The organism is Streptomyces sp. NPDC091416 (assembly GCF_044756845.1).
Lineage (GTDB): Bacteria > Actinomycetota > Actinomycetes > Streptomycetales > Streptomycetaceae > Streptomyces.
This window is the reverse complement of the sequence record NZ_JBIVTU010000009.1, coordinates 163,128-205,920: the sequence shown is the minus strand read 5'-3', so window position 1 is coordinate 205,920 and position 42,793 is coordinate 163,128. Positions and strand designations below refer to the sequence as shown.

At 70.6% G+C, this 42,793-nt stretch carries 33 protein-coding genes; 12 read left to right on the top strand and 21 right to left on the bottom strand.

Translation table 11 applies throughout. The annotated features are described in order from the left end of the window. Window positions 1-139: 139 nt before the first annotated feature. The 3 genes from ACIQMX_RS26395 to arc all read right to left on the bottom strand — a co-directional run bounded on the left by ACIQMX_RS26395 (window position 140) and on the right by arc (window position 3,994). Window positions 140-358 (bottom strand): ubiquitin-like protein Pup, encoded by a 219-nt coding sequence (locus ACIQMX_RS26395; protein WP_219568968.1) that lies wholly within the window; start codon window positions 356-358, stop codon window positions 140-142. 120 nt (window positions 359-478) lie between these two features. Then, window positions 479-1,990 carry a depupylase/deamidase Dop gene (gene dop / locus ACIQMX_RS26390; RefSeq protein WP_363077204.1) on the bottom strand — a complete coding sequence of 504 codons (1,512 nt, stop codon included), beginning with the start codon at window positions 1,988-1,990 and terminating at the stop codon, window positions 479-481. 237 nt (window positions 1,991-2,227) lie between these two features. Then, window positions 2,228-3,994 carry a proteasome ATPase gene (gene arc, locus ACIQMX_RS26385; RefSeq protein WP_363077206.1) on the bottom strand — a complete coding sequence of 589 codons (1,767 nt, stop codon included), beginning with the start codon at window positions 3,992-3,994 and terminating at the stop codon, window positions 2,228-2,230. Window positions 3,995-4,236: 242 nt separating this feature from the next. Here arc and ACIQMX_RS26380 point away from each other — a divergent pair, with 242 nt between their 5' ends. Further along, complete coding sequence (locus ACIQMX_RS26380) at window positions 4,237-4,548, top strand: ferredoxin (protein ID WP_363077208.1); 312 nt, start codon at window positions 4,237-4,239, stop codon at window positions 4,546-4,548. 27 nt (window positions 4,549-4,575) lie between these two features. Here ACIQMX_RS26380 and ACIQMX_RS26375 read toward each other — a convergent pair whose 3' ends face one another. From ACIQMX_RS26375 to ACIQMX_RS26365, 3 genes are all read right to left on the bottom strand, one after another. Further along, entirely contained in the window at window positions 4,576-5,166 is a 591-nt protein-coding gene (locus tag ACIQMX_RS26375; protein WP_363077210.1) for a hypothetical protein, read from the bottom strand. 299 nt (window positions 5,167-5,465) lie between these two features. Then, window positions 5,466-6,374 (bottom strand): tRNA (adenine-N1)-methyltransferase, encoded by a 909-nt coding sequence (locus tag ACIQMX_RS26370; RefSeq protein WP_363078276.1) that lies wholly within the window; start codon window positions 6,372-6,374, stop codon window positions 5,466-5,468. Between the two features lie 61 nt (window positions 6,375-6,435). Beyond that, window positions 6,436-7,686 carry a site-2 protease family protein gene (locus ACIQMX_RS26365; protein WP_363078278.1) on the bottom strand — a complete coding sequence of 417 codons (1,251 nt, stop codon included), beginning with the start codon at window positions 7,684-7,686 and terminating at the stop codon, window positions 6,436-6,438. 172 nt (window positions 7,687-7,858) lie between these two features. Between ACIQMX_RS26365 and ACIQMX_RS26360 the strand changes: the two genes are divergently transcribed. Next, complete coding sequence (locus ACIQMX_RS26360; RefSeq protein WP_363078324.1) at window positions 7,859-8,704, top strand: PD-(D/E)XK nuclease family protein; 846 nt, start codon at window positions 7,859-7,861, stop codon at window positions 8,702-8,704. Window positions 8,705-8,713: 9 nt separating this feature from the next. After that, window positions 8,714-9,385 carry a response regulator transcription factor gene (locus ACIQMX_RS26355; RefSeq protein WP_148016141.1) on the top strand — a complete coding sequence of 224 codons (672 nt, stop codon included), beginning with the start codon at window positions 8,714-8,716 and terminating at the stop codon, window positions 9,383-9,385. A gap of 37 nt (window positions 9,386-9,422) precedes the next feature. On the opposite strand, the gene ACIQMX_RS26350 is transcribed toward ACIQMX_RS26355, so the two are convergent. From ACIQMX_RS26350 to metH, 3 genes are all read right to left on the bottom strand, one after another. Beyond that, on the bottom strand, window positions 9,423-11,018 hold the full coding sequence (locus ACIQMX_RS26350; RefSeq protein WP_363078280.1) for an ABC transporter substrate-binding protein: 1,596 nt from the start codon (window positions 11,016-11,018) through the stop codon (window positions 9,423-9,425). A 374-nt stretch (window positions 11,019-11,392) separates the two neighbouring features. Beyond that, window positions 11,393-12,094: an HAD family phosphatase gene (locus ACIQMX_RS26345; RefSeq protein WP_363078282.1), complete on the bottom strand. Its 702-nt coding sequence runs from the start codon at window positions 12,092-12,094 to the stop codon at window positions 11,393-11,395. 118 nt (window positions 12,095-12,212) lie between these two features. After that, window positions 12,213-15,725 (bottom strand): methionine synthase, encoded by a 3,513-nt coding sequence (gene metH / locus ACIQMX_RS26340; RefSeq protein ID WP_363078284.1) that lies wholly within the window; start codon window positions 15,723-15,725, stop codon window positions 12,213-12,215. 238 nt (window positions 15,726-15,963) lie between these two features. Here metH and ACIQMX_RS26335 point away from each other — a divergent pair, with 238 nt between their 5' ends. The 5 genes from ACIQMX_RS26335 to ACIQMX_RS26315 all read left to right on the top strand — a co-directional run bounded on the left by ACIQMX_RS26335 (window position 15,964) and on the right by ACIQMX_RS26315 (window position 21,778). Then, on the top strand, window positions 15,964-16,728 hold the full coding sequence (locus ACIQMX_RS26335; RefSeq protein ID WP_402481926.1) for an IclR family transcriptional regulator: 765 nt from the start codon (window positions 15,964-15,966) through the stop codon (window positions 16,726-16,728). A 239-nt stretch (window positions 16,729-16,967) separates the two neighbouring features. Beyond that, window positions 16,968-17,759 carry an MIP/aquaporin family protein gene (locus tag ACIQMX_RS26330; RefSeq protein WP_363078286.1) on the top strand — a complete coding sequence of 264 codons (792 nt, stop codon included), beginning with the start codon at window positions 16,968-16,970 and terminating at the stop codon, window positions 17,757-17,759. A 56-nt stretch (window positions 17,760-17,815) separates the two neighbouring features. After that, complete coding sequence (gene glpK, locus ACIQMX_RS26325; RefSeq protein ID WP_363078288.1) at window positions 17,816-19,357, top strand: glycerol kinase GlpK; 1,542 nt, start codon at window positions 17,816-17,818, stop codon at window positions 19,355-19,357. A gap of 5 nt (window positions 19,358-19,362) precedes the next feature. Beyond that, window positions 19,363-20,976: an FAD-dependent oxidoreductase gene (locus ACIQMX_RS26320; RefSeq protein ID WP_402481648.1), complete on the top strand. Its 1,614-nt coding sequence runs from the start codon at window positions 19,363-19,365 to the stop codon at window positions 20,974-20,976. A 130-nt stretch (window positions 20,977-21,106) separates the two neighbouring features. Further along, on the top strand, window positions 21,107-21,778 hold the full coding sequence (locus tag ACIQMX_RS26315) for a FadR/GntR family transcriptional regulator (RefSeq protein ID WP_363078292.1): 672 nt from the start codon (window positions 21,107-21,109) through the stop codon (window positions 21,776-21,778). A 288-nt stretch (window positions 21,779-22,066) separates the two neighbouring features. Here the strand turns inward: ACIQMX_RS26315 and ACIQMX_RS26310 are convergent, their stop codons facing one another. The 5 genes from ACIQMX_RS26310 to ACIQMX_RS26290 form a co-directional block, all read right to left on the bottom strand. Further along, window positions 22,067-23,119: an ABC transporter permease gene (locus ACIQMX_RS26310; protein WP_363078294.1), complete on the bottom strand. Its 1,053-nt coding sequence runs from the start codon at window positions 23,117-23,119 to the stop codon at window positions 22,067-22,069. After that, on the bottom strand, window positions 23,116-24,633 hold the full coding sequence (locus ACIQMX_RS26305; RefSeq protein WP_363078296.1) for a sugar ABC transporter ATP-binding protein: 1,518 nt from the start codon (window positions 24,631-24,633) through the stop codon (window positions 23,116-23,118). The genes ACIQMX_RS26310 and ACIQMX_RS26305 overlap by 4 nt, the downstream gene beginning before the upstream one ends. 2 nt (window positions 24,634-24,635) lie before the next feature. Continuing rightward, window positions 24,636-25,676 (bottom strand): sugar ABC transporter substrate-binding protein, encoded by a 1,041-nt coding sequence (locus ACIQMX_RS26300; protein ID WP_402481644.1) that lies wholly within the window; start codon window positions 25,674-25,676, stop codon window positions 24,636-24,638. A gap of 130 nt (window positions 25,677-25,806) precedes the next feature. Next, the gene (locus tag ACIQMX_RS26295) at window positions 25,807-26,586 is read right to left on the bottom strand and encodes an SDR family oxidoreductase (protein ID WP_363078300.1); all 780 of its coding nucleotides are present in this window, start codon (window positions 26,584-26,586) and stop codon (window positions 25,807-25,809) included. Then, the gene (locus ACIQMX_RS26290; RefSeq protein WP_402481640.1) at window positions 26,583-27,917 is read right to left on the bottom strand and encodes an L-fuconate dehydratase; all 1,335 of its coding nucleotides are present in this window, start codon (window positions 27,915-27,917) and stop codon (window positions 26,583-26,585) included. Before ACIQMX_RS26290 ends, ACIQMX_RS26295 begins: the two co-directional genes overlap by 4 nt. A gap of 257 nt (window positions 27,918-28,174) precedes the next feature. Here ACIQMX_RS26290 and ACIQMX_RS26285 point away from each other — a divergent pair, with 257 nt between their 5' ends. Beyond that, window positions 28,175-29,224: a PAC2 family protein gene (locus tag ACIQMX_RS26285; RefSeq protein ID WP_363078304.1), complete on the top strand. Its 1,050-nt coding sequence runs from the start codon at window positions 28,175-28,177 to the stop codon at window positions 29,222-29,224. Between the two features lie 63 nt (window positions 29,225-29,287). Here the strand turns inward: ACIQMX_RS26285 and ACIQMX_RS26280 are convergent, their stop codons facing one another. From ACIQMX_RS26280 to ACIQMX_RS26260, 5 genes are all read right to left on the bottom strand, one after another. Then, on the bottom strand, window positions 29,288-32,338 hold the full coding sequence (locus tag ACIQMX_RS26280) for an NPCBM/NEW2 domain-containing protein (protein WP_402481637.1): 3,051 nt from the start codon (window positions 32,336-32,338) through the stop codon (window positions 29,288-29,290). Window positions 32,339-32,447: 109 nt separating this feature from the next. After that, on the bottom strand, window positions 32,448-33,677 hold the full coding sequence (gene mshC, locus ACIQMX_RS26275) for a cysteine--1-D-myo-inosityl 2-amino-2-deoxy-alpha-D-glucopyranoside ligase (RefSeq protein WP_363078308.1): 1,230 nt from the start codon (window positions 33,675-33,677) through the stop codon (window positions 32,448-32,450). 138 nt (window positions 33,678-33,815) lie between these two features. After that, the gene (locus ACIQMX_RS26270) at window positions 33,816-34,655 is read right to left on the bottom strand and encodes an SCO1664 family protein (protein ID WP_363078310.1); all 840 of its coding nucleotides are present in this window, start codon (window positions 34,653-34,655) and stop codon (window positions 33,816-33,818) included. Beyond that, a complete protein-coding gene (locus tag ACIQMX_RS26265; protein ID WP_020207450.1) occupies window positions 34,619-35,209 on the bottom strand; it encodes a DUF3090 domain-containing protein in 591 nt (196 codons plus the stop codon). Before ACIQMX_RS26265 ends, ACIQMX_RS26270 begins: the two co-directional genes overlap by 37 nt. Window positions 35,210-35,315: 106 nt before the next feature. Continuing rightward, the gene (locus tag ACIQMX_RS26260) at window positions 35,316-36,029 is read right to left on the bottom strand and encodes a histidine phosphatase family protein (RefSeq protein WP_402481633.1); all 714 of its coding nucleotides are present in this window, start codon (window positions 36,027-36,029) and stop codon (window positions 35,316-35,318) included. Between the two features lie 55 nt (window positions 36,030-36,084). Here ACIQMX_RS26260 and corA point away from each other — a divergent pair, with 55 nt between their 5' ends. Further along, window positions 36,085-37,071: a magnesium/cobalt transporter CorA gene (gene corA / locus ACIQMX_RS26255; RefSeq protein ID WP_363078314.1), complete on the top strand. Its 987-nt coding sequence runs from the start codon at window positions 36,085-36,087 to the stop codon at window positions 37,069-37,071. Between the two features lie 24 nt (window positions 37,072-37,095). On the opposite strand, the gene ACIQMX_RS26250 is transcribed toward corA, so the two are convergent. After that, window positions 37,096-37,884 carry a ferritin-like domain-containing protein gene (locus ACIQMX_RS26250; RefSeq protein WP_363078316.1) on the bottom strand — a complete coding sequence of 263 codons (789 nt, stop codon included), beginning with the start codon at window positions 37,882-37,884 and terminating at the stop codon, window positions 37,096-37,098. A 347-nt stretch (window positions 37,885-38,231) separates the two neighbouring features. After that, window positions 38,232-39,281 (bottom strand): LLM class F420-dependent oxidoreductase, encoded by a 1,050-nt coding sequence (locus ACIQMX_RS26245; RefSeq protein ID WP_363078318.1) that lies wholly within the window; start codon window positions 39,279-39,281, stop codon window positions 38,232-38,234. Window positions 39,282-39,420: 139 nt separating this feature from the next. Between ACIQMX_RS26245 and ACIQMX_RS26240 the strand changes: the two genes are divergently transcribed. Together ACIQMX_RS26240 and ACIQMX_RS26235 are read left to right on the top strand one after the other, a co-directional pair. Next, the gene (locus tag ACIQMX_RS26240; protein WP_363078320.1) at window positions 39,421-40,404 is read left to right on the top strand and encodes an aldo/keto reductase; all 984 of its coding nucleotides are present in this window, start codon (window positions 39,421-39,423) and stop codon (window positions 40,402-40,404) included. Next, window positions 40,401-42,635, top strand: coding sequence for a helix-hairpin-helix domain-containing protein (locus tag ACIQMX_RS26235; protein ID WP_402481628.1), 2,235 nt, complete (start codon window positions 40,401-40,403; stop codon window positions 42,633-42,635). The genes ACIQMX_RS26240 and ACIQMX_RS26235 overlap by 4 nt, the downstream gene beginning before the upstream one ends. Window positions 42,636-42,793 lie beyond the last annotated feature (158 nt).

Below are 42,793 nucleotides of genomic sequence, written 5' to 3'. Positions count from 1 at the left end.
CGGGGGGGCGACCCAGGCCGCGGGGGCCGGGTGCGCGCCCCGGGCGCGGCGGCCCGCGTCGGGCGGGGAGCCGGGGGGGGGGGGGGCGGGGGCGGGGCCCCGCCCCCCACGCCGGTCGCCGGTGAGGGCGCCGGGCCGGTTACTCCCCGCCCTTTTGGACGAACGACCGAACGAAATCCTCGGCATTGGCCTCGAGGACGTCATCGATCTCGTCGAGGACGTCGTCCACGTCGTCGCTGAGCTTCTCCTGTCGCTCCTTGAGGTCCTCGGAGCCCTGCGCCTCCTGGGCCTGCTCCTCGGCCTCCTCGGTGGAGCGCGTCGCCTTCTGCTGTCCGCCGCCGGTGTCCTTGGTCGCCATATAGCTCACCCCGCTCGGTTCGAAGCACTTGATCAGACCCTACCTACGAGGTCCGACATTGGCCCGGTACTTGTCTCAACGTCCGGAGGTCATCGGAATGATTCCCCACCGGCGGCCCTTTCAGCCGCCCTGCAGCACCCGGACCAGCTCTTCCGCCGTACGGCAGCGGTCCAGGAGTGCCTTGACGTGGTCGCGGGTGCCCCGCAGCGGCTCCATCGTGGGGACCCGCTGCAGCGAGTCATGGCCCGGCAGGTCGAAGATGACCGAGTCCCAGGAGGCCGCTGCCACGTCGTCCGCGTACTGCTCCAGGCAGCGACCGCGGAAATACGCCCTGGTGTCCTCCGGAGGCGCTGTACGGGCCTTCTCGACCTCGTTCTCGTCCAGCAGGCGCTTCATCCTGCCCCGGGCCACCAGGCGGTTGTAGAGGCCCTTCTCGGGCCGTACGTCGGCGTACTGCAGGTCCACCAGGTGCAGGCGGGGCGCGTCCCAGTCCAGGCTGTCGCGGCGGCGGTAGCCCTCCATGAGCTCCCGCTTGGCGATCCAGTCCAGCTCGCGGGACAGGCTCATCGGATCGTTCTCCAGCCGGTTGAGCGTGTCCTCCCAGCGGATCAGGATGTCCTTGGTCTGCTCGTCGGCATCCGCCCCGTACCGCTCCTCGACGTACTTGCGGCCCAGCTCGAAGTACTCCATCTGGAGCTGGACAGCGGTGAGTGTCCGGCCGCTGCGCAGAGTGATCAGCTGCTGGAGGTCCGGGTCGTGGGAGACCTGGTGGAGGGTGCGCACGGGCTGGTCGACGGCCAGGTCGACATTGATGAAGCCGTCCTCGATCATGGAGAGGACCAGCGAGGTGGTGCCCAGCTTGAGGTAGGTGGAGATCTCCGAGAGGTTCGCGTCCCCGATGATCACATGGAGCCGGCGGTACTTCTCGGCGTCGGAGTGGGGCTCGTCGCGCGTGTTGATGATGGGGCGCTTGAGGGTGGTCTCCAGGCCGACCTCGACCTCGAAGTAGTCGGCGCGCTGGCTGATCTGGAACCCGTGCTCGTGGCCGTCCTGGCCGATTCCGACCCGTCCCGCACCGGTGACGACCTGGCGCGAGACGAAGAACGGCGTCAGATGGCGCACGATGTCGGAGAACGGGGTCTCGCGCTTCATCAGGTAGTTCTCGTGCGTGCCGTACGAGGCGCCCTTGTTGTCGGTGTTGTTCTTGTACAGATGGATCGGCTGGGCGCCGGGCAGCTGGCCCGCGCGCTCGGCGGCCTCGGCCATGATCCGTTCGCCGGCCTTGTCCCAGAGGACCGCGTCCCTGGGACTGGTGATCTCCGGCGAGCTGTACTCGGGGTGCGCGTGGTCGACGTAGAGCCGCGCGCCGTTGGTGAGGATGACATTGGCCAGGCCGATGTCCTCATCGGTGAGCTGGCTGGAGTCGGCGGTCTCGCGGGCGAGGTCGAAGCCTCGCGCGTCGCGCAGCGGGTTCTCCTCCTCGAAGTCCCAGCGGGCGCGGCGCGCCCGGTGCATCGCCGCCGCGTAGGCGTTGACGATCTGGGACGAGGTGAGCATGGCATTGGCGTTGGGGTGACCTGGCACGGAGATCCCGTACTCGGTCTCGATGCCCATTACTCGCCGTACGGTCATGCGGCCCTCCTTGCCCGGCGGCGCTCCCTTCCGGGGCGACGCTCAAGTACCGCTGCTTTTCCGGTGCGTGCGCGGTTTGCCCGTTCCCGCACTGCGCGACCGGGCGGTACGCCAGAGCCTAGAGCGCCTCTGTGCCGGTGGGGAGATCAATTACGTCATTACTGCGGTGTCGTGAGAGCTGTCCGGAAAGCAACCGGCTGCGGATGCCCGGCCGGGCATCCGCAGCCGGTCTGCGTTCTAGAGGTACTGCCCGGTATTCGCCACCGTGTCGATGGAGCGACCGGTGTCGGCGCCCTGCTTTCCGGTGACGAGTGTGCGGATGAAGACGATCCGCTCACCCTTCTTGCCGGAGATCCTGGCCCAGTCGTCCGGGTTGGTGGTGTTCGGCAGGTCCTCGTTCTCCTTGAACTCGTCCACACAGGCCTGGAGGAGATGGGAGACGCGCAGGCCCTTCTGGCCCTGCTCGAGGAAGGCCTTGATGGCCATCTTCTTGGCCCGGTCGACGATGTTCTGGATCATCGCGCCGGAGTTGAAGTCCTTGAAGTACAGGACTTCCTTGTCGCCGTTGGCGTACGTGACTTCGAGGAAGCGGTTCTCCTCGGACTCGGTGTACATCCGCTCGACGACCGACTGGATCATCGCGTGGGCCGCGGCCTCCTTGGAGCCGGTGTGCTCGGCCAGATCGTCCGCGTGCAGGGGCAGCGAGGGCGTGAGGTACTTCGCGAAGATGTCCTTCGCGGCCTCGGCGTCGGGACGCTCGATCTTGATCTTCACATCGAGGCGGCCGGGGCGCAGGATCGCGGGGTCGATCATGTCCTCGCGGTTGGAGGCGCCGATGACGATGACGTTCTCCAGGCCCTCCACACCGTCGATCTCGGCGAGCAGCTGGGGGACGATGGTGTTCTCCACGTCCGAGCTGACACCGGATCCGCGGGTGCGGAAGAGGGACTCCATCTCGTCGAAGAAGACGATGACGGGGGTACCCTCACTCGCCTTCTCGCGGGCACGCTGGAAGACCAGGCGGATGTGGCGCTCGGTCTCACCGACGTACTTGTTGAGGAGCTCCGGACCCTTGATGTTGAGGAAGTAGCTCTTCCCGGCCGGCTGGCCGGTGACTTCGGCGACCTTCTTGGCAAGGGAGTTGGCCACGGCCTTGGCGATGAGCGTCTTGCCGCAGCCGGGCGGACCGTAGAGCAGGATGCCCTTCGGCGGCCGGAGCTCGTGTTCCTTGAAGAGGTCGGGGTGGAGGTAGGGGAGCTCGACCGCGTCGCGGATCAGCTCGATCTGGTCGCCCAGGCCACCGATCTTGTTGTAGTCGATGTCCGGGACTTCTTCGAGGACGAGCTCTTCGACCTCGCTCTTGGGAACGACTTCGTAGACGTAGCCGGACCTGGGTTCGAGCAGCAGGGCGTCGCCGGGACGGATGGTGATGTCCAGCAATGGCTCGGCGAGCCGCACCACCCGTTCCTCGTCGGTGTGCCCGACCACCAGGGCTCGTTCGCCGTCCTCAAGGATCTCCTTGAGGGTGACGATGTCCCCGGCCCGCTCGAATTCCATGGCGTCGACCACGTTGAGCGCTTCGTTGAGCATGACTTCCTGGCCGCGCCGGAGGTCTTCGAGCTCAACGCTGGGACTGATGTTCACCCGGAGCTTGCGGCCCCCGGTGAAGATGTCGCAGGTGCCGTCCTCGTTCGCCTGCAGGAACACACCGAAGCCGGCCGGCGGCTGTGCGAGCCGGTCGACCTCCTCCTTGAGGGCCACGATCTGGTCGCGGGCCTCGCGGAGTGTGCCGGCGAGCCGCTCGTTCTGCGCGGACACGCCTGCGAGGTTGGTCTGCAACTCAACAATCCGCTCTTCGAGAATCCTCGTATGACGCGGAGAGTCGGCGAGCTTACGTCGCAGGACGGCGATTTCCTGCTCGAGATAGGCGACCTGGCCGGCTGGGTCATCGGACCCCCGCCCGGGCCGGATGCCGCGGTTGATGTCGTCGTCGTGGGCTGCCACGGTCCTCACCTCCTCCAAGGGGAGCTGGACGCTTCCTGACCCTACCTGGGTGGGTGAAGATTGAAACCCCTAGATCACAAAGACTGTGGGGCGTGTCCGATCTTCACCCTTGCGCTCTCTCCCTCGTGTCAGGTGAATACCCACCCTTCAACCTCCGAAAGCGGCCGGTTGTATCGTCGAAGTGTTCAACACCCGTCAGGGCTGGCTTTTTTTGGTTCGGATACGCAGGAACGGCAGGAGAAATGACCGTGCAGCAGGACGCTCCCACCGGTAGCGGGACTCAGGATCTGGAGGTCTGGATCGACCAGGACCTCTGCACGGGGGACGGCATCTGCGTGCAGTACGCGCCGGAGGTGTTCGAGCTGGACATCGACGGGCTCGCCTATGTGAAGAGCGATCAGGACGAGCTCCTCCAGGACAAGGGCGCGACCACGCGGGTCCCGTTGCCGATCCTCCAGGACGTGGTCGACTCGGCCAAGGAGTGCCCGGGCGACTGCATTCATGTACGCCGCGTCTCGGACGGGGTCGAGGTCTTCGGTCCCGAGGCGGCCTGAGAACGGCCGGGGCGGGACGGCCGGCGGTCAGACGCCGGCGCCCGCCGGCTCCTGCGGCCGGCTGCTGCGCACGAAGGCGCCGTTGCGCCACTGCCAGGTGACCGTCTCCAGCTCGTCCGGGCAGCAGGAGGGCACCGAGGGCGAGGAGTAGCCGAGGAGCGTGGCGGAGATGACGCCGTCACGCACCGCGAAGTCGCCGACGCTCATCTTCTGGACGGGGTCCACCAGGGTCGCCACGATCCGCGGTGCGGCCCCGTTTCCCTGTGTGAGGACGTAGACGCCGCTGGGCGGGGTGCCTGATCCGGCCGCGCAGTGGACCACCGCGACGGTTTCCGGACGGCCGTCGCCGTCGAGGTCGCCGGGGGCCTTCTTGGCCACGGTGTGGCCTGCTCCGCCGCATTCGAGGGGGAAGTCCGCACGGGCCGGGTCTGGCGCGACGGCAGGGGCCGCGCCGTGCTGCGCCACGGTGCGGTGAGGCGTGGTGGAGGCCGAGGCGCGCGCGTCGGGCTGGAGCAGACCGGCTGCCGCGACGACGGCGGCCATGGCTGCTGCCGTGGCGAGCCAGTGCATCGGCGTGGTGTCGGTGTGCGCGAGGTCCGGGAGCGCGGAGGTCTGCACGCGGGATGTCTCCTGTGGTTCCTGTGGTGCGGAATGCCCGGAAGGCAGTGCCGTCGGCGGGACGTCGGCGGCGGGGTGGGGGTGGCCAGCATCGTGCCACACCTCACACGGCAGTGGAACGGTGGGGTCGCCACGGATCCCGCTGCGCGTTCACCGCGCACTCCCGGGCAACGAGAAGGCGCCGCCGCCGGGTTCCCGGGTCGGTCCGGGAACCCGGCGGCGGCGCCGGTACGTCGGGATGCGCGGCGAAGGCGCCGCTCGTGGACCGGACCGGCGGGCGGTCCGGTCCACGGGTGGTCTCAGTCGCGGGCGGCGGAGCCGCTCTGGCTGCCCGGGCCCGTGTAGTCCTCGCCGTAGGCGCCCTTGGAGGGACGGCGGCGGCGCGGCGGGGGCTGGACTCCGTCGGCCAGCCGGCGGGCGGTGACGAGGAATCCGGTGTGGCCGATCATGCGGTGGTCCGGGCGCACGGCGAGACCCTCGACGTGCCAGTTGCGGATCATCGACTCCCAGGGCTGCGGTTCGGCGAAGCAGCCGATCTCGCGGATGGACTCGACCGTCCGCGAGAGCTGGGTGGTGGTCGCCACGTACGCGCAGAGGATGCCGCCGGGGACGAGCGCCTTGGAGACGACGTCCAGGCACTCCCAGGGCGCGAGCATGTCCAGGACGACGCGGTCCACGTCGGTTTCCGTCAGGTTGTCCTGGAGGTCGCCGACGGTGAGCTGCCAGGCGGGGTGCGGGCTGCCGAAGTAGCGCTCGACGTTCTGCTGGGCGATCTCGGCGAAGTCCTCGCGGCGCTCGTAGGAGTGCAGCATGCCCTGCTCGCCGATGGCACGGAGCAGGAAGGTCGACAGTGCGCCGGATCCGACGCCGGCTTCCACGACGCGGGCGCCGGGGAAGATGTCGCCGAAGGCCAGGATCTGCCCCGCGTCCTTGGGGTAGACCACGGCGGCGCCGCGGGGCATGGACAGGACGTAGTCGGGGAGCAGGGGGCGCAGCGCCAGGTAGACGACGTTTCCCGTGGTACGGACAACACTGCCCTCGGGAGCACCGATCAGCTCGTCGTGCGAGAAAGAACCCTTGTGGGTGTGGAAGTTCTTTCCGGCTTCGAGCGTGAAGGTGTAGTGGCGTCCCTTGGGATCCGTGAGCTGGACCTGGTCCCCGACCTTGAAGGGCCCACGTCGGCGGGCGGCACCGGTCGGTTCAGACATGTGACCAGCGTACCGGTGTTTCCGGGGGCTCCGACCGCCCGCCCGGGCGAGGGCGGGGCCGTCAGGCGGCGGGGCGGGCCATGGCGGCGACGAACGCACGCTCGACGTCGGCGGTGGAGAGCACTCCGTAGATCTCGCCGGTGTCCTCGACGACGAGGTACTCGGTGGCGGGGCTGGCCTTGAGACGGTCCAGGAGGGCCTCTCCGGCCAGTTCGGCGGAGACCTTCATGCCGTCGGTGAGGTCCTGGGCGAGCCCGCTGACGGCGACCCAGGGGCGGCGGTGCTCGGGGACGGCGACGATGGCGGCCTCCCGGACGACGGCCTGGGGTTCGCCGGTCGCGTCGACGACGACGAGGGCGCGGGCTCCTGCCTCGTTGGCCCGGCGCAGGGCCTCGGAGAGGGGGGTGGCGGCCTCGACCGGGACGGCGCGCCGGGTGAGGGTGCGGGCGCGCAGGTCGGGGAGGTGTTCGCGGAGCCGGGCCATGCGCAGGCTGTTGCCCGCGCCGGTCCAGATGATGGCGGCGAGGATCGCGGCGAGCAGGGCGTCGGTGACGGTGTCCATGCCGCTGATCTCGCGGTCGCCGCTCCCGAGGATCTCGGTGTGCGTGAGGAGCGGCAGCCCGATGAGGGTGATGACGGCGAGGGCGCGGCCGACCCACGCAGCGGCGACGGTGCCGCTCATCGGGCGGCCGGTGATCTTCCACACGACGGCGCGGAGCATCCGGCCGCCGTCGAGCGGGAGGCCCGGCAGGAGGTTGAACGCGGCGACGATGAGGTTGGAGATCATCAGTCCGCCGAGCAGCACGCCGGGCACGGTGCCGGCTTCGACGAACTTCATCGGGACGTAGAAGACGCCCGCCAGGACCAGGGAGAGCAGCGGCCCGACGAAGGCGAGGACGAATTCGCGGCCGGGGGTCTCGGTCTCCTTCTCGATCTCGGAGACGCCGCCGAAGAACTGGAGCTGGATGCGGCGGACCGGGAGCTTGTAGCGCAGGGCGGCGACCGTGTGGGCGAGCTCGTGGACGAGCACGGAGGCGTAGAAGGCGATCGCGAAGAAGAGGGCGACCAAGTAGCGCGCCGCGCCGAGGTCGGGAAGGACGCGGTCGAGCTGGCCGCCGAAGACCCAGGTGATCAGGGCTGCCACGACGAACCAGCTGGGCGCCACGTAGACGGGCACTCCGAAGGGACGGCCCATGAGGATGCCGCCGCCCGGCTCTTCCCTGCGTCCCGGTGCGCCCTTGTCGGGGCCGTCGCCGGGGCCCTTACCCCCTGGGCCGGGCTGCGGCCGCCCGCTGTCGCCGCTCTCGTCCACGAGGTCCCTTCGGTCGGTGCCGTTTCGGCACGATCATGCAGTGTTCGAGGGTCTGTGGTCGATGGTATGCCGATCGGTGTCAGTGGCGGGTCGTAGGGTCTTCGTCATGACCTCTGCGCCCCGGCCGCCTCAGCCACCCTCGTCCCTTTCGCCGTCGCGGGCGAGCGATTTCATGCAGTGCCCCCTGCTGTACCGCTTCCGGGTCATCGACAAGCTGCCGCAGAAGCCCAGTGAGGCTGCTACCCGGGGCACGTTGGTGCATGCGGTCCTGGAACGGCTCTTCGACAACCCCGCGGCGGAGCGCACGCCGGGCCGGGCCACGTCGCTGATCCCGGCCCAGTGGGACCGGCTGCTGGAGTCGAAGCCGGAGCTGTCGGAGCTGTTCGCGGAGGATCCGGAGGGCGAGCGGCTCGCGCGGTGGCTGTCGGAGGCGGAGCGGCTGGTGGAGCGCTGGTTCTCGCTGGAGGATCCGACGCGTCTGGAGCCGGCCGAGCGGGAGATGTTCGTCGAGACGGAGCTGGAGTCGGGTCTGCGGCTGCGCGGGGTGATCGACCGGATCGACGTGGCGCCGACGGGCGAGGTCCGGATCGTGGACTACAAGACGGGCAAGGCGCCCCGTCCGGAGTACGCGGAGGGCGCGCTCTTCCAGATGAAGTTCTACGCGCTGGTGATCTGGCGGCTCAAGGGTGTGGTGCCGCGCCGCCTCCAGCTGGTCTATCTGGGCAGCGGCGACGTGATGACGTACGACCCGGTGGTGGCGGACCTGGAGCGGGTGGAGCGCAAGCTGCTGGCGCTGTGGGACGCGATCTCGCTGGCGACGGAGACGGGTGAGTGGCGGCCGCGGCCGACGAAGCTGTGCGGCTGGTGCGACCATCAGGCGCTCTGTCCCGAATTCGGTGGGACTCCCCCGGTGTATCCGCTGTCGGTGCGCCCGGCGGAATCGACGCAGGATGTCCAGGGCAGAATGGACCCGGCCCGGGCTGACACCGGCCGGCCCGGTGCCCTTGAAGGACATTGAGGAGATCCCGTGGCAATCCGCGTCCTACTGGTCGACGACCAACCGCTGCTGCGCACCGGCTTCCGGATGATTCTGGAGGCGGAGGGCGACCTCGCGGTGGTGGGTGAGGCCGGTGACGGCCTCCAGGCGCTCGACCAGGTGCGGGCGCTGCAGCCCGATGTGGTGCTGATGGACATCCGGATGCCGCGGATGGACGGCGTCGAGGCGACGCGCCAGATCACCGGCCCCGGCCGGGACGGCCCGGCGAAGGTGCTGGTGCTGACGACGTTCGATCTCGATGAGTACGTGGTGGAGGCGCTGCGCGCCGGCGCCAGCGGCTTCCTGCTGAAGGACGCCCCGGCCAATGAGCTGGTGCAGGCGATCCGGGTGGTCGCCGGTGGCGAGGCGATGCTCGCGCCGAGCATCACGCGCCGGCTGCTCGACAAGTACGCGGACCATCTGCCGTCCGGCGAGGAGCCGGTCCCGGACACCCTGCACACGCTCACGGACCGTGAGGTGGAGGTCCTGAAGCTGGTGGCACGCGGTCTGTCGAACGCGGAGATCGCCGCGGATCTGTTCGTCAGCGAGACCACGGTCAAGACGCATGTGGGGCACGTGCTGACGAAGCTGGGGCTGCGCGACCGGGTGCAGGCCGCGGTGTACGCGTACGAGAGCGGGCTGGTGCGCCCCGGCGCCCAGTGACCCTTCGGGGGGACCGGCGCCGGGGCGGCATCGGGCGTCAGCCGCGGCCGAGCTCCCACAGCTGGAGGTCGGCGGAGGAGTTGACCGCCCACTCGACACCGGTGAGGCCCTCGCGGGAGGCGACGTACTGCTTGCCCTGCCAGACCGGGAGGACGGGCACGTCCTCGGCGACGATGTCCTGGAGCTGCTGGAAGGTGCGGGTGGCGGCGCTGCGGTCGTCCTCGCGGCGGGACTGCGGGATGAGAGTCTCCTGGGCCACGGCCGACCGGTAGGGCGAGTTGAGGAAGTTGTCCTTGTCGAGGAACGGCGCCGTGTAGTTGTCCGGGTCCGGGAAGTCGGGGAACCAGCCCATGCCGTACGCGGCGTAGTCGCCGCGCACCTCGGCCGGGCGGTACTTCGCCCAGGGGGTGCCTTCGACGGAGATGTCGAACAGCCCGGTGTCGTTGAACTGCTTCTTCAGTGTCCGGAACTCGGCGGCGGTGGCCTCGCCGTAGTGGTCGGTCGTGTAGTGGAGGGTGAACTTCACCGGTGTGCGGATCCCGGCGTCCTTCAGGATGGCGGCGGCCTTGGTGGTGCTGGGCTCGCCGTACTTGTTGAAGAACGAGTTGGTGTGCCCGGTGATGCTGGACGGGATCAGTGAGTACAGCGGCTCGGCCGTCGTCCCGTAGACCTCGCTCGCGATCTGACCGCGGTCGATGACCTGGGCCATGGCCTGGCGGACCGCCTTGTTCTTCACGGCGGGGTCCTCGGTGTCGAAGCCGAGGTAGCTGATCGCGAGGCCGGGCATCTCGGTGAGCTTGATGTCTTCCTTGGGCTTCTCCAGCATGCCCTGGGCCTGCTCGGGCGACATCGTGCGGGTCATCATGTCGATCTTCTTCTCGTCGAGCGCCTTGCCCATCGCGGTGGCGTCGGGGAAGAGATCGAGTTCGACCTTGTCGTTCATCACCTTCAGGTCGCCCTTGTAACGAGGGTTCTTGGTGAAGACGACTTTCACGACCTGATCGTTCTTCACTTCGGGCTTCATGGTGTACGGGCCGGAGCCGTCCACCTGGAAACCGCTGCGCGCGGACGTCGCCGGGTATTTGGCTTTCTGGACAATTCCGGCGGGCGGCGTGGAGAGCTTGTAGGGGAACGTCGCGTCGGGGGTCCGGAGATGGAATACGACTTCGCGATCGCCCTTGGTCTCGACGGTGTCGATGTTGTTGAGCAGGGCCATCGGTCCGTTGGTGGACTTGATCCGGATGACGCGGTCGACTGAGTACTTGACGTCCTCGGCGGTGACCGCGGAGCCGTCGGCGAATTCGAGTCCCTCGCGCAGCTTGCAGCGGTAGCTCTCGTTCGCCGTGTCCGTGAACGTGCAGCTCTCGGCCGCCTCGGGCACCGGCAGGCCGCCGCCCCGGGGGACATGCATGAGGGTCTGGACCGTCTGCCGCAGCACGTTCCAGACGCCTGCCTCGTAGCCGATGGCCGGGTCCAGGGGTGCCGGGGCTTCCTGGGAGGCGACGAACTGGTCCGTAGTGCCGACAACGATGGCGCCGTTGCCACCGCTCCCGCCGTCCGACGCGCCGCAGGCGGCGAGTACGGGCGCGAGCAGGCCGACGACGGCCGGCAGCACCAGAGTCTTGCGGTTCATCGTGGACGTTCTCCCTCATGCGGTCATGGAGAAAACGACAGTAGTAGCCGCCGTCGGTGGGCCCGGCCCAGTTCCGTGCCGCGGGTAATCGGGGAGACAGGGAAGTCAAAGGCGAGTAAATTTCCCGCTCCCGGAATCTCCCGGAATGATTCGTACACGGATTCATCAATCGGGACACTTGGGCAACGCCCGGCGGGCGGCCCGGCCGATTCCAGCCACCCCTCCCCCCACCTGGCGAGTGACGAACGTCACCTGGCGGGCACGCTTTCACTTTGACATGTCCTCGCCTTTTCATCGCCATGGCGCGACATGAAACGCACGCATTTTCGCGAGAGTTTTTCCATTCATTCACAGAAATACTCTCGGTGTGCGCGTCATCGCGTTCCGGTGACCAGGTCCCGGAGAAACGCGAGGTCGACTTCCTCGAGCGACCCGACGACGACCCGGCCGGCGGCCGGTGCGATCGGCGAGACGGACGGCACGGCGACCACCCGGCACCCCGCGGCCTCCGCGGCGGCCACGCCGGTCGCGGTGTCCTCGATGACGGCGCAGAGCCGGGGGTCGACCCCGAAGCCGCGCGCCGCGGTCAGGTAGGGCTCCGGATGGGGCTTCGTGCGGGTGACCTCGTCGCCCGCGACGGTGAGCGCGAAGTGGTGACGGCCCACCGAGTCCAGGACCCGGTCGATGATCCGGCGGTGCGAGGCGGAGACGAGGGCGGTGGGAACCTCGTGTCTCGCGAGTTCGGCGAGCAGCCGTGCCGCGCCCGGCATCAGCGGCACGCCGTCGGCGATGCGCTTCTCGAAGCGGTCGTTGAGCAGCACGGTCAGTTCGTCGAGGGTGACGTCGGCCCCGGTGACGTCCATGAGGTAGCCGGCGCTACGGGTCATCGGCCCGCCGACGACGACGTCCTTCCACGCCTCGTCCAGCCGGTGCCCCAGATCGGCGAAGACCGACACCTCGGCGTCCCACCAGAAGCCCTCGGTGTCGACCAGGGTGCCGTCCATGTCGAGGAACACGGCCTGCAGGGCACCGCCCTCGGCCGTACGGGTCGGGGACGCGGGGATCGTACTGGTCATCCGGCACACCTTCCATGAGGGACGAGAAGGCCGGCCGCCATTCCCGGAGGAGGGCGACCGGCCTGCACTGGACCGACCAGTGTACGACTCGTGCTGCTACCGCGCGTCGAACGGAGTCTTACCGCGCGTTGAAGTACTTGGCTTCGGGGTGGTGGATGACGATCGCGTCGGTGGACTGCTCGGGGTGGAGCTGGAACTCCTCCGACAGGTGGACGCCGATCCGCTCGGGCTGGAGCAGGTCGGCGATCTTCGCCCGGTCCTCCAGGTCCGGGCACGCACCGTAGCCGAGGGAGAAGCGCGCGCCGCGGTACTTGAGCGCGAACATGTCCTCGACGTCGGCCGGGTCGTCGCCGGCGAAGCCGAGCTCGGAGCGGACCCGGGCGTGCCAGTACTCGGCGAGCGCTTCGGCGAGCTGGACGGACAGGCCGTGCAGCTCCAGGTAGTCGCGGTAGGAGTTGGCTTCGAAGAGCTTGGCGGTCTCGCCGCCGATCTTCGAGCCGACGGTGACGACCTGGAGGCCGATGACGTCCGTCTCGCCGGACTCCTCGGGGCGGAAGAAGTCGGCGAGGCACAGGCGGCGGCCGCGGCGCTGGCGCGGGAAGGTGAAGCGGGTGCGCTCGGAGCCGTCCTCGTGGAGCAGGATCAGGTCGTCGCCCTTGGAGACGCAGGGGTAGTAGCCGTAGACGACGGCAGCTTCGAGGAGGTTCTCGGTGTGGAGCTTGTCGAGCCAGCCGCGCAGGTGCGGGCGGCCCTCGGTCTCGACCAGTTCCTCGTACGTCGGTCCGTCACCGGCCCTGGCCTGCTTGAGGCCCCACTGGCCCTTGAAGAGGGCGCCCTCGTCGAGCCAGGAGGCGTACTCCTTGAGCTGGATGCCCTTGACGACGCGGCTGCCCCAGAACGGCGGGGTGGGGACGGGGTTGTCGACGGCGACGTCGGAGCGCACGCCCTCCTCCGGCTCCTCGACCTCCAGCACGGCCGTGTCGCGCTTGGGCACCCGGCGCTGCTTCAGCTCGGGAAGGGTGGCACCGGGGACGCCGCGCTTGACGCCGATGAGCGCGTCCATGAGGCGCAGGCCCTCGAAGGCGTCGCGGGCGTAGCGGACCTCGCCCTCGTAGATCTCGTGGAGGTCCTGTTCGACGTAGGCGCGGGTCAGGGCCGCGCCGCCCAGGATGACCGGGTACTCGGCGGCCAGCTTGCGCTGGTTGAGCTCCTGGAGGTTCTCCTTCATGATCACGGTGGACTTCACCAGGAGGCCCGACATGCCGATGACGTCGGCCTTGTGTTCGTCGGCGGCCTCCAGGATCGCGGAGACGGGCTGCTTGATGCCGATGTTCACGACGTTGTAGCCGTTGTTGGACAGGATGATGTCGACGAGGTTCTTGCCGATGTCGTGGACGTCTCCGCGGACGGTCGCCAGCACGATGGTGCCCTTGCCCTCCGCGTCGGACTTCTCCATGTGGGGTTCCAGATGGGCCACCGCGGCCTTCATGACCTCGGCGGACTGGAGCACGAACGGCAGCTGCATCTGGCCGGAGCCGAAGAGCTCGCCGACGACCTTCATGCCCTCCAGCAGGGTGTCGTTGACGATGTCGAGTGCGGGACGGGTCTGCAGGGCCTCGTCGAGGTCGGCCTCCAGGCCCTTCTTCTCGCCGTCGATGATCCGGCGCTGAAGGCGCTCGTCGAGCGGCAGCGCGAGGAGTTCCTCGGCCTTGCCCTCCTTCATCGACTTCATGTTGACGCCCTCGAAGAGCTCCATGAGCTTCTGGAGCGGGTCGTAGCCCTCGGCGCGGCGGTCGTAGACCAGGTCGTGGGCGACCTTGACCTGCTCCTCGTCCAGGCGCGCGATCGGCAGGATCTTCGAGGCGTGCACGATCGCGGAGTCGAGACCCGCCTTCACGCACTCGTCGAGGAAGACGGAGTTCAGCACCACGCGGGCAGCCGGGTTGAGGCCGAAGGAGATGTTGGAGAGGCCGAGCGTGGTCTGGACGTCGGGGTGGCGCTTCTTCAGCTCGCGAATGGCCTCGATGGTGGCGATTCCGTCCTTGCGGGACTCCTCCTGCCCGGTACAGATGGTGAAGGTGAGGCAGTCGATGAGGATGTCCGACTCCCGGATGCCCCAGTTGCCGGTGAGGTCCTCGATCAGCCGCTCCGCGATGGCGACCTTGTGCTCGGCGGTGCGGGCCTGGCCCTCCTCGTCGATCGTCAGGGCGATCAGCGCGGCACCGTGCTCGGCGGCCAGCTGCGTCACCTTCACGAAGCGCGACTCCGGGCCGTCGCCGTCCTCGTAGTTCACCGAGTTCAGGACGGCACGCCCGCCGAGCTTCTCCAGGCCGGCCCGCAGCACGGGCAGCTCGGTGGAGTCCAGCACGATCGGCAGGGTGGAGGCGGTGGCGAACCGTCCGGCCAGCTCCTGCATGTCGGCGACACCGTCGCGGCCGACGTAGTCGACGCAGAGGTCGAGCATGTGCGCGCCCTCGCGGATCTGGTCGCGGGCCATCTCCACGCAGTCGTCCCAACGGGCCTCCAGCATGGCCTCGCGGAACTTCTTCGACCCGTTGGCGTTCGTACGCTCACCGATCGCGAGGTACGAGGTGTCCTGGCGGAACGGCACGGTCTGGTAGAGCGAGGCGGCGCCGGGCTCGGGGCGCGGGTCGCGGACCGCGGGTGTGAGGGCGCGGGCCCGCTCCACGACCTGGCGCAGGTGCTCGGGCGTCGTACCGCAGCAGCCGCCGATCAGGGACAGGCCGTAGTCGGTCACGAAGGCTTCCTGCGCGTCCGCGAGCCCCTCGGGGCCGAGCGGGAAGTGGGCGCCGTCCTTGGTCAGCACGGGCAGGCCCGCGTTCGGCATGCACATCAGCGGCGTACGCGAGTGCTGGGCCAGATAGCGCAGGTGCTCGCTCATCTCGGCCGGACCCGTCGAGCAGTTCAGCCCGATCAGGTCGATACCCAGCGGCTCCAGGGCGGTCAGCGCGGCGCCGATCTCCGAGCCGAGCAGCATGACTCCGGTCGTCTCGAAGGCGAGCGAGCAGATCAGCGGCACGTCGACGCCCAGGGCCTCCATCGCGCGGCGCGCGCCGATGAGGCTGGACTTGGTCTGCAGCAGGTCCTGCGTGGTCTCCACGATCAGGGCGTCCGCACCGCCGGCGAGCAGGCCCTCGGCGTTCTGCTGGTAGCCGTCGCGCAGCACGTCGTACGCGATGTGGCCGAGCGAGGGCAGCTTGGTCCCGGGACCCACCGAGCCGAGGACCCAGCGCTGGCGGCCGTCCTTCGCGGCGAACTCGTCGGCGACCTCGCGGGCGATGCGCGCGCCCGCCTCGGACAGCTCGACGATCCGGTCGGCGATCTCGTACTCGTTGGCCGCCGAGTGGTTCGCGCCGAAGGTGTTCGTCTCCACGCAGTCCACGCCGACGGCGAAGTACTCCTCGTGCACCGAGCGCACGATGTCGGGGCGCGTGAGGTTCAGGATCTCGTTGCAGCCTTCGAGGTTCTCGAAGTCCTCGAGCGTCGGGTCCTGGGCCTGGAGCATGGTGCCCATGGCACCGTCGGCCACCACGACTCGGGTGGCGAGCGCCTCACGGAGGGCTGCGGATCGGTTCCGGCTGTCGGCGGAAGGGGTCGGCGACGAGGCCATGGATGTACTCCCTGGGATGCGACGGCTGTCGGCTTTGCGGCTTCGGCGGAAGGCGCACCCGGCCAGGGTAGCCGGGCGGCGTCCCGGACCGTCACTCTGTCCCACGAATCGGACTGCATGCTGTTCAGAGCGCTGTCCGGGCTTTCGGAGTGTCGCAGAATTCCCCTGCAACGGAGCAGGGGTCGGCATCGACCGATAGTGTTCAGCATTGTCGAACGAGGTGGAGGAGTACGGCGCGATGGCCAAGAACATCCAGTCGCTGGAGCGGGCAGCCGCGATGCTGCGTCTGCTGGCGGGCGGCGAGCGGCGGCTGGGACTGTCCGACATCGCCTCCTCCCTGGGCCTGGCCAAGGGCACCGCGCACGGCATCCTGCGCACGCTCCAGCACGAGGGTTTCGTGGAGCAGGACGCGGCGTCCGGGCGCTATCAGCTGGGCGCGGAGCTGCTGCGCCTGGGCAACAGCTATCTGGACGTCCACGAGCTGCGGGCCCGCGCCCTGGTCTGGACGGACGACCTGGCCCGCTCCAGCGGGGAGAGCGCCCACCTGGGCGTGCTGCACCAGCAGGGCGTCCTGATCGTCCACCACGTTTTCCGCCCCGACGACAGCCGTCAGGTGCTGGAGGTCGGCGCCATGCAGCCGCTGCACTCCACCGCCCTGGGCAAGGTCCTGTCGGCCTACGACCCGGTGGCCCACACGGAGGCCATGGAGGCCGAGAGGCAGCCCTTCACCCCGCGCACGGTCACCGACCCGGAGGAGTTCGAGTCGATGCTCGACCTGATCCGCGCCCGGGGCTGGGCAGCCGACGTGGAGGAGACCTGGGAGGGCGTGGCCGCGGTGGCGGCCCCCATCCACGACCGGCGCCGGATGCCGGTGGGCGCCGTGGCCGTGACCGGCGCGGTGGAGCGGGTGTGCGCGAACGGCGAGCTGCGGCCGGAGCTGGTGGCGGCGGTACGGGACTGCGCCCGCGCGGTCTCCCGGGATCTGGGCGCCAGGCGCTTCTGAGCCCCGTGCGGGGCCACCGGGATCACCGGTAACGATCGAGTTATAGGACACACAACCCTTGACGCCTCATTCACCTGGGAGAAACACTGCCGTTCACCGGTCGGCATTGTCGAACGTCTAACGGAAATACGCGTTAGGGTGTGGCAGAGCCAAGGCCGGCAACGCCCTCACATGAGGGCGCGGACCACCGGAGGGACCCGGGGTTCGGCTTCCCTGGACGAAGGACAAAGGAGTCGCGGGTGTCCAGCTCCGACATCTTCATCGGCGAGACCATCGGTACCGCCGTGCTCATCCTGCTCGGCGGCGGTGTCTGTGCCGCCGTCACGCTCAAGCGCTCGAAGGCGCAGAACGCCGGCTGGCTCGCCATCACCTTCGGGTGGGGCTTCGCGGTGCTGACCGGCGCGTATCTGGCCGGCGGCGTATCCGGCGCGCACCTCAACCCGGCGGTCACCATCGGCCTGGCGATCGAGGGCGGCACCAAGTGGAGCGACGTACCGCTCTACCTCGCCTCCGAACTTCTCGGCGCGATCATCGGCGCGGTGCTGGTCTGGCTGACCTACTACGGGCAGTTCCGCGCCCATCTCACCGATCCGGAGGTCCTGAGCGCCCACTCGGGTGAGGAAGGCATGGTCGACAAGGCGGCCGCCCCCAAGGCCGGACCCGTGCTCGGCGTCTTCTCCACGGGACCCGAGATCCGCCACGCCGTGCAGAACGTCGTCACCGAGATCATCGCCACGGTCGTGCTGGTCCTGGCGATCCTGACCCAGGGCCTCAACAACGACGGCAACGGCCTCGGCACGCTCGGCGCCCTGATCACCGCTCTGGTGGTCGTCTCCATCGGTCTCTCGCTCGGCGGCCCGACGGGCTACGCGATCAACCCGGTTCGCGACCTCGGTCCGCGTATCGTGCACGCGCTGCTTCCGCTGCCGAACAAGGGCGGATCCGACTGGGGCTACGCCTGGATCCCCGTCGTCGGACCGCTCGTCGGCGGCGCACTCGCGGGCGGGCTCTACAACCTCGCCTTCGCGTGAACCGCAGGGTTCACAGCCGTCACCCCCACGACCACACAGACTTCCGGGAGCACACCGTGACCGACGCACACACCACCGGCACCCACGGCACCGGGCCGTTCATCGCGGCCATCGACCAGGGCACCACCTCCAGCCGCTGCATCGTCTTCGACAAGGACGGCCGGATCGTCTCCGTCGACCAGAAGGAGCACGAGCAGATCTTCCCGAAGCCGGGCTGGGTCGAGCACAACGCGACCGAGATCTGGGAGAACGTCCAGGAGGTCGTCGCCGGTGCCATCGTCAAGGCCGGCATCACCGCCGCCGACGTGAAGGCGATCGGCATCACCAACCAGCGCGAGACCACGCTGCTCTGGGACAAGCACACCGGCGAGCCCGTCCACAACGCCCTCGTCTGGCAGGACACCCGCACCGACGCGCTCTGCAAGGAGCTCGGCCGCAACGTGGGCCAGGACCGCTTCCGCCGCGAGACGGGCCTGCCGCTCGCCTCGTACTTCGCCGGCCCCAAGGCGCGCTGGCTGCTCGACAACGTCGAGGGGCTGCGCGAGCGCGCCGAGCGCGGCGACATCCTCTTCGGCACCATGGACTCCTGGGTCATCTGGAACCTGACCGGCGGCACCGAGGGCGGCGTCCACGTCACCGACGTCACCAACGCCTCGCGCACGCTGCTGATGAATCTGCACCGCATGGAGTGGGACGACAAGATCCTCGCCTCCATGGACATCCCGGCGGCCCTGCTGCCCGAGATCCGGTCCTCGGCCGAGGTGTACGGCCACGCCAGGGGCGGCGTGCTCGACGGTGTGCCGGTCGCCTCCGCACTGGGTGACCAGCAGGCCGCGCTGTTCGGGCAGACGTGCTTCGCCGAGGGCGAGGCCAAGTCCACGTACGGCACCGGCACCTTCATGCTGATGAACACCGGCGAGACGCCCGTGAACTCCTACAACGGGCTGCTGACCACGGTCGGCTACCGGATCGGCGACGAGAAGCCGGTCTACGCCCTGGAGGGTTCGATCGCCGTCACCGGTTCGCTGGTGCAGTGGATGCGCGACCAGATGGGCCTGATCCAGTCCGCGGCCGAGATCGAGACCCTGGCCTCGTCGGTCGAGGACAACGGCGGCGCTTACTTCGTCCCGGCGTTCTCCGGGCTGTTCGCCCCGTACTGGCGTCCCGACGCCCGCGGTGTCATCGCCGGGCTCACCCGCTACGTCACCAAGGCGCACATCGCCCGTGCCGTGCTGGAGGCGACGGCCTGGCAGACCCGCGAGATCAGCGACGCGATGACCAAGGACTCCGGCGTCGAGCTGACCGCGCTCAAGGTCGACGGCGGAATGACCTCCAACAACCTGCTGATGCAGACGCTCGCCGACTTCCTGGACGCGCCCGTGGTGCGGCCCATGGTCGCCGAGACCACCTGCCTCGGCGCCGCCTACGCCGCCGGCCTGGCCGTCGGCTTCTGGCCGGACACCGACGCGCTGCGCGCCAACTGGCGCCGGGCCGCCGAGTGGACCCCCCGCATGGACGCGGACACCCGCGACCGCGAGTACAAGAGCTGGCTCAAGGCCGTACAGCGGACCATGGGCTGGCTCGAAGACGAGGAGTAGACAACATGACCACCCTGCAGAGCGTCCCCGCCCTCGGGACGCACCCGGCCTCCGGCTCTCTTCCGAGCCGCGCCGCGACACGGGAGCAGCTCTCCAAGGCGACGTACGACCTCCTGGTGATCGGTGGCGGCATTCTGGGCATCTCCACCGCCTGGCACGCCGCGCAGTCCGGGCTGCGGGTGGCCCTGGTGGACGCCGGCGACTTCGCCGGCGCCACCTCCTCCGCCTCCTCCAAGCTGCTCCACGGCGGTCTGCGCTACCTGCAGACCGGCGCGGTGAAGCTGGTCGCGGAGAACCACTTCGAGCGCCGTGCGGTATCGCGCCAGGTGGCCCCGCACCTGGCCAACCCGCTCACCTTCTACCTCCCCGTCTACAAGGGCGGGCCGCACGGCGCGGCGAAGCTCGGCGCGGGCGTGTTCGCGTACTCGGCGCTGTCCGCCTTCGGTGACGGCGTCGGCCATGTGATCAGCCCGGCGAAGGCGCAGCGCGATGTGCCGGAGCTGCGTACGGACAACCTGAAGGCCGTCGCGGTGTACGGCGACGACCAGATGAACGACGCCCGCATGGCGCTGATGACGGTCCGCGCGGCCGTCGAGGCGGGGGCGACCGTCCTCAACCACGCGGCGGTGACCGGACTGCGGTTCACCAGGGGCCGGGTGACGGGCGCCGAGCTGGAGGACCGTCACGACGGCACGGAGTTCGGTGTCAACGCCCGGCTGGTGCTGAACGCCACCGGTCCGTGGGTCGACCACCTGCGGAGGATGGAGAACCCGGACGCGGCCCCGTCGATACGTCTGTCCAAGGGCGCGCACCTGGTCCTCAAGCGCACCCGCCCCTGGAAGGCCGCGCTGGCCACGCCGATCGACAAGTACCGCATCACGTTCGCCCTGCCGTGGGAGGACATGCTGCTGCTCGGCACGACGGACGAGGAGTACGAGGGCGACCCGGCGGACGTCTCGGTCACCGAGAAGGACACCGCGCAGATCCTGGACGAGGCCGCGTTCTCGATCCGGGACCAGCAGCTGTCGCGCGATCTGATCACGTACTCCTTCGCGGGGCTGCGGGTGCTGCCGGGCGGCCCCGGTGACACGTCCAAGGCCAAGCGCGAGACCGTGGTCACCGAGGGCCGCGGCGGGATGCTGTCGGTCGCGGGCGGCAAGTGGACGACGTTCCGCCACATCGGCCGCACCGTGATGAACAAGCTGGCCGCGCTCCCCGGGCACCCGCTCGGCGAGGACATGGAGCCGGTCTCGCGGCTGCCGAGGAAGCTCCCGCTGCCCGGCATCGCCAACCCGAACGCGGTGGCGCACCGGCTGCTGGTCGACGGCGGTACGCCGGGGCCGCGGATGTCCGCCGACACGGCACGGCACCTGGCCACGCACTACGGTTCGCTGTCCTTCGACATCACCCGGCTGGCCAACGAGAACCCGGAGCTCGCGAAGCGCATCCACCCCGACGCACCGGAGATCTGGGCACAGGTCGCCTACGCGCGTGACCACGAGTGGGCCGAGACCGCGGACGACGTGCTGCGGCGCCGGACGACGCTGACGATCCGGGGGCTGGCCACGGACGAGATCCGGGCCGGCGTCGAGTCGGTGCTGGGCGAGCGGAGCAGCTGACACGGGTGAACGGGGGCGGCGTCCGGGAGGGCGCCGCCCCCGTTCGCGTGCGCCGATTCCTCCGATGGGCGCATCGGCCGTCCACGGGGACGCATAATGGTGCGATACATCGGATGTCTGGAGGTCGCCCATGGCTGTCACTGACGAGGCCATCGAGAAGATCAAGGGAATGATCGTCTCGGGTGCGCTACGGCCCGGCGATCGTCTCCCCAAGGAGAGCGAGCTCGCCGCGGAGCTGGGTCTGTCCCGCAACTCGCTGCGGGAGGCGGTGCGCGCCCTGTCGCTCATCCGCATTCTCGACGTGCGCCAGGGCGACGGCACGTATGTCACCAGCCTCGACCCCCAGCTGCTGCTGGAGGCGCTGAGCTTCGTGGTGGACTTCCACCGGGACGACACGGTGCTGGAGTTCCTGGCGGTCCGCCGCATCCTGGAGCCGGCCGCGACCGCGATGGCGGCGACCCACATCAGCGAGGAGCAGCTGGACGTGCTGAGCGCCCAGCTGGACGCGCTGGGCGAGCGCCCCTCCGTCGAGGAGCTGGTGGCCAGCGATCTGGAGTTCCACCGCGGCATCGTGCAGTCGTCCGGCAACTCGGTGCTCTGCTCGCTGCTCGACGGGCTCTCGGGTCCGACGACCCGGGCGCGGGTGTGGCGCGGTCTGACCCAGGAGGACGCGGTGAGCCGCACGCTCCACGAGCACCGGGCGATCCTCTCGGCGCTGCGGGACCGTGACGCGGAGGCTGCGCGGGCGTGGGCGACGGCGCATGTGGCGAGCGTGGAGCAGTGGCTGCGCTCGACGCTTTAGGTCGCGTCAGGCCCTGCGGATCAGGCCGTGTCAGCCCTGCGCATCAGGCTGTGTCCGGCCTGCGCATCAGGCCTGTCCTGTCAGCCCATCGGATCAGGCCGTGTCAGCCCATCGGATCAGGCGTGTCCGGCCACGCGCAGCGGCCGGCGGACCGGTTGCCGTCCACGGCGCGGGCGCGGGAAGGGGCGGGTGGGGGTTTCCCCTGCCCGCCCCTTCCCGTAACCGGGACTCCGCTCCGCCCCGGGCCCCGCGCCTCAAGAGCCCGCGGGGCTGGACACGGCCCGGCCTTCAGTCCTGCTTCTCGCCGCTCGCGTAGCGGGAGATGACGAGGGCGACGATGATGATGGCGCCGTTGAGGAACTGGTTCCACAGCGCCGGGACGCCGCCGAGCGTCATCACATTGACGACCAGCTGCAACGTCAGTACGCCGGTCAGCGCGCCGAACAGCGTGCCGCGGCCGCCCTTGAGGCTGATGCCGCCGATCACGGCCGCGGCGAACACCTGGAAGATCCAGCCGTTGCCCTGGGTCGCGGAGACCGCTCCGTAGTGGCCGGTATAGAGCACACCGGCGAACGCCGCGAGCAGACCGGCGACGGCCAGCACGATCCAGGTGACCCGGTCGACCCGGATACCCGCCGCACGTGCCGCTTCCGGGTTGCCTCCGATGGCGTACAGCGAACGTCCGTGCCGCAGCCAGGCCAGGACCGTACCGCCGATCGCGAACAGGACCAGGCAGATCCAGACCGCCGCCGGCACGCCGAACCACGAGGTCTTGCCGAGGTAGCGGAAGGACTCCGGGACGTCGGTGATCGACTTGCCCTCGGTGATTCCGACGTGGAGGCCGCGCAGCATCGTCAGCATGCCGAGTGTGGCGATGAAGCCGTTGACCCGGATCTTCAGCATCAGAAAGCCGTTGACGGCCCCGATGGCGAGACCCACGAGCAGACAGAGCGGGATCGCCGACCAGGTGGGAAGCAGACCGAGGCCGGCGAAACGGCCGTCCGCGGAGGGCAGGACCAGCCACATCGCGACGACGGGCGCGATGCCGATCGTCGACTCCAGCGACAGGTCCATCCGCCCGCAGATCAGGATGAGCGCCTGGCCGAGAACCAGCAGGCTCAGCTCGGAGGACTGCTGGACGACCCCGATCAGGTTGGAGGAGGTGAGGAACGCCGGCGAGACGATGAAGCCGATCAGCATCAGTACCAGGATCACCGGTACCAGCGAGAAGTCGCTCCACCGGATCAGCTTCAGCCGGTTCAGCGGGCTGTCACCCGCGAGCGGGGCCTTCAGCGCGCTCTCGATGTCTTCGGCCGCCGGGGGCCGTACCGTGCCGGTCATTGCCTTTCCCCCACACCTTCCATGGCGGCGACGAGTTCCCCGTCGGCCCACCCGCTTGCGAATGTTGCGACGATCCGGCCGTGGAACAGGGCGAGGACCCGGTCGCAGACCCTCAGATCGTCCAGTTCGTCCGAGACGACGACTGCGGCGTTGCCCTCGTCGGCGACGCTCCGGACGACCCCGAGCAGCGAGTCCTTGGACTTGATGTCCACGCCCGCGGTGGGCCGGACCGCCACCAGCACGCTGGGCCTCCGGGCCAGCGCGCGGGCGACCACGACCTTCTGCTGGTTGCCGCCGGAGAGTCCGGAGACGGCCTGTTCGGGGCCCTGGGTCTTGATGTCCAGCGAGTTGATCATGGTCCGGGCGAACTCCCTGGTACGGGAGGGCAGCACGGTCCCCCACGGGCCGAGCTGGTCGGTGACCGTGAGGGTGGCGTTCTCGGCGACGCTGCGCCCGAGGACGAGTCCCTGGTCGTGCCGGTCCTCGGGGATGTAGCCGATCCCGGCGTTCAGCGCGTGCGGCACGCTTCCGGAACGCACGGCCGCGCCGTGCACCCGGACGGTGCCGCCGTCCGCCTTGCGCATGCCCGCCAGCACCTCGCCCAGCGCGGTGTTGCCGCTGGCCGCGGAGCCGGCCAGGCCGAGCACCTCGCCGGGGCGCACCTGGAGGTCGACCGGCTCGAACCAGCCGTCCAGGGCGAGCCCCTGAACACTCAGGACGGGTTCGGCCGACGGGTCGGGCGGCGTGGCCGTGCCGGCCGCGTGCCAGGCGGCCGTGTCGCCGGACTTCTCCCCCGTCATCGCCGCCACCAGATCGTTCTTGGTGATGTCGGCGACCGGCGCGGTCAGCACATGGCGGGCATCGCGGTAGACGGTGACCGCCGTGCAGAGTTCGTACACCTCCTGAAGATGGTGGGAGATGAAGAGGAACGCCACGCCCTGGTCCTGCAGTTCCCGGAGCTTGTCGAAGAGCCGGCCGATGCCGCGGGCGTCGAGCTGGGCGGTCGGCTCGTCGAGGATGATCAGCCGGGCGCCGAACGACAGCGCACGGGCGATCTCGACGAACTGCCGCTGCTCGACGTCGAGATCGCGGGCGCGGGTGTCGGGGTCGACCTGGACGCCGAATTCGGCGAGGAGCTGCTCGGCGCGTCTGCGCAGCTTGCCCCAGCCGATCCAGCGGGACGTCTCGTCGAACCGGTTGAGGAAGAGGTTCTCGGCGACGGTCAGGTCGGGAACGACCATGGACTTCTGGTAGACGCAGGCGACCTTCGACTGCCAGGCCGTGGTGTCCCCGAATGCGGGCGCGGGCTCACCGCCGAAGGTGACCGTGCCCGCGTCCGCCTTGTGGAGGCCGGTCAGTACGCTGACCAGCGTCGACTTGCCCGCGCCGTTGCGTCCGACGAGTGCGTGCGACTCACCGGGCCGAACCGTGAGCTTCACCCCGTCGAGCGCCACGGTCGGCCCGAAGCGTTTGACGACGCCTTCCGCCTGTACGGCAGGTGGTGCCTGGTCCATGGCTAGCTCTTCTTTTCCAGCTGGTTGGCCCACAGCTGCGGGTCATCCACGTTGTCCTTGGTCACCAGGGGCGCGGGGAGCTGGTCCTCGAAGCCGTTCGGGATCCTGATGATGTTGGAGTCGTGGTCGGTGGGGCCTTCCTTGAAGGTCTTCCCGGCCAGGGCGGCCTTGGCGTAGTACAGGGCGTACTTCGCGTACAGGTCCGCGGGCTGGGAGATCGTCGCGTCGATCTTCCCGGCCTTGATGGCGTCGAACTCCTCCGGGATGCCGTCGTTGGAGATGATCGTGATGTGGCCCGGGGTACCGGCCGGCTTCAGCAGCTTCTTCTGCTCCAGCAGGGCGAGGGTCGGCTGGAGGAAGACGCCGCCGGCCTGCATGTAGATGCCGTTGATGTCGGGGTGCGCGGTGAGGGTGGACTGGAGCTTGGCGGACGCGACGTCGCCCTTCCAGTCGGTGGCCAGCTCGAACACCTTGATGCCCGGGAAGTCCTTGTCCATGCAGGCCTTGAAGGCCTCGGACCGGTCGCGGCCGTTGATCGAGGACAGGTCTCCCTGGAACTCGACGACCTTGCCCTTGCCCTTCAGCTGCTCGCCGAGGTACTTGCAGGCGTTCGTCCCGTACGCCTTGTTGTCGGCCCGCACCACCATGTAGACGTCGCCCTTGTCCGGGCGGGTGTCGACGCTGACGACGGGGATCTTCCTGTCGTTCAGCGTGTTGAGCGACTCGGCTATCGCACCGGTGTCCTGAGGGGCCATCACCACGGCCTTGGCGCCCTGGTCGGTGAAGGTCTGGACGTTGGCGACGAGCTTGCCGATGTCGTTCTGGGAGTTGGTCAGCGGCAGTGCCTTGACGCCGTCCTCCTTCAGCCCCTTCTCGACGTAGTTCTGGTAGGCGTTCCAGAAGTCGCTGTCGCTGCGCGGCAGGTCGATGCCGACCTTCTCACTGCCCGCGCCCCCGTCCGATGATTCGCGGTTGCAGCCCGCCAGGGCAGTGACGGCCAGCAGTACGGCGCAGGCCGCCGCACTCGTCGTACGCACTCTCATGGGTGTCCCGTTCCTTTGTGGAGTACCGGCTCGAAGGATCTGATGACGTTGCGGGGGTGCGGGGTACAGATGGTGCGGATGCGGTGAGAGGTGCGGGCCCGGCCGTCCCGGCCGGGCCCGCGTGCGACGGTCAGCTGCCGGCGGGGCGCAGCCGCAGGCCCTGCATTCCGCCGTCGACGGCCAGGGCCGTGCCCGTCACGGAGGCCGCGGCGGGGCTCGCGAGGTAGAGGATCGCGGCGGCCACCTCGTCGGCGGAGACCAGCCGGCCCAGTGGCTGCCGGGCGTCGAGGGCCGCGCGTTCGACGGCCGGGTCGTCCGCCTGGCCGAGGAGCCGGCCGATCCACGGGGTGTCCGCGGTACCCGGGTTGACGCAGTTGACGCGGACGCCCTCCCGGACGTGGTCGGCGGCCATGGCCAGCGTCAGGGACAGGACGGCACCCTTGCTCGCGCTGTACAGGGCACGCTGGGGCAGCCCCGCGGTCGCGGCGATCGAGCAGGTCTGGGTGATCGACACGGCGCCGGGGCGCTCGGCCGCGGCCGAGCGCAGGTGCGGCAGCGCGTGCCGGGCGGTACGGACCATGCCGAGGACGTTGATGTCCAGGACCCGGGCCCACTCGTCGTCGTCGTTGTCCTCGACGCTGCCGATGGAGCCGATGCCCGCGTTGGACACGAGCGTGTGCAGGGAGCCGAGTTCGGCGGCGGCCCGGTCGACGGCCTCGCGGACGGCGGCGTCGTCGGTGACGTCGGCCTTGAGGGCGAGGGTGCCTTCGGGGGCTCCCGCGGTCTCCCGGTCGAGTACCGCGACGCGCGCCCCGCGCTCCAGCAGCATGGTCGCGACGGCGGCCCCGATGCCTGAGGCGCCGCCCGTCACCAGAGCGTTCATCCCCTCGAAGTCGCGTGTGCCGGTCATCGGCTGTCCTCCTCGTTGGTGCGGCGGGCCTGCCATACGGGGCCCTCCGGATAGCGGTGTGCGGCGATCGACTCGGGATGCATGCGGGCGGAGAAGCCCGGTGCCGACGGCGCGGCGTAGCGCCCGGACTCGATCACGGTGGGATCGACGAAGTGTTCGTGGAGATGGTCGACGTACTCGATCACCCGGTCCTCCCACGTGCCGGAGACCGCCACGTAGTCGAACATCGAGAGGTGCTGGACCAGCTCGCACAGTCCGACGCCGCCCGCGTGCGGGCAGACGGGCACGCCGAACTTGGCGGCGAGCAGCAGGATCGCCAGGTTCTCGTTGATCCCGGCGACGCGTGCGGCGTCGATCTGGACGAAGTCGACGGCACCGGCCTGGAGCAGCTGCTTGAACACGACGCGGTTGGCGACGTGTTCGCCGGTGGCGACCTTCACCGGCTGGCCGGCGCGCACGGCGGCGTGGCCGAGGATGTCGTCGGGGCTGGTCGGCTCCTCGATCCAGTGCGGGTCGTACGGCGCGAGCGCGGTCATCCACTCCACCGCGTCGGCGACGTCCCAGCGCTGGTTGGCGTCGACGGCGATGCGCACGCCGGTACCGACGGCGTCCCGGGCGAGCGCGAGCCTGCGGACGTCGTCGCCGATGTCACCGCCGACCTTCAGCTTGATCTGGGTGAAGCCGTCGGCCACGGCCTCCTTGGCCAGCCGCACCAGCTTGTCGTCGGAGTAGCCGAGCCAGCCGGGCGAGGTGGTGTAGGCCGGGTATCCCTCGGCGCGCAGCCGCTCCGCGCGCTCGGCCCGGCCCGGCTCGGCGGCGCGCAGGATCGCGAGCGCCTCCTCGGGGGTGAGGGCGTCGGTGAGGTACCGGAAGTCGACGAGGGAGACGAGCTCCTCGGGCGTCATCCCGGCCAGGAACTGCCAGACGGGTCTGCCCGCGCGCTTGGCCGCCAGGTCCCAGGCGGCGTTGAGGACCGCGCCGGCCGCCATGTGCATCACGCCCTTCTCGGGACCCAGCCAGCGCAGTTGGGAATCGTGCGTGAGGTCCCGGTACAGCTCGCCGAGGTCGGCCGCGGTGCGGGGCACCGGCCGCCCGGTCAGATACGGCCGCAGCGCCTCGATGGCGGCCGCCATCACCTCGTTGCCGCGCCCGATGGTGAAACAGAAGCCATGCCCCTCGATGCCGCCGTCGCCGTCCGTTCCCTCGGTACGCAGCACGACATAGGCGGCCGAGTAGTCGGGGTCCGGGTTCATGGCGTCCGAGCCGTCCAGTTGTTCCGAGGTCGGAAAACGGATGTCGTGGACCTCGAAGTCCGTGACGGTCTGACTCATGTGCGCCCCCAGGGGAAATAACATCGGACCTCTGCTGTGGTCATCCGATGTATAGCGCCCTGAAGGGCCCAACGTCCAGAGTTGAGCGGAAACTGGCCCCGCACAGCTCGGATGTCTGGCAGGACCGCTGCCCCACTTGAGCCCGTGACGCCTCCTCGTGGTCCGGGTTCACTCCACCGTGCCCAAGGGCTGCGGCGGGAGTGGCCGGAAGCCGTAAGGTTGTTCCGTACGCAAGGGAACTTCGGAAGGAGGCCTGGGTGATCGAGCTCGAGGGGGTTCCCGAGCTGATCGACCCGGTCATGGTGGCCGCGTTCGAGGGCTGGAACGACGCGGGTGATGCCGCCTCCACGGCGGTCGCGCACCTGGACCGGGAGTGGAAGGGCGAGGTGTTCGCGGCGCTGGACGCCGAGGACTACTACGACTTCCAGGTCAACCGCCCCACCGTCTTCCTGGACGGCGGGGTACGCAAGATCACCTGGCCGACCACCAGGCTCTCCGTGGTCCGTATCGGCGGCGACAAGCCCCGCGATCTCGTCCTGGTCCGGGGCATCGAGCCGTCGATGCGCTGGCGCTCGTTCTGCAACGAGATCCTGGGATTCGCCCATGAACTGGGCGTCGAGATGGTGGTGGTGCTCGGTGCGCTGCTCGGCGACACCCCGCACACCCGGCCGGTGCCGGTCAGCGGAGTCACGTCCGACCCGGATCTGGCGCGGACCATGGACCTGGAGGAGACCAAGTACGAGGGGCCGACCGGCATCGTCGGCATCCTCCAGGAGGCGTGCACACACGCGGGCGTGCCGGCGGTGAGTCTGTGGGCGGCGGTGCCGCACTACGTCTCGCAGCCGCCCAACCCGAAGGCCACCCTGGCGCTGCTGAACCGCCTGGAGGACCTCATCGGGCTGCGCATCCCCCTGGGTGAACTGCCCGAGGACGCACGCGCCTGGCAGCTCGGGGTCGACCAACTGGCCTCCGAGGACAGCGAGGTGGCCGAGTACGTGCAGACGCTGGAGGAGGCCCGGGACACCGCGGAGCTGCCCGAGGCGAGCGGCGAGGCCATCGCCCGGGAGTTCGAGCGCTATCTGCGGCGCCGGGATCCCGGCCCCGGTCAGGCGCCGGGCGGGCACGCCACGGAGAGCGGTGACGGCTCGTATCTGCGGGACCCGTCGAGCGGCCGGACCAGGCCGCCGAAACCGCCGAGGCCCGGGACCGGTCCCGGGAAGGGCTCCCCGCAGGCCGGCGGTCCCGCGGGCAGCGGACCGCCGGAGGATTCGTCGGAGGACTCCCCGGACGACTCCTCGGAGGACTGATCCGGGCAGCGTGGAGCCGGGCGGGTGCGCACCCGCCCGGCTCCCCGGCGTCGCTGCCGGCATTCAGGAACAGACGAAGCGCGCCGCGCCCCAGTCCCCGTGGTCGCCGGTCTTGGACCCGTTGGTGTCCGTGACCTTCAGGCGTACGTGCCGTGCGCCGTCGAGCGGCACATCGACCGGCACCGTGGCCGAGGCCCCCGTCACCTTCGGCGAGGTCCACAGCACCTTGCCGTCCGCCTCGACGGAGAACGCCACCTCGCCGTAGCCGTTGATCTCGTCGTCGATCCCCGCTTCGGCGGTGAACTTCGAGCACTGTCCGCCGAGATAGACCTCGATGTCGGAGTCGGCGTGGGTGCCGATCCCCTTCTCGTACACCTTCCCGGCCAGGGTCAGCGGGTGTCCGTCCGCCGCGCCCGACTCGCCGTTGCTGCGGTCGCGCTCCGCCGGTCCGTACCCGTTGGCCGAGGTCAGCCACGCCAGGTCGCTCGCCCACACCTCACCGGTGGGCGGCGCCGGCATCACGGCGGTGGCGAAGCGCCGGACGGCCGTGCGGGACTCGCCCGCCGACCGGTAGCGCGTGAGCGCGGTGATCCGGGCCTCCCCCGCCCCGGCGTCCTTCGCCGGGGTCACCTGGACCTCGACGCGCCGGGTGGTGCCCGCCGGGATCCGGTCCACGGCCGCGGCCGGCGTGGCCCGCCAGCCCTCGGGGACGTCGAGCGAGACCACGGCGTCCGTCACGTCGGCCGTGCCCGCGGTGACGTCGACGGCCACGGTGCTCGCGGCGCCGGCGCCGGTCTCCTGCCCCTGCGGTGCGGAGAGGACGGCGTTCGCGGCGGCGTCGCGCCCGCCGACCGCGCTGGTGTTCTCCAGCTTCACGGAGAACTTCCTTCCCGTGGACAGCGGGGCGGTCTTGATCTTCACCACGCCGCCGCGGTCGTCGCGGTCGTACCACCAGCCCTGCTTCGCCGCCGCGTACGCGGCGGCCGAGTCCAGCCGGGGCAGCTTGCCCGCGAGCTTCACCGCGCTCGGCGCGGAGCCGGTGTGCACGCTGAACTCGTACGGGCGGCTGCTCTGCTTGCCCTCGAACGTCCCCCTGCTCCCACCGATGGAGACGGTCACATCGCCCGCACCCCTGACCGGTGCCGAGACCTCGGCCGTCTGGGTGGCGTACGCGCCGTCGCGGTGCTGCCGGGTCACGCCGTCGTCCTCGTACAGCGTGAAGGAGGAGCGGCCCTGCGGGTAGACGTCCCAGGCGAGCGGGGAGGTGGCGGTGCGGTCCTTGTACGAGCGGATGCCCGGCCACATCGGCACGGTGGCACCGCCCCTGACGAACAGCGGCAGCGTGTCGAGCGGGGCGTCGTAGTCGTCGACCGTGACCGGCCCCTCGTACGTCCGGCCGCTCCAGTAGTCGGTCCAGGTGCCCTTCGGCAGGTAGATGCCGTCGCGCTCGGTGCTGTCCTGGTAGACGGGGGCGACGAGGAAGTCCTCGCCGGACATGAACTCGTACTTCGCGGCGTCCGTCGCGGCCTTCGGGTCGTCCGGGTACTCGAGCACCAGCGGGCGGACCATGCCGACACCGGTCTTCGTCGCCTCGTGGGCGTAGGAGTACTGGTAGGGCAGCAGCGACTCCTTGAGCTTGAGGTAGTCGCGGTTGATGGAGGTGTACGGCTCTCCGTAGCGGAAGGGCTGCTTGTCACTGGCCGCCCAGCCGTCCATGGTCATCGTGGTGCCCAGGAACATCTTCCACTGGAGGTCACGGGTGTACGTCTTGGCGCTGCCGCCGAAGATGCCGTCGACGTCGCCCGTGGTGTAGGCGAGGCCGGACATCGTGGCGCCCGCGTAGGTCGGGATCTGCCAGCGGATGTAGTCCCAGGTGCCGTACTGGTCGCCGGACCACTGGACACCGCAGCGCTGAGCGCCCGACCAGCTCTCGGGGGCGTATGTGAAGCCGCGGGCGTCGCTGTTGTCCTCGATGCCCTTGTAGGCGTCCTTGCAGCCGTCGAGGGCGAACTTGTAGCCCTCGCCGATCCAGGCGACGTCGAGCTTGGCGACGCGCTGGCCGGCCTTGACCTGCTCGGCGATCTTCTCGATGCCGTCCTGGGTCCACAGACCGAGCTGCATGTCGCGGTCCTGGAGGCCCTTGGCGGTCTCGGCGAGGTCCTCGTGGCCGCAGCCGTATCCGTCGTTGACGAGCATCCAGCCGTTCGGCATGTCGTTCTCGACGTAGCCGTCGGCGACCTTCAGGGCGTCCAGGGTGTGGCGCTCACCGCGGTTGGCGTTGTGCAGGTAGCAGTCGGCGTCGCCGATCTCCAGCCCGTACACCGGAGGCAGGAAGGGCTTGCCGGTCAGCTTCGTGTACTGGCCGATGACGTCCTTGGCACTGTCACCCGCGAAGTAGTAGGCGTCGAAGCGCCGTTCCTGCTCGGTGGTGGTCACCGGGTCGGTGAAGGCGTAGGTGCCCGGCGAGAAGGTGTTGCGGAAGACGCCGTAGCCGGCCGACGAGAGGTAGAACGGCACGGAGTTGGGGTGCCCGCCGTCGTCCCAGTCGTAGTCGACGCCGACCTCGACGGTCTTGTCCCGGTGCGAGGTGTTGCCCCGGCCGTTCTGCATCCCGGCGCCGTAGAACTGCTCGTCCGCGCCGCGGGCCAGGGTCTGGGTGGTCTTCTCGCCGTCCCAGCTCAGCCCCTTCGCCTCGGACCAGACCCGGCTGCCGTCGGCGCGGTACAGGGCGAACCGCAGAGGCGACTTGTAGACACGCAGGGTGACATCGCCCGTGGAGAGGTCGTAGCGGTCGCTCCGCTCCTTCCACCGGGTACGGGGCGGGCTGCCCTGCGGCAGGACGATGGCATCGCCCGCCGGGTCCTCGAACGTGCCGTCCGGTGCCAGTTCGATCCGGAAGGTCTCCTCGGACACGAAGCTGACGCGGGCCTTCGCGGCCCCCGCACTCAGCCGGTACACCGGCCCGTCGGCGGTGAAGCCGGTGAGGTCGCCGACCGTCGTGCCGGCGGAATCGGCCGGGTCCGCCGCCTGTGCGCTGCCCGGCCCCGAGACCGCGGCGAGCAGACCCAGCAGCGCTGCAACTACTGCCCCTCTGATGCGCATTGATGATTGCATAGAGCGCTTTTAGCGCAGCACCGAGCATTTGACCATGGACAAAACGGAACCGGCCCCGAACTTCATCAAGAAGTTCGGGGCCGGTGAACGGACGTCGTACGGCGGGCAGTTACAGCGCGACACCGAGCAGGGCGTCGACGGTGCGCGAGACGAGTCCCGGCGCCCCCTCGTCCGTCCCGCCCCCGGCGGTCTGCCGCTCGGCCCAGCGGTCCACGGCGGCCAGGGCCGCCGGGGCGTCCAGGTCGTCGGCGAGGGCCGCGCGGACCTCCTCGACCAGCGCGTCGGCGGACAGCCCGTCGGGTCGCGAGACGGCGGCGCGCCAGCGCGCGAGCCGCTCCACCGCGTCGGCGAGCACCTGGTCGGTCCACTCCCAGTCGGAGCGGTAGTGGTGCGAGAGCAGCGCGAGGCGGATCGCCGCCGGGTCCACGCCGTCGCGGCGCAGCACCGATACGAAGACGAGGTTGCCCCGGGACTTGGACATCTTCTCGCCGTCCAGGGCGACCATGCCGGCGTGCACGTACGCCTGGGCGAACGGGTGCTCGCCGGTCAGCACCTGGGCGTGCGAGGCGCCCATCTCGTGGTGCGGGAAGGCGAGGTCGGAGCCGCCTCCCTGGATGTCGAAGCCCATGCCGAGATGGTCCAGGGCGATGGCGACGCACTCGATGTGCCAGCCGGGCCGGCCGGCGCCGAGCGAGGCACCGTCCCAGCTCGGCTCGCCCTCGCGGGCGGCCATCCAGAGCATCGGGTCGAGCGGGTTCTTCTTGCCCGGGCGGTCCGGGTCGCCTCCGCGTTCGGCGGAGAGCAGCCGCATCGCCTCGGCGTCGAGGCCCGAGACCTCACCGAAGTGCGGGTCGGTGTCGACGGAGAAGTACACATCGCCGTCGAGTTCGTAGGCGGCGCCCGCGTCCCGGAGCCGTTCGACGAGCGGCACGATGCCGGGTATCGCCTCCACGGCTCCGATGTAGTGCTGCGGCGGGAGCATGCGCAGGGCAGTCATGTCCTCACGGAACAGGGCCGTCTCGCGCTCGGCGAGCTCGGTCCAGTCCTGCCCGTCGCGCACGGCCCGCTCCAGCAACGGGTCGTCCACATCGGTCACGTTCTGGACATAGTGAACCTGCCGCTTGGTGTCGAGCCACACGCGCTGAACGAGGTCGAACGCGTTGTAGGTCGCCGCATGACCCATGTGGGTCGCGTCGTACGGCGTGATGCCGCAGACGTAGATGCGGGCGACGGGACCGGGGTCAAGGGTGATCCGTCCGCCGGTCGCGGTGTCGTGGATCCGAAGGTCGCGGCCCTTGCCAGGCAGGGCGGGGACCTCAGAAGCGGGCCAGGCATGCATGCCACGAGCGTAACCGGACGCGGCTTCCGGATACGAACCGGAGGGGGGATCCTGACCGAAGAGGCACTCTTGCGCGCCGGTCCGGAAGGTGCATGCCCCGGTGGTTCCCGGGGCTCCGCCGGGGTCACAGCGGCTTGATCACACCGGTGGCCACGGGATGGCGGGCCACTCGCCGCTCGGCTCGCGGTGCAGTCCCGTGCCCCGCAGCGCCGCCACCCGGGCCCTCAGGGCCTCGATCTCCGTGGCGGTGATCAGTTCCCCCAGCCGGGTGAGCAGCGCGGCGCCGGGCTCCAGTTCCGCGGCCAGCCGGTCCAGGACCTCGACGGCCTCCGCGGGCAGCGGTTCGCCCGCCCAGCCCCACAGCAGGGTGCGCAGTTTGTCGTCCGCGTTGAAGGTCACACCGTGGTCGATGCCGTACAGCCGGCCGTCCGGAGCGGGCAGCAGATGGCCGCCCTTGCGGTCGCCGTTGTTGATCACGGCGTCGAGCACCGCCAGCCGGCGCAGCCGGGGATCGTCCGCGTGCACCAGCAGCGCCGTCCGTCCCTCCCCCACCTCGGCGAGGACCACGGGCTTCCAGCCCTCGCCCGGCTCCTCGTCCTCGACGAGCGCGAGGAGGCCGGGGGCGTCCTCGTCCTGGGGTGCCGCCTCGATCCAGAGCTGGCACATGCCCTGTCCGTACGGCCCGTCCCGCAGCACGGTCGGGGGCACCAGGCCCCACCCCGTCACCTCGGACACCTCGTAGGCGGCCACCTCGCGCTGGGCGAGGGTGCCGTCGGGGAAGTCCCACAGGGGCTGCTCGCCCGCGACCGGCTTGTAGACGCAGTGCGCCTGTTCGCCCTCGTACGCGACCGAGCAGTACAGCACCGCGTTGGAGGCCCCGCGGACCTGTCCGAGGACCGTGAGCTGCCCCTTGCCGAGCAGGGTGATCAGCCCGTCGTCGCTCAGGCGCCGCGACGGTATCCGTTCTGGCGCGGGCATACGTGTCCTTCCGGATCGAGGGGCAGGCTGCACAGCGGGCACGGCGGGCGGCCGGCGTTCACGACGTCCAGGGCGCGTTTGGCGAAGGCCCTGGCCTGGGCGCCGCTGAGCCGGACCCGGAGCATCGGCGGGCCGTTCTCCTCGTCCTGGAGCAGCCGCTCCTCGGCCTCCGCGAGGTCCTCGACGGAGTCCGCGTCAAGTTCGACGAGGGCCTGCGCCTCGACGATCATGCGCTGTTCCTCGCCGTCCCAGGCGAGCGCCATGGTGCCCACCCGGAACTCCTCCTCGACGGGGACGTCGAGCGGGGCGGTGTCGGTGACGTCCATCGGGGCCACGGCCGGCACCGGCGAGTTCCCGCCGGTGCGCCGCACCACTTCGTCGAGCAGTTCGTCGACCCGCTCGGCGAGCGCGGCGACTTGGGTCTTCTCCAGGGCAACGCTGGTGACACGTCCGCCTGAGGATGCCTGCAGGAAGAACGTACGACGTCCAGGCAGCCCGACCGTGCCGGCCACGAAACGGTCCGGGGGGTCGTAGAGGAACACCTGACGGGACACGTCCTGTCTCCCTTGAAATCGACGGCATATGAGGATCGGCCGGGCCGGGCCGGGAAAGTCCCCCGGAAAGGCGTCTACGGCGCGTCCACCCTACTGCGCGGAGCGATCACGGCGCCCCAGCGCCGCCCCCGACCGCCGCGTCCTCCTCGCCGCCGCCCGTCGCGGCGCTCGCGTCGGGAGCCGGTTCGCGGGGCGCCAGGGAGGCGAGATCGCCGGTGTCACCGAGCCGCAGCAGGAACGGGCGCAGCCTGGTGTAGCGGATCGCGGTGACGGAGCACGGGTCGGCGTGGACGCGCTGGAAGAGGTCCAGATGCATGCCGAGGGCGTCGGCGACGAGGGATTTGATGATGTCGCCGTGGGAGCACATGACGTAGACGGCGCTCTCGCCGTGGTCCTTCTCGATCCTCGCGTTCCAGTCCCGTACCGCGTCGACGGCACGTGCCTGCATCGCCCGCATCGACTCGCCGCCGGGGAAGGCCGCGGCGGACGGGTGCTGCTGCACGACCTTCATCAGCGGCTCGTCGCCGAGCTCGGCGAGCTTGCGCCCCGACCAGTCCCCGTAGTCGCACTCGCTGATCCGCTCCTCGGTGTGGAGCGTCAGTTCCGGCCGGGCGGCGAGCAGCGGCCCGACGGTCTCACGGCAGCGCTGGAGGGGGCTGCTGACAACGGCGGCGAGGGGCAGGGCGGCCAGCCGTCCGGGGAGTGCGGCGGCCTGCTCGGTGCCGCGCTCGTCGAGCGCGACACCGGGGGTCCGGCCGGCGAGCACCCCGGACGTGTTGGCGGTGGAGCGTCCGTGGCGTACGAGGATCAGGGTCGGCATACCGGCCAGCGTACGCAAAGGTGCGCCGGGGGCCGGAGCAGGGAAGAATGCGCGCGTGATCGTGGACTGCGCCATTTACCGGGACGGACGCCGCACCGAAGGCCCCGCCGACTTCTCCGACGCCCTCGACGAGGCGCGGGCCAGCGGCGACGCGTTCCTGTGGATCGGCCTGCACGAGCCGACGGAGAAGGAGTTCGACCTGGTGAGCAGCGAGTTCGGGCTGCATCCGCTGGCGGTCGAGGACGCGCTGTCCGCGCACCAGCGGCCGAAGCTGGAGGTGTACGACGACTCGCTGTTCGCGGTGATCAAACCGATCGTGTACGAGCACGACAGCGACACGGTCAGCGCGGACGAACTGATGGTGTTCATAGGCGATTCGTTCGTGGTGACGGTCCGGCACGGCGAGGGAGCGCCCCTGGCCGCGGTCCGCCGCCGCCTGGAGGCCGAGGCCGATGTGCTCAAGCACGGGCCGACGGCTGTCCTGTACGCGATCAGCGACGCGGTCGTGGACCACTACATCGATGTCGCCGGTGAGCTCCAGGTCGACCTGGAGGAGCTGGAGACGCAGGTCTTCGCCCCGAGCGGAACGGGCGATTCCAAGAACACCGCGGCCCGCATCTACACCTTCAAGCGCCAGGTTCTGGAGTTCCGCCGGGCGACGGTCCCGCTGGCCGCGCCGATGGCCCGGCTGGCGAGCGCCGGGGTGCCGTACGTCCACGAGCACTCGCAACCGTTCTTCCGGGACGTCCAGGACCATCTGACGCGCGCCAACGAGCAGGTGGAGGGGCTGGACCGGCTGCTCTCGGACATCCTGTCGGCGCATCTCGCGCAGATGGGCGTGCGGCAGAACGACGACATGCGCAAGATCTCGGCCTGGGCGGCGATGGCGGCCGTGCCGACCATGGTCGCGGGGATCTACGGCATGAACTTCGAGCACATGCCCGAGCTGGGGTGGGTCTGGGCGTACCCGGTGATCATCCTGCTGATGGCGGGCGCGGTCGTCGGCCTGTACCGCCAGTTCAAGCGCCGCGGCTGGCTCTGACGGCCTTCGGCCGGGCCTGCCCGCTCAGGCGAACTCGGGTGCCGGGACGGCGGGCCCGCCCAGGGCGTCGCGCCGCTCGGGAGGCGTCAGGCTGACCATGCGCCGCCAGCCGAGGACCCGCTCGTACGCGTGGACGGCGTGGATCCCCGCCGCCAGGACCGCGGCCTTCGCCCGGGACCATCCGAGGACACGGCCCATGTGGTCCATCACGGCCAGGCTGACGTCGCGGTAGACGGCGATCTCGGCGAGGGCGCACTCGCGCAGGATGTGCTGGATGGTCCGGCCGTGCCCGGCCGCGGCGAAGCGCAGGAGTTCCTCGTGGCAGTAGGCGAGGTGGTTGTCCTCGTCGTTGGAGATCATCCTGACCGCGCGGCCCAGGTCGGGGTGGTCGGCGAAGTGCTTGCGCAGCAGCCGCATCTGCTCGGAGGCGCGCTGTTCGGTGACCCGGCTGTGGGCGAGGTAGGTGATGATGTCGCGCTCGGTGAGCGGCTCCTCGCGCCCCAGCTGCTCGTGGGCGAGTCCGATGCCGTGCTTCTCCAGGAGCATCGTGTAGTCGGTCTCGTGCGGGACCGGGACCGCCGTCAGACCGCGCTTCCGCAGCAGGGCGTTGAAGATCCGTCCGTGCTTGTCCTCGTCGGCGCCGTGCCGGGCGATCTTCGGGGCGAGCGCGCGCTGGCTCGCGGGCACGAGCGCCGCGATGCGACCGTTCTCCCAGCCGCCCTGGGATTCCCCGCTGGCAGCGATCGAGCAGAACAGCCGGAACGCGTCGTCGTCGTCGAGCATCTCCTGGAACAGGTTCTTTGCCGAGAGCATCACTGCCACCTCCGTGCCGGCCTCTGCCGAGCGCCAGTCAAATGCGCCCGGTCCCGGCGGGCAACACGAACGCTCCCGCGCTGGGCCGAACGGGGTACCGGCGCCGCAGCTGGCGAACCGTTTCCGCACAGCCCGTAACCCCGGCCGGCCTGCCGCGTTGTTCCCGGTGACGGCCGTGGCGGGGAGGATCCCCGAGCCCCCACCACGGCCGTAGCGCTGCCCGCGGACGCCCCGGCGCCCGGGACCCTCCGCCGGGACGGGACCGGATCAATCGGGCCGGGTCAGGTGCCGGGCCCCGCGGACCCGGCCCGGCCCCGACGAGAGTGCCTGAGGCCGGACAGAGGGACCTACGCCAGTCCGGACCGCTCCAGCGCGTCCGTACCGGCCCGCAGGGCGGCGATCCGCTCGTCGAGCGTGAAGCCCGCGGGAGCCAGGGTGAGGGTCGTGACACCGGCTGCCGCGTAGGCCTGCATCCGGTCGGCGATCCGCTCCACCGACCCCAGCAGCGTGGTCTGGTCGATCAGCTGGTGCGGCACTGCGGCGGCGGCGCCGGCCTTGTCGCCGGAGAGGTACTTGTCCTGGATCTCGGCGGCTTCCTTCTCGTACCCCATGCGCTGGGCGAGCTGGTTGTAGAAGTTCTGCTTGCGGCTGCCCATGCCGCCCACGTACAGCGCGGTGTACGGGCGGAACATGTCGGCGAGGCCGTTGACGTCGTCGCCGATGGCGAGCGGGAGCGTCGGGCAGACGTCGAACCCGTCCATGGTCCTGCCGGCCTTCTCCCGGCCCGCCCGCAGGTGCTTCACCGCGGTGTCCTCCAGGTGGTCCGCGGACGGGAAGATCAGCAGCGCTCCGTCGGCGATCTCACCGGTCTGCTCCAGGTTCTTCGGACCGATCGCCGCGATGTACAGCGGGATGTGCTCGCGCTGCGGGTGGACGGTCAGCTTGATCGGCTTGCCCGGCCCGTCCGGCAGCGGGAGGGTCCAGTGCTGTCCCTCGTACGACAGACGCTCGCGGGTCATCGCCTTGCGGACGATCTCGACGTACTCCCGGGTGCGGGCGAGCGGCTTGTCGAACTTGACGCCGTACCAGCCCTCCGAGACCTGCGGCCCGGACACGCCGAGACCGAGCCGGAACCGGCCGCCGGAGAGCGAGTCGAGGGTGGCCGCGGTCATCGCCGTCATGGCGGGCTGACGCGCCGGGATCTGCATGATCGCGGAGCCGACGTCGATGGACTCGGTCTGCGCGGCGACCCAGGTCAGCACCGTCGGGGCGTCGGAGCCGTACGCCTCGGCCGCCCAGCAGACGTCGTAGCCGAGCCGGTCGGCCTCCTGCGCGACGGCGAGGTTGTCGCCGTCCATTCCCGCGCCCCAGTAACCGAGATTGATGCCGAGCCGCATAGCCGCTCTCCTTACTGATCAGTAACGTCCTGTGTTCCGGACTCTAGCGCGCGGGAGGGCGATACGGCAGGGGCCACCCGGGCCCCGGTTGTCCACAGGCCTGCCACGTGCGCGGCTCCGGCCAGTAACCTCAGCGCCCATGGAGCAGAGGCATCTCGGCCGCACCGGCCTTCGCGTGTCCCGGATCGGGCTCGGCACCCTCACCTGGGGCCGGGACACCGACGAGCACGACGCCGCCGAGCAGTTGAAGGCGTTCTGGGAGGTGGGCGGCACCCTGGTCGACACGGCCGACGTGTACGGCGGCGGGGAGGCCGAGTACCTGCTCGGGCAGCTCGTCGCCGGCCTCGTGCCGCGGCACGACCTGGTCATCGCGACCAAGGCCGGGAGCGTGGCCGATCCGTACCGCAGGTTCAACGGCTCGCGCGGGCATCTGCTGGCCGCTCTGGACGCCTCGCTGGCCCGGCTCGGTACGGACTACGTGGATCTGTGGCAGGTCCACGCCTTCGACCCCATGACGCCGCTGGACGAGACGCTCCAGGCGCTGGACATCGCGGTGTCGAGCGGGCGCGCCCGGTATGCGGGGGTGTCCAACTTCTGCGGCTGGCAGCTCGCGAAGGCCGCGACCTGGCAGCTCGCCTCGCCCGGGGTGCGGACCCGGCTGGCCAGTACGCAGATGGAGTACTCGCTGCTCCAACGGGGCGTGGAGCGCGAGGTACTGCCCGCCGCGCTCGACCTCGGCGTGGGGCTGCTGCCGTCGTCCCCGCTGGGCCGTGGCGTGCTCACCGGCAAGTACCGCACGGGGACCCCGGCGGACTCGCGCGGCGCCTCCGAGCTGCTGGCCCCGTTCGTCGAGCCGTATCTGGACGACCCGGCGAGCCGCATCGTGCACGCGGTGGCGACGGCGGCCGACGGGCTGGCCACCACGGCGCTCCAGGTGGCCCTGGCGTGGGTCCGGGACCGGCCGGGAGTGGTGGCCCCGATCATCGGCGCGCGCAACGCGCGGCAGCTCACGGAGGCTTTGTCAGTGGAGGCGCTTAGTCTTCCTGACGAGATCTGCCAGGCGCTCGACGATGTGTCGGCGCCCGTGCACCGCTATCCCGACCAGGACTGGAGCACGCTGTGACTGCGCTTCCCCGGGGGGAATCCCCCGGCCCCTCGGCCACCGACGACGGCGTCGTCGCGGACGAGCCCGCCACCGCGCCCGCCGAGCAGGCGGAGGCCGCCCACGACGGCGCCGACGAGGCGACGGCCGACGGCCCCGGGGAGGAGACGGACGGGTCCGCGCCCCAGGAGGACGGCGCCGCGGACGCGGCCGCCGGAGGCGACACCGGCGCTGCCGCGGCACCCACCGAGGCCGAGGCGGAGCTGGCCGCCCAGCGCGCACTGCGCGAGCGGATCGAGAAGCGCAAGGCCGAGAAGGAAGGGCCCATCGACGCCGGTACGAAGCTGAGCGGCCCGGCGGCCGATCTGCTGGCTGCCGTGCGCGCCGTGGAGAGCGGCGAGAAGCCCGGCACCGCGTTCTTCGACTCCCCCGCCCCGCCCCCGGCCCGCCGGAGCGTCCCCGCACCGGCGCCGGTGCGCCCGCAGGCCCCCGAGCCCGTGCACGCGTCCCGCGGCGCGTCGCCGGAGACCGTCGCCGCCGTGGCGGCCGTGCTGGCCGAGGGCGGGGCCCCGGCGGCCCTGGCTGCCCCCGCCGCCGCCGTCCTGGGCGCGCAGGCCGACGAGGCGCTGCGGGAGGACCCGTGGCAGCTGCTGTCCCTGCCGGGTGTCGGCCCGGAACAGGCGGACACCTTCGCCCGGGCCCTGCTGGACACGGGATGCGGACCCGACGACGAGCGGCGCACCGCGGCCCTGGTCGGCTGGCTGCTGGAACGGGCGGCGCTGCAGGGACACACCGCCCTGGACGCCGAGCAGGTCCGTGCCGCGCTCGCCGGACGGGCGGTGTCCGACCCCGACGCGGCGGTGCAGCACGCCATCGCCGAGGGCGTCGTCCTGGTCTTCCAGGACGGCCCGGAGGACGAGGAGAGCGGCGAGGAGACCACGGAGGCGGGCGCCGGCGACGAGGGCGAGGAGCCGGCGGAGCGGGAACCGGTCCAGGTCCTCCTCGGCCTCGACCGGTACGCGCTGGCGGAGGAGAGCCTCGCCGACGGCCTCGCCCGGCTGGTCAACGCCTGCGAGAAGGACGCCGACTGGTCGGACGCAGCCACCGCGGCCCCCTCGCCCTCGGCGGCCGAGCTGATCCGCACGGCCGCGTCCCACGGTCTCGTCGCGCACACGGGCGGCGAGGCGGCCAGGGCCGAGCCGGCCGCGCTGATCGCCGCCGCCGCAGGCCTCGGTCTGCGGGCCCTGGGCGCCACGCACAGCGTGGACGGCCGGCAGCGGCTGGCCGGGGCGGTGGGTGACGCCTCGGCCGCCGTCACGCTCGCGGGGCTGCTGTCCGGCACGGAGGGCCCCGGGCGGGACGAGGAGGGGGCGCTCGCCCTCGACCTGCTCGTCGTGCTCGACGCCCCGCAGCTGGACGTGGAGACCGGCGCGATGCTGGTGGAGTCCCTCGCCGACGGCACCCGTCTGGTGGTGAGCGGCGACCCCGGCGTGCTGGGCTCGGCCGGTGCGGGGCGGGTGTTCGCCGATGTGCTGGCGGCCCGTGCCTGCCCCCAGGTCGTCTCCCGCACCCCGGATCCGGGGCCGATCGGCGAGCTGGTCTCCGGCATCGGCATCGGGGAGCTGAACCAGGTGGAGGCGCCGGGCAAGGAGGTCGTGATCGTGCCCGTGCGGGACGCGGGCGAGGCCGTGCACCGCACCGTGCAGCTGGTCGCCGACTCCGTGCCGCGCGCCATCGGCGTCCCGTCCTCGGACACCCAGGTCATCACCGTCGGCCATGGCGGGTCGGCGGGCACCCGGGCGTTGAACGAGGCGCTCAAGCAGCGGCTGAACCCGGGCCCGGGCCGCTTCGGCGGATTCGACCCCGGGGACCGGGTGGCCCACGTCCCCGCGCCGGGCAGGACCGTGCCCGGTGTGGTCGTCTCGGCCGACGCCGAGGGCCTGCACCTGGACTGTGCGGGAAGCCCCGTCGTCGTACCGCAGGAGCGGGTCGCCGCCTCCGTCCGCCATGCCTGGGCGCTCAGCGCCCACCAGGCGGCGGGGATGCGGTGGCCCGCGGTCGTCGTCGTGCTGCCGGGTGACGCGGCCCAGGGGCTGAGCCGGCCCTGGGTCTACACCGCGTTCGGCCGGGGAGAACGGCATCTGTCCGTGGTGCACGGTGTGGACCAGGCCCTGCCCCGTGCCGTGGCCCAGTCCCCCGCCCAGGACCGCACCACCCGGCTGCGGACACTGCTGGAGGCGTCCGACGGCTGACCGGTGACGGAAGACCGGTGACGGAAGACCGGTGACGGAAGACGGCCGAGGGGCCGGGGCCGGGCGGGGGCCGCCGGGCCCGGCCCCCCCGCCGGCGACCGGCCGGGGGGGGGGGCCGGCGTCGCGGGCGGGCCGCGGCACGCCCGGCACCACCCCGG

Coding starts and splice junctions, on each gene's coding strand:
- ACIQMX_RS26380 (WP_363077208.1), top strand. CDS start 4,237: ATGACCGTGCAGCAGGACGCTCCCACCGGTAGCGGGACTCAGGATCTG.
- ACIQMX_RS26335 (WP_402481926.1), top strand. CDS start 15,964: ATGGCCAAGAACATCCAGTCGCTGGAGCGGGCAGCCGCGATGCTGCGT.
- ACIQMX_RS26395 (WP_219568968.1), bottom strand. CDS start 358: ATGGCGACCAAGGACACCGGCGGCGGACAGCAGAAGGCGACGCGCTCC.
- ACIQMX_RS26270 (WP_363078310.1), bottom strand. CDS start 34,655: ATGCCCGCGCCAGAACGGATACCGTCGCGGCGCCTGAGCGACGACGGG.
- ACIQMX_RS26315 (WP_363078292.1), top strand. CDS start 21,107: ATGGCTGTCACTGACGAGGCCATCGAGAAGATCAAGGGAATGATCGTC.
- ACIQMX_RS26280 (WP_402481637.1), bottom strand. CDS start 32,338: ATGCAATCATCAATGCGCATCAGAGGGGCAGTAGTTGCAGCGCTGCTG.
- ACIQMX_RS26310 (WP_363078294.1), bottom strand. CDS start 23,119: ATGACCGGCACGGTACGGCCCCCGGCGGCCGAAGACATCGAGAGCGCG.
- ACIQMX_RS26350 (WP_363078280.1), bottom strand. CDS start 11,018: ATGAACCGCAAGACTCTGGTGCTGCCGGCCGTCGTCGGCCTGCTCGCG.
- dop (WP_363077204.1), bottom strand. CDS start 1,990: ATGACCGTACGGCGAGTAATGGGCATCGAGACCGAGTACGGGATCTCC.
- metH (WP_363078284.1), bottom strand. CDS start 15,725: ATGGCCTCGTCGCCGACCCCTTCCGCCGACAGCCGGAACCGATCCGCA.
- ACIQMX_RS26290 (WP_402481640.1), bottom strand. CDS start 27,917: ATGAGTCAGACCGTCACGGACTTCGAGGTCCACGACATCCGTTTTCCG.
- ACIQMX_RS26240 (WP_363078320.1), top strand. CDS start 39,421: ATGGAGCAGAGGCATCTCGGCCGCACCGGCCTTCGCGTGTCCCGGATC.
- ACIQMX_RS26250 (WP_363078316.1), bottom strand. CDS start 37,884: ATGCTCTCGGCAAAGAACCTGTTCCAGGAGATGCTCGACGACGACGAC.
- ACIQMX_RS26360 (WP_363078324.1), top strand. CDS start 7,859: ATGCAGTGCCCCCTGCTGTACCGCTTCCGGGTCATCGACAAGCTGCCG.
- ACIQMX_RS26345 (WP_363078282.1), bottom strand. CDS start 12,094: ATGACCAGTACGATCCCCGCGTCCCCGACCCGTACGGCCGAGGGCGGT.
- ACIQMX_RS26370 (WP_363078276.1), bottom strand. CDS start 6,374: ATGTCTGAACCGACCGGTGCCGCCCGCCGACGTGGGCCCTTCAAGGTC.
- ACIQMX_RS26260 (WP_402481633.1), bottom strand. CDS start 36,029: ATGCCGACCCTGATCCTCGTACGCCACGGACGCTCCACCGCCAACACG.
- ACIQMX_RS26300 (WP_402481644.1), bottom strand. CDS start 25,676: ATGAGAGTGCGTACGACGAGTGCGGCGGCCTGCGCCGTACTGCTGGCC.
- ACIQMX_RS26295 (WP_363078300.1), bottom strand. CDS start 26,586: ATGACCGGCACACGCGACTTCGAGGGGATGAACGCTCTGGTGACGGGC.
- mshC (WP_363078308.1), bottom strand. CDS start 33,677: ATGCATGCCTGGCCCGCTTCTGAGGTCCCCGCCCTGCCTGGCAAGGGC.
- ACIQMX_RS26245 (WP_363078318.1), bottom strand. CDS start 39,281: ATGCGGCTCGGCATCAATCTCGGTTACTGGGGCGCGGGAATGGACGGC.
- ACIQMX_RS26305 (WP_363078296.1), bottom strand. CDS start 24,633: ATGGACCAGGCACCACCTGCCGTACAGGCGGAAGGCGTCGTCAAACGC.
- ACIQMX_RS26320 (WP_402481648.1), top strand. CDS start 19,363: ATGACCACCCTGCAGAGCGTCCCCGCCCTCGGGACGCACCCGGCCTCC.